Raw genomic sequence first — 55,729 nt, 5'->3', positions numbered from 1 at the left:
GGCGTCCCATAAACGCGTTCTGCCTTGGGCGGCAGCTTGACCTCGCCATAGGTGTTGACGTCGGTGATGACGCCCTTCTTGGGCAGGTTCTGGGTCATCCACTCCTGTTGGGCGCCAAGGAAAGCTTCCACATCGGTGGTATAGCGACTGTCCTGGTCGGCGGGAGCGAACAAGTCCTCGACCCAGGCGATGCCGTAGGCCTGGGCAAGCTCGTCGCCAAAACTGGCGTCGCGCGCGTACATGCGGGTCCTGGCGAGGCCATTGGCGACACTCCACCACGAGACCTGCGGATCGCCCTTGGACGGCTTGTGCGCCTTCCAGACTTCCTTCTGATCCTCGAGCGACGCCGCCGCGATCGTGCGAAGCTGCCGCTCATCGGGCATGTCGCCCTTGGCCATGTGGTCCAGCATCGCCGGCAGCACACTGGCCAGTAGCCTGAGCTTCTTGATCTGGCGCACCGACTGGGCGAGCGCGATGCCAATCGCCTCCTCGGTCCAGCCGAGCGAGACGAGGCGCTCGATGGCGCGCCATTGATCGACCGGATTGAGTTGCTCGTGTGCGATCGTTGTAACCAACGAACGCATGGCGCCACCGTCCTCGGCGCGCGGAACGATCAGAACGGCGATTTCCTCTAGCCCGGCGGCAATCGCCTGCTTCACGCGGCGATGACCCTCATCGATGACGAAGCCGTTGCCGCCATCAGTTTCTGCGGTGACGACAGGCGGCTGCACGATGCCTACGGCCTTGATCGTTGCCAGCAGCAGGGCGTCGGCCTGCGGGCTGGACCTGGAGCGGCGCGCCTTGTCCGGATTGTCCGTGAGCGAGCGCGGATCGACAAATTTCAGTTCCATGGAGATGCTCCTTTAGGATTGCGGACACGGCCTTTGCCGGTCCTTGTCCGTCTTCTTCCCGAAGACACCCTCCGGCCCGCGGAGCGGGCGAACCGGTGCAATTGCGCCCGAGCATTCCTGCCCGGCTGGCCCAGCGGGGCGCCTTCAGCCCTGCGCAGGGTGACGGGCCGGGATCGCAAGGGAGCGATTGAGCGTCAGCGCCGGCGGATCGCCCGATCTGCGAGCAGGCTTATCCCCTCCTCATTCCGCCCTTTTTTGCTCCTCCCGAGCGTTGCAGTTCTGGCTAGGCTGCGGCGCGGGTGCCGGCGGGGACGATATCCTCGGCAAGCGATTTTTCGATCTCACCAAGTTGCCGGCGTTTGTCGGTCAACTCGGCAGAGAAGCTGAATTCTCCGCCCTCGCGCACTCGGTAGGAGGCGAGGCGCTGCTCGGCGTCAGAGAGGCGACGCCGATATTGTGCCCGCTCCTCCTCGAGGCCGACAAGGACATGCTCGAGCCGGGCGATTGCACCGAGCGGTGTGTTGGTGACCGGGAGTTCGATTTCAGTCTCGGCTCCGGTGCGCAGCAGCGCCGTGCTGTAGCTGTAGCCGTCCTGGCCGAAGCGCTGGCCGGAATATGCGAGCTCGAATCCGCCGATTGAGGCGATGATGGTCTCGTCCTCGTGCTGAAGCTGCACGAGGGTCAGAATCTCCTTCATCAGCGCCCGGCCGGCGAGCTTGCGCTCAGTGAGGCGCTCTTCGCCGACCGTCATACCGAAGGCGTTTCCGGCAGTCGGAACCAGACGGGCGAGGTCGTTGCCGACCTCGACAATCCGACGCGTCGAATACTCGATATCCCGCTCTGCATCCCGGATCTGGCGGCGAATCGCGAACTGATCGTCCTGATGGGCGAAGCGCAGGCGCTCGAGCCGGGCTATGTCGGCTTCAAGACCAGCTTTCTGCATCAGGCGCGGATCGCCAGACGCGATGGCCTTGGCCATGGCGAACTGGTTCGCCTGGCCTTCGCCGAGGTCTTCAAGCCGGCGGATCGAGGTGTCACCTGAGAGCGCCGCCGCGATGAAACGGGCCTTGCGCTCATTGTTCTGCCACATCTGGGCATCCATCGACCCCTCGGTGGCATAGGCGAAGATGTCGACGACATCGTGCTGGTTGCCCTGCCGCAGGATGCGGCCCTCGCGCTGCTCGATCTGGGAGGGCAACCAGGGGACATCAAGATGGTGCAAGGCCTTGAGGCGCAACTGCGCATTGACGCCGGTGCCCATGGTATCGGAGGAGCCGATCAGGAAGCGGATCTTGCCGGCGCGGACGTCGCCGAAGAGTCGTTGCTTGGCGTCGGACTTCTTGAAATCCTGCATGAAGGCGATCTCGGAGGTCGGCACACCGAGACGCACCAGCTCGTCGCGAATCCAGCGATAGGCCGAGAAGCCCCGTGTCTTCTCGACGTTGATGGTGCCGAGATCGGAGAAGATCATCTGCGCGGCGCCCGGCAGCTCGAAGGGCTTGCCGTCGGGACGGACATAGTCGTTGCCGGCGGTTTCCTGCCAGATGAGGAAAGCATTGGAAACGAGGTCGTTGAGCTTGTTGTCCGCCTCATTGTCATTGTCGGCATCCACGAGGCGCAAGTCGATCGCCGCATGGCGGCCATCGGTAATGACCGACAGCAGGATGTCGTCGCCAGGCTCGGGCGGCCCCTCGCGCTGCTCGATCGCCTTGATGCGGGCATCGAGCAGGACCTGATAGCGCTTGAAGGCGGCCGACGGCTTTGAGGTCCTGATCTGGCGCGCCCCGGTGGAGAGAGTTGGGATCTTGACGTAATCGCGCAGATCCTCGGGCATGACCACGTCCGCGAATGAGCGGAACATGGCGATAAGCTCGGGAACGTTGACGAAGGTGGCGAAGCGCGTGACCGGCTTGTATTTGCCGTTGGGCTGCAACTCGAGCTCGGTGGTGACATCGCCGAAGGTCGAGGCCCAGGCATCGAACTCGTGCAGGCCACGCTCAAGCAGCGCTGCGTAGCCGAGATAGCGCTGCACCGAGAACATTTCGCCCAGCGTGTTGGTGATCGGCGTGCCGGAGGCGAGCACGAGCGCCCGGCCTGGATTCTTCGTCTCGACGAAGCGGGATTTCACATAGAGGTCCCAGGCGCGCTGCGAGCCGTTGGGGTCGATGCCCTTGAGCGTCGCCATGTTGGTGGCGAAGGAGAGTTTTCTGAACTCCTGCGCCTCGTCGACGATGATCTGGTCGATGCCGATTTCCGAGATGGTGAGCAGATCGTCCTTGCGCGTCGCAAGCAACTCCAGGCGATCCTTGAGGCCCTCCTTCAGGCGCTCGAGGCGTTTGCGCGAGACACGGTCATCGCTCTCCACCTTGGTGAGCAGGGTCTCGTAGAGCTCGAGCTCATCCTGGATCATCTGCTGCTCGAAGGCCGAGGGTACGCTGATGAAGCGGAAGGCCGAGTGCGTGATGATGATAACATCCCACGTCGCGGTCGCCGCGCGCGACAGGAAGCGGTGGCGCTTCTCCTTGGTGAAATTGGTCTCGTCGGCGACCAAGATGCGTGCGGTCGGATAGAGCGCCAGGAACTCGCGCGCCGACTGCGCCAGGCAGTGTCCGGGCACGACCAGCATGGCCTTGGCGATGAGACCGAGACGCTTCTGTTCTATGACCGCGGCGGCCATGGTCATGGTCTTGCCCGCGCCCACGGCATGGGCGAGGTAAGTCGAGCCCGCCGAGATGATGCGCCAGATGCCGCGCTTCTGGTGCCGATAAAGAGAAAAGGCGCCTGAGGCGCCCGGAAGCTGGAGGTGGTCACCATTGAAGCTTCGGGGCGCTATATTGTTGAAGCGGTCATTGTAGACCCGCGCCAAGCGATCCGTTCGATCAGGGTCGGACCAGATCCATGTCTGGAACGCCGTTTTGATCTTGGTCAGCTTCTCCTTTGCGGCTTCGGTATCGACGACGTTGAGCACGCGCTTCTCGCTGTCGCCGTCTTTGATGGTGTCGAAGATCTGCGGCACCCGGCTGTTGAGCGCGTCGGCGATGAGCTCGCCGGCATGGCGGCGTCCGGTGCCCCATTCCGATGTGCCGGCCGCCATATAGCCAAGCTGGCGGGCCTGCACTGTCCATGATGCCAGTTCCGGCATGTGACGGATCTTGATGTCGGCGCCCATGGCCTCCTTGACGAAGGCGACGACGTCGACCGCCGGAATCCAGGGTGCGCCGAGACGCGCGGTAATGTCGGACGGACCAAGATCGGCGGGCTGAACATCGACAAGCGCGCGGACGTTGCGTTCGAAGACGGGATCGAGGGTCGCGGCGGCCTCGGCAGCTTTGAGCTTGTCGCGGACCTGACCGGAGAGGTACGCATCGGCCGTCTGCCACGCCCCGGTTTCGGGGTCGCGATAGATGGCCTCGCCCAGTTCGGCGATAACAGCATCGGCATCCATTTGCAGCAGCCCGGCGATGTGATCGACGTCGGCCTGGCCGCGTTCGTTCAGCACCACGGCCAAGGCATCAGCGGCCGACGTGATGATAGGCGCCGAGGGTGGCGCGATCACCCGCTCGGTGAAAATCGGGCCTGGCCGCGCGGTATCGGTTTCGAGGTCGTAGTCCTCGATGGAGGCGACCAGCCAGCAATCGGGGTCATCGAGGAATGGTTGCAGGTTCGGCCGGCGATGCATCTCGCGAACCTCGCCGGTCTCGGGATCTTCGCTCGTCGACACCACGGTGGTGTTGATCGGCCCGAAGGCGCGCACGAAATTGGACCAGGCGATGCGCAGCTTGACCTGTGCCGGCTTCCACGACCGGTCGAGCTCTTGGGCCTTGAGCACCTCGCGCACCGCGTCACGAATGGGGATCAGTTTGCGGATGATGCGGGCATGTTTGTCGGGCACGCCGTCGGCGCTGCGCCCCTTGCGCACAGCAATGGTCACGAGAACCCCGTCCACCATCTGCATCAGCGCCGTGTTTGAGGCCATGAAGTAGCTGCCTTCGCGGGTGGCCGGGCTCGGGTCTCCGCCGTCTTCAACGGGCGCGCCGTGATCGGCGTCGAGGTCAATCGCATCGGGCTCGCCGTCATAGATGGTCTCCGGCAGATGGGAGATCGCCACCGGAAGGGCGTCTTCGAGGTCAACACCAGGCCGCGGCAGGCAGGTGTAGGTCTCACCGAATGGGCCCGACGTGATGGCATGCGCGCCAAGTACAAGATCCGGGTGGCGCGCGAACCAACGGTTCACGCGGATCGAGCCGTCGTCGCCGTTGGCCGGGCGGACTTCATCGACATCGATCCAGGCCATATCGCTCGCGACCTCTCCGGTCCGACGCTTCCGGAAAAAGAGAATGTCGACCACGACGTCTGTGCCGGCATCCGCGCGGAAGCTGCCCTCGGGCAAACGGATGGCGGCGACGAGATCGGCGGACCTGGCGATATGCGCGCGCGCCGATGCATCCGCCTTGTCCATGGTGCCCGCGCTCGTCACGAAGGCCGCGAGGCCACCTGACTTCAGCAGATCGATCGAATGGGCGATGAAATAGTCATGCAATCGCAGTCCCATCGAGCGATAAGCGCGATCAGAGTGCACCGTTCGATCCGAGAATGGCGGGTTGCCGATGACGAGATCGAAGCTGGCAGGCAGCTCGGCGCGGGCGAAGTCGGCATTGATGATGCGCGCCTGCGGCTGCAGTAGCCGGGCAATGCGCGCGGTGACGGGATCGATCTCGATGCCGGTGACATGCACCTGGTCGCGCAATTCCAGCGGCATCAGCGCGAGGAAAATGCCCGTGCCAATGCCGGGTTCGAGCACCCTGCCCCCACGCCAACCGAGCCGCATGAGGCCGGACCACATCGCCCGGACGATGAATTCGGGCGTGAAATGGGCGTACTGGGTGCAACGCGTCAGCGAGGCATAATCCTGGCTGGACACTGCATCCTCGAGGTCGGCGCCGATCTCGTCCCAGCCGTCCCGGAATGCCGTCTCGCCCGGACGCCGGAACACGGCATTGGCAAGGTCCGAGGCCCCGAAACCGGTGAAGCGGATGAGGCGGGCCTGTTCCTCGGGCGTGGCCGGGCGGTTTTCGGTCTCGATCTTCGCGGCGAGCTGGAGGGCCTCGAGATTATCGCGCGCGCGCTGCTTCCAGCCTTTGGCCAGGCCGCGATTGCCTTCGAGAAAGAAGGTCTGGCCGCGAGGCGTGGCGTCTGGTGTCGGGCGCGATGTTGAAGGGGTCGAAGGACCATTCGGTGACGTTGGCGCCGGTGCGGCGGCACCTTCTCTGTTCGGCGCCTCCTCGGTGACGCGGTCGTCGTCGAAGAGGCTGCCGAAGGCGGTAACGCCCAGGCCGAGCCCGGACGAAAGTGAGGTGTTGCTGAACAGGTCGAGGGTGAAGGGATCGTTGGACATGGGCGGTCTCCAGAGCAAAGGCGCGCGTGGCCGCTCGGCCGAAGGATATCGGTCGAGGGTCGGCGGCATGGATTTGGAAGAGGTCAGCGGGTGAGCAGCGAGAGCGCGATTTCGCTCTCGGTAAGCTGCACATTGAGGTGGGTCGCCCGCATGTTGCGGTCAAAGAGCGGGATCAGCCGGTCAGCTTCGATGAACTCGATACCGTCATCGGCGCCGAAATGGCGGCGCTTGTAATCCCACCAGTCGATATCGCCCTTGGGGTGGCACTGCTCGGCATAGATGACGAGAGCCTTCTGCCCCTCGGCTAGCTTGCCGTTGGACATGATGTAGACCCCCTCGTCGCCGACCAGCCAGATGCCGGGTCTCTCGCCCTGGCCCGGACGCGTGCCGTAGTAGGGATTGCGGAAGCCGCCATTGGCGGCGGCATCGGCAATGCCGCGCTCGACGATCTTGCGCACGGCCAGAATGGGAAATGTGAACATCGCTCACACCTCACGCTGCAACGCGGGTGGGGAGGTGCCGCAAATGGACGGGCAGCTTGGCAGCGATCTCTTCATCGGTGAGATCGTCGAGCAGCTTGAGCTCGGTCGTGCCCAAGCCATAGGCGAGAATGGTGCGCTTGCCGCGATGCTGGGGGAGGAACCTGTCCCCGGCATAGCCACGATACTCATCATGGGTTTCGCTCCAAACATGCTCGAGACGCTCATCATGCGTCATGGCCTTCACCGGCCAGCATTCGCGTTCGACGATTCCGTCGCGCATCTCGACCGGGGAACGAGCCTGGGCGAGGTCACAATAGGCGTGGAAATAGCGGGTCTTGCCGTCGATCCGCAGCGTGTAGAAGACGCTGGTCACCGAGCCGGTGAGGAATTCGCGCATGGCGAACATTTCCCCGCGCATCCAGAGCGGCGGCAGGATGTCGAGCATATAGTCGTGTTCGGCGCGCGCGATCTCGAACCACTCGCCGGCAAACAGCGCGCTATCGTCATTCTCCCAGCGATTGGGCCGCTGCGCATGGCGGTCGAACAGGCGGAACATTTGCCGGCGATCAGCGACGCCGAAGTAGATTTTGCGGATGGAGGTGTGAAGGGTCATAGGGAGCTCCTGGCCACTTGCGGGCCGGAGCGCGGTTCATCCCTTGCGGATTACCATCATCTTCAGCCCTTCCGGACCCCTCCCCCGCGACCGCCTCTCCGACCGGGCGGGTCAAGGGCCGGCGCAGCCGGGCGTGAGCTTCACCCTTGACGCGGTCGGCGGGCATGCGGCACTCCGCCTTTCCCCTCCATTCCTCCTGCCTCCCCCATCCCTTTCAGATCCCCGTTCCAGTCGTCCGCCAGGGGACGCAACCGCTCCGCGCTGCACCCGACCTCTCCGGCGAGGGTCATAAGCCTTTGGGCATAGACGTCACCCTGCTTGTTGTTGTCTGTGGCGGCAACGAGCTGGATCCCCGGCCGGTTGACCAGCGCCCGGATTGCCGCGTTGGTGACCGGCGACCAGCCACCGCCGGTGCTGAGATAGAGCGTGTCGGAGCGGAGACCCTCGATCGCCGCGAGGCTCATGGCGTCGATCGCCGCCTCGGTGACGCAGAGGCGAAGCGCATCGCGGTGGCCAAGTCGGAACAGCACCTTGGCGCCGCCAGTGGCAAAGCCACGCCAGTCCGGACCCCGCTCCTCCCACCCGGTGACGATGCCGTCGGCATCTTTGTGCGCCGCCCACATGCTGCCACGCGGGCCTTCGCGCAACGAGCCTGCCGCGATCACGGCTCGAAGAACCGGTTCGGTAAGACGACGTGCCTCGATAAGATAACGCCAGGTGGCTGATCCGCGCCATGGATTGCGGCGGGCCTGCCAGCGTTCTGGAATCGACAGATCGGGCTCTCGCTCCCGTGACTGTCGGTCCCATTGGGGTGTAGTGGGCACGAACCCGACCAGCCCGGTGACTTCTTTCATGGCCTCGATGAAAGGCACGCCGTTGAGATGTTCGACGAGACGGAAGACATCACCCTTGCCGTCCGAGAGAGGGTCGAACCAGCCCCTCCCGTCATGGATGACGATAATAATTGCCGCATCGCGCCGAAATTTCATTGCCCGGCGCGTGCTTTCCTTGAGGTCGAGCGCAAATCCCGTGCGTTCGAGGACGGCCGCGCAGGGCACCTTGTCCTTCAGCCTTTCTAGCTCTGCTTTTTCCATTCTTGCCCGCGCCCTCGTCGCGCTCCCTTCTCTTCGATACCGCCCGGGATTTTCCTGAGCAGGAGCCGGACGCCGCGAAGAGCAAGGCGGGCAAGGGCGCGGCCGGCAACCCAGCGTTTGTACCGGTTGGCGCAAACATGAGGCCGCGGCGCAGCTTCCCTTGCCCGGTGCTGCGCGCAAGCGGTAAGGAGCAAGTCCCCATCTACGGCGATCCTCTTTCGCGTGAGGGATGAAAGCCCGAAGGGCGAAGACCCGCATAGCGAGCCTTCGGCTCGCCGACAGCCCGGCTCTTGGGAGGAGACCGCACCAAATCTTTGGTCGTAGCGCACAGCCAATGAGATCATTCCATTGCGCGATAGGCTCTTAGGCCCCCAGCAATGTATCGCGCATTTTTGTAACCCATTGCGCGCAAAGTGTCAGCGGACAGGGCACCTCGATTATTCGCATTACAGTAGCAGAGGATGGTCGCATTAAGGTCGGGCACTGCTGCTTCAATGTTCATTTCTAGCTTTCCACGGCTGACGTTAATTGACCCCGTGATATGATCAGCCTGATGCTCTTCGCTATCTCGTATGTCGAGCAGTAGGGCGCCTTCATTCACGAGGCCCTCAACCTCATGGGCCGAGACACCCGAAACACGTGATTGAGCCTCATCGGCGAGGGCTTGGAATTTTTCCGTATAGGCCATGTGGTGAACTCTCTATTTTGTTGTGTTCCAAAGAAGATGTAGCTGTCCAGATTTGATGCCTGCGACACTCACTATGCCGTTGGCAATGGCGCAAGGCGGCGGCAGTTAGTAGTCAGCCCGCATTGAGGTCCCTAGATACCCATTGGGAATTCTGCGCCGAACATCGACCCCATGCTGCGGTCGGCAGCTCAATCGTTGGCTCGTCAGAGGTTGCCTCGACGCAGTTCCGTGAGTTTCCAAAGTTGTCTCGCTCTATCCCCCGAACGGCAGTATGCCAGGACAGGCTTCCGCAACTTGAGCGAAAGCCGAACGAACTCACGCAGTTGCCCGTCGTTGGGCGGCGATGCAGACGGCAAGTGGACTATCGCAATTCCCGCCAAATCAGCAGCCCGAGCCATCTCCTCAAAGGCAGGCTGCCCAGGATCTTCATCGTCATAACGTACGTCCAGCACTGTTCGAAAACCGGCACTCTTGGCGTCCGCCAGGTCGGAAGGCAAAAGCTGACTTGAGATGGCATAGCTGGGAGAAAGTCTTATCGGCTTGATCATGGACGCAACCTCCAAACAAGCGCCAGCACCGGCGACGATTGGCCGATCCGTGCGCTCTCGGCCCGGCGCCCGTAGTCGCGTGGGGTCCGACAAATCGGAGTGACCATCTAAAGGCCTAGCGCCAGACGGATGATCAAGCCAACCGCTAGAATGGTGCCAACACCCATGGCCCATAGCGCCACGAACCAGCCGACCTGCTTCAGGGATTTTTGCACATGCATCAGTGGTAGCCCTCCTCCGGGTCGATTTTTCCACGGAAGACCCAATAGGCGTAGCCGGTATAGGCCAGGATCACCGGTACCAGCACCGATGCGCCGACCAAGAGGAACATCAAGGAGCTGTCCGGCGCTGCGGCTTCTTCTATCGTGAGCGCACCTGGCACCATGTAGGGGTAAAAGCTGATCCCGATCCCGATAAAGCTGAGCACAAATAGGCCCAGCGCGGCCAGAAAAGGCTGAAGGTGCTTGTCAGTGGTCAATCCCTGCCAGAGCGCGAAGGCACATACGGCAAGCAGCATGGGAACGAATGCAGAGAAAAACGCCGTGGGCCAGCCGAACCAGCGTTCGAAGTAGATCTGGTCGATGAACGGGCTCCAAAGCGACACGACGCCGATCAGCGCAATCGTTGCACCACCAGTCCACATAGCGATGCGGCGGGACCTTGCCTGCAAGTCGCCTGAGGTTTTGAGATTGAGCCAAGTCGCACCTAGCAAGGCGTAGCCCACGGTGACCGCGGCGCCAGTTATGAGGGAAAACGGCGTTAGCCAATCCCACCACCCGCCGGCATAGGCCCGGTCAACGATCTCGATACCCTGTACCAGCGCTCCCAGTGCAATGCCCTGCGTGAATGCGGCGACGGTCGAGCCGAGCCAGAAACCTATATCCCACCAGATCGAACCCCTGGTCGTCCGCCAGCGGAACTCGAAGGCAACGCCCCGAAAGATCAGCCCGAGCAGCATTAGAATAACCGGCATGTAGAGCGCGGGCAGGACAGTGGCATAAACGACGGGAAAGACCGCCATCAGCCCGCCGCCACCCAGAACCAGCCAGGTTTCGTTGCCATCCCAAACCGGAGCGATGGAGTTGGTCATGATGTCCCGGTCGTGCCTATCCCTGAAGAACGGGAACAGGATACCGACGCCCAGATCGAAGCCGTCGAGCACCACATAGGCAAGCACGGCAAAAGCGATGATGCCTGCCCAGACGGTGGGAAGATCAATCTCCATGATTTACGCCCTCACGAATGGTGGTTTCCTGGGCGGGTCCCGGCGTTATACCAGCTGCCCGCGTCGGACCGAGATCGAGTTCGTGATCCACTTCCATGACCGGCGGACGTCTGAACAGCCGGAACAGGTAAAAAACGCCGGCGCCAAACACAATGAAGTAAACGATGACGAAGGCGACCAATGATGCCCCAACGGCGGGTGCAGCGACCGGCGAAAGGCTTTCGGATGTCCGCATCAGCCCATAGACCGTAAAGGGCTGCCGCCCCACCTCGGTCGTGAACCAACCTGCAAGCACGGCGACAAATCCGGAAGGGCCCATGACGAGTGCGGCGCGATGCAACCAGTGGTTGGTGAAAAGCGTCTTGCGCCAGCGCGTCCATAGCGACCACATTCCGATGCCCAGCATGGCAAAGCCGATGCCCACCATGATGCGGAAAGCAAAGAAGGGAATCGTCACCGGTGGCCGGTCTTCGACAGCGAACGCATCGAGACCGTCGAGCGGCGCATTCAGGTCGTGCTTGAGAATAAGCGAAGAGGCTTTGGGGATCTCAATGGCGTAGTCGATCCGCTCTTCTTCCTCGTTGGGGATGCCGAAAAGGATTAGTGGCGCACCGTCGGGATGACTTTCATAGTGCCCCTCCATTGCAGCGATCTTGGCAGGTTGATGCTCCAATGTGTTGATGCCATGCATGTCGCCCGCCAGGATCTGCATCGGCGTCACGATCGCCGCCATCCACATTGCCATGGAGAACATGATCCGTGCCTGGCGGTTGTCCCGATCCTTTAGCAGGTGCCAAGCACCAACCGCACCAACAGCGAATGCTGTGGTCAGGAATGCGGCAAGCACCGTGTGGACGAGCCTATAGGGGAAAGACGGGCTGAAAACGATTGCCCACCAATCTTCCGGCACGAAATTGCCGCTGGCATCGATCGAAAAGCCCTGGGGCGTATGCATCCAACTGTTGACCGAAAGGATCCAGGTAGCGGAAATCAAGGTGCCAATGGCGACGGTCACCACTGCCACCATGTGAAGCGTGTCGCCGACGCGCTTGCGGCCAAAAAGGGCAATCCCCAGAAATCCGGCCTCAAGAAAGAACGCCGTCAGCACTTCATAGCCCATCAACGGACCAATGACCGCCCCGGCACGTTCCGAGAAGGCGGACCAGTTGGTCCCGAACTGGTAGCTCATGACTATGCCAGAGACGACGCCCATGCCGAAAGTGACGGCAAATATGGTCTTCCAGTACTCGAAAAGCTTGAGGTAGGCCGGGTCACGCTTCCACAGCCAAAGGCCGTTCAGCACGGCCAGATAGCTGGCCGTGCCGATGGAAAACGCCGGAAATATGAAGTGAAAAGAAATAGTGAAGGCGAACTGGATGCGCGCCAGAATTTCTGCAGTCTGTCCAAAATCCATCTGGCACTCCCCGATATACAGAAAGCTAAATCTTGGTCATGCGCAAGTAAGGACGAAGTTCGTTCCAGCCCTGCGGAAACAAAGTTTTGGCTTCATCATTCTTGATTGAGGGTGGGATAATGACATCCTGCCCAGGCTGCCAATCCGCAGGCATGGAAACACGGTTCTTGTCACTGGTCTGCAGCGCCATGATGACGCGAATGATCTCATCAAAATTGCGACCAATGCTAAGCGGATAGGTCATGGTCAACCGCACCTTCTTGGCGGGATCGATTATAAAAACCGAGCGGACCGCGGCGGTCTCGCTTTGTGAAGGGTGGATCATCTCGTAGAGCTTGGCAATCCGCAGGTCCGGATCGGCAACGATCGGAAAGCGCAACACGGTATTCTGGGTTTCGTTGACATCAGAAATCCAGCTGAGGTGTTCCTCGACCGAGTCGGTCGACAAACCGATAGGTTTGGTATTGAGCTCGGCAAAGCGTTCCGCTAGCTGCGCCGTGCGGCCCATTTCCGTCGTACAGACGGGCGTGAAATCACCTGGATGGCTGAAAAAGAAGGCCCAGGAGGAGCCGATCCACTCATGAAAATTTATAGGTCCGGTGGTGGTGTCGGCGTCGAAATCGGGGGCGGTTTCGCCGATACGGATAGTCATGACGTACTCCTTTAATATTTACTCATTCATATATTCTGTAATTCTTATATATAAAAGAGTAGATTGAACGGTGCGCGCTTTGACCGCACCCGCTAAGGACGACCGTCACGGCAAAATGCTAATGGCGCATAACATTTCCCAGCGCAGAAATTGCCGCACGCGGACGTGCCGAGAGACCGAGCCGCCACGTGTTGAGCAGCACACTGAGCGAACTGAACAGCATGGCCAATGCCGCGGTCAGCGGTGTCATCATCCCCGTAGCGGCGAGAGGCACCAAGACAACATTATAAACGGTGGCCAGAACGATGTTCTCGTTCACCGTCGCCACCGTTCTGCGGGAGAGCCTGACCAAAGGCGCGATAGCTCGGATTCCCTCGTCGACGATCGCGACGTGGGCCGTGCTCGACGCCGATGCATGTGCGGATCGAACCGATAGCCCACATGCTGATGCTGCCAAGGCAGGACCGTCATTAATACCGTCACCGACGAAGAGTACAGGTCTTCCTGCCGCTCTTACAAGGTCTGCTTTTTCGGCTGGAGTGCATCCTGCATGGACCAGACCCGATGCGATGCCAACAGCCTCTGCCACGCGATGCGCCGGATTTGCGTTGTCTCCCGTTGCAATGGAACACAGGATACCAAGTGAAGAAAGCGCCCCAATTGCTGCAGATGCGCTTGGGTCGATAGGGTCATCCACAAGGATATGACCGACAAGTTCATTGTCCCGAAGCACCTGCAGTACGGTGCCGGAAGCATCCGACGTGTTTTGCGCGCCTGCCACGGAAATTACGGCACCGTCCGGTGTAATTGCGGACGCTCCGCGATCCCAGCGCGTACCGCCCTCCCCCATCTCCGAGCCATGCGCTCTGATGATGGATCGGGCCAACGGATGGTCGATCCCGGTTTCTGCATGAGCGGCCATAGCCAGGACTTCTTGCTCGCTCCAACCGTCGCTTGCCGTGATCGAAATCACACCCGGCATCCCGATCGTCAGCGTCCCGGTCTTATCAAAGATTGCGTCTTTCACTTCAGCTAACCGCATGAACCCTACAGGGTCCTGGATTCGAACGCCAAACCTCGCGGCTGCTAGGGTTGCTCTCACCTGCGCCAGTGGCGCCGCCAAAGCCAGGGCGCATGGGCAAGCACCCACGAGCAGCGTCAGAGCTCGGCTGGCTGCCACTTCGAAGCCAACGCCGGTTAGGAACGTCGCGACGCCGACGACGATGGCAAGCGCCGGGATCACGATTGAAAGACGACGGGCCCAAAGGTCAGTACGAGTAGAGTCGTGTCCACGACGGGCGATCTCGACAGCTATCCTCCCGCCCATACGGTCAATATCCCTGTCGCCCGGATCGCGATCGACCCTTAGTTGAAGTCGTCGTGTGAGGTTGATGGTTCCTGCCTCTACCCGCTCTCCCGGCCCGACGTCGGCAACCCTGCTTTCCCCTGTAAGTGCAGCGCGGTTGACCGAAGAGGAGCCCGTCAGGACGACACCATCCACGCTGGACGTCGACCCTGCTTCGACAACCACGGTGTCGCCTACAACAAGAGAAGCCGCCGGAACAGTTTCGACGCTGCCGTTTTCAGTCACCCGATTGGCCAGATCTGGGCTGGCTGCGTCCATGGCAGTTATGGCCGCTACCGCACCTTTCCGAACCCATAGGTCGATAAGCCGCCCGACAAGCAGCAAGGTGATGAGCATTGCGGCCGTATCGAAATAAACCGACGTCGATCCGCTCAACAGGTGGCTGATGGAAAGCAGAACGGAGCCCAGCACGCCCAAAGTCACCAGAAGATCGATACCGAGGTCACCCAATCTGAGCGACTTCCAGGCCATTGCAACGATATCGGCCCCAGCATATGCGACGACCGGCATTGCCAGCAGACCCGACCCAAGGGCAAGTGCTCGCGAGACCGTCGCATCCCCCTGGGGCATTGCATAAAGAGCGATGGCGGCGGCCATTGACCACATGCCGAAGAATACGGCCACCGCAAGCCGGCGGGCCACCAAATCGAAATCCCGTTGCAGGCGGGCGGCGGTTAGCTCAGGACGGCTTTCGGGGACAAGTTGATATCCGGACTGTCGAACCCGTTCCGCGATCGCGGTCATATCGGTGACTTCATCAGTCCATCTCACCAGCATCGATGCCGTGAGATAGTGGACGGATGCCTGGTCCACACCGGTCATTTGTCTTATCCGGTGTTCCAGACCTCTGGCACAGGCGCCGCAGGACATACCGTCGATTCCAAACAGCCGGGTTGTCATCGACGCAGTAGCCATCACACCCTCACTGAACGGGCGCTGGTGCCGGTGTGCCACCTATGGGTGCCGAGGGGCGAGGCGTTCCTGTCCCAAGCAATACGCCGTTCAAAATCTTGCCATAGTAAGTCTCCTCACCGGCGTGGTCCTTGGCCGCTGCCTCCTCTACCGTGCCGGTTTGACGAGGGTCCTTGGGTCGTTCGTGGCTGTTAAGATACGCCGCGACATCCCATGCTTGCTGATCAGTCAGCCGACCCGGTTGACCGAGCGGCATATTGGCTTTGATGAAGCCTGCGGCGGTGTTGACCCGCGCCATGCCTGCCCCCCAATTATATGATTGTGGTCCCCATAGCGGCGGGAAGGTATAGCGTCCGTTCGCGTCTTGCTGTCCCTGGCCATCGGCGCCATGGCAAGCTGCACAATTGGCCTGAAACACATCTTCGCCCCGTGCCGGGTCGTATCCCTGCTCCGGCAACTCCAACGCCGGGTACCCGGCCCCCGCAGGCTTGACGTTGGTTGCAGCGCCGGTAGCCAGCCAGTGCATATAAGTCTGCAGATTGCGGTATATGTCGTCACCCGCGGGTGGCGGACCGCCGCTGATCGAATCCTGGGCATTCATCGAATAGGTGAAGCACCCCTTTATCCGATCTTCCATTGTATTCATCGAGTTGTTCTTGGATCGGAACAACGGATAGGTGACCCACGCCGCCCACATAGGCGCCGAGTCAGCACGTCGTCCCCCATCAAGATGACAATTTGCGCAGGACAGCGAATTGCCGACATGATCGGACGCGTTGGTCCCGGTGTTCTTGAAGATTTCCATTCCCAATCTGATGGCGTCACCCGCCGGACCATCCGGGATATCCGCTTCAGACGGTGGTTCAAACATGGCAGTGGCTGTTTCGGGAGCGTCGGCCGGCTCACCCCAGCTCCTGATCAAATCGAAGTCGAACACGAGAAGTCCCGCAGCGAAGAGCCCCAGGCCACCACCGACTGCAAAAATCCATCGCAGGGCGCGTCTTCCCGATCTGGGACGGTCACGGCCCTCGTGGCCCTCCACCTCTCGGCGTTCTTGGTCCATGTCATTCATCTTCATCATCTCCCGCTGGCCCTCCGGTGGCCGGAACCGGAGGCAGTGTCGCAAGGTAGTCCGCTACCGCGCGACGATCGTCGTCGTCGAGGGCAATCGCGATATGATTCATCAGAGCCACCGGAGCATTGTCGCGCTGCCCTCCGGCCCACGCGGCAAGCTGTGCCGCGGTATAGGCTGGATGCTGGGCCGCCAGTGACGGGAACCCCGGAGCGACGCCGAAACCGGAAGGTCCATGGCATGAGAAGCATCCGGGAACGTCGAGGGACCAGTCCCCTTCAAGTGCCAACTGTTCCCCACGTTCCAGGTCTCCCCCCAACGAGGGGGCAGCGTTGGATGGAGAGCGCAGCCTGGAATAATAGTTGCCCAACCCTGTCATCTCATCCTCAGTCAAGGTCGAGGCCACAAGCGTCATGGTTTCGTTGTGGCGATCGCCGGCCACATAATCCTTTAGCTGCTTGGCAATATAGCCCGACGGCAAGCCCGCCAGGCGAGGAACCGTCTCGCCCCCTTGTCCTTCCGATCCATGGCAAGACGAACAGGCCCAAGCCGGCCCTCGACCGTCATTTATCAGTTTCAGGACGGCCGGATTGGCGCTCTCGATAGATCCGGATCGCGCAGGTGGTTGAGATGGCAAAGTGGTATCAAGCACGGCTGCGATTTCTTCTCCACCGAACCAGCTGCCGCGGTTGGGGTATTTCGAGCGTTGCTCGGCCACGAAATCACTGTCGATCGCCAGTTGTGAAGAGTGAGGCGCACCGAACCTGTTTCGGGCATAGTTCACAATGGCTGCGATCTCCTGATCCGGAAGCACGCTCGAAAAACTGGGCATGTGGCCGTTGAACTGTCTTCCCGCGACGCTGATCGGTCCGTCGATCCCGTGGAGCAGGATCTGCGTCATGACCTGAGGTGCAGCGGCGACGAATTCGGAGCCCATTAGAGGTGGTACAGCGTTTCGCACGCCAACCCCGTTGGGCTGGTGACATGTGGCACATCGAGCCTCGAACAGGACCGCACCGGAATCTGTGCCCAGTGCCGGTTGGGCAGCCAGATCATCAGCACGCTCCTGTTGCCCAACACCAACCGCTTGACCGTTCTGGTAGAGCGTCAATCCTCCCCAAAGTGCCAAGGCAACGGCGATGGAGAGGACAGGTATGGGGATCGTCCGGGGCTCTTCATAAGGCTCGAACGATTCATCGGGTGGCGTCGGGTCGGGTCGACGGTTGCGTTTCATGGCTTGCGTCCCTCATCATCGGGTTCCGCATAGCCGTCGTCCCTTACCGCGTCTGGCAAGGCGGGATAAGTGCGGTCAAGGCCCTGAAGATAGGTCACTAGGTCAAGCGCTTGCTGGCTGGCGACGAAGACCCCGTTCTGCGCAGCGTAACCTGGCGGCAGCGCCACCACCACATCTCCTGGCTCCGCTGCGGGTTTCTGCTCGAACAGGAACGGGTATGCCGGCATGATACTCCAATCAAAGATCGCACGCGGCTGTAGAAGGTGAGTCAGGTGCCAGGCCTGACTGGGAAGCCTCGCGCCAACATTGAGCAAATCCGGGCCGGTGCGCATCGTACCGAGCTGATGGGGTTGATCGTAAACGTAATCGGACGCAACCGAAGCACGGCCCCATCCACGTTGATCATCAGGCGCCTGATCGGACGCCCTAGGCTGCTGGCTGTGGCAATAGAGGCAGCCAAGGGAGACATACTGCTCCCGACCACGCAGTTCAGCTTGGGTGTAAGGGAGCAATCCTGGTGACGGGGACTGGGATCGGATCTGCATGCCTGGAACGACGACGAGCATCAACGTCGCAAAGGCGAGGATACCAAGAGCAACGATCGAAAGCGGGAGTAGACGGTTCATGATTCTGTGGCCGGAGCGGTGGATGCCGGAGCAGGCGGGCGCTGGGCGTCGGCGGGCTTCATCACCAGCATCGCGACTATGTTGAACGCGAAAACCAGATGGCCAACCGTCATCAGACTACCACCGATGGAGCGTGCCTCGAGATATGGCATCAGCAGGGTGACGCTGTAGGCAAACGGACGAGTAATGTCGAGCATCGCCAGGCCCTGGAAAACGCCACCTACCGTAAGCGCAACGAAATAAATCGCGAAGCCGACCACCACGAACCAGAAATGGACATTTAACAGGCCAGGCCATGGCCATTGTCGGCCGGTCAATCGCGGCATCATGTGGTAGATAGCGCCAAACATGATAAAGCTGACGAAGCCATAAGCGCCAAGATGGGCATGACCCACCGTATATTGGGTGAAGTGGGTTACCGTATTGACGGTACGAAGCGCTTCGATTGATCCCTGGAATGATGCGGCCGTGTAGAGCACTGCCCCCAAGGATATGAACCTCAGGGGCACCGATTGCCGAACTGCCCACCAATTGCGTGCGACAGTGACGTGCTGGTTTACTGCCACGGCGATCACGGGGACGAACATCATCACGCTGTGGACGATGGAAAGCGTAGCGACCCATGTGGGAACGGGGCCGCCTATCAGGTGGTGGATGCCAACCTGGCTATAAAAGAGTGCCAACCCCCAAAACCCCAGCAAAGAAAGGCTGTAGGAGTAGATCGGCTTCCCGATGATCTTGGGGATGAAATAGTAGGCGGCGCCGACTCCCAAAGGCGTGAGCCATAGCCCAAGCACGTTGTGCGCGAACCACCAGTTCACCGTCGCCTCTTCGACGCCGGAATGAATGAACGGAAAATTTGCGATGACGAAAAGAACGGGAAACCAGCACAAGGCCGCGAGAAAATACCAGCCGCTGACATAGATGTGGTGCACGTTCCTGGCGACAGCCGTCGCAACGATTGGCACCACGAAAAACGAACCGGCCACGGCTAGCACGATATCTATCTGCCAAGGGATTTCCAGCCACTCTTCGCCGTCCGTCCAACCCGATGCTATAGCGAGCGCTCCCGCCAGAACGCCAAGGTTCCATAGCCCGGCACCGATGATCGGCAGCTTGGGATATTTTAACGCAGTATGAAATATGCGCGGGACGATCCACATCACCACGCCGATGCCGGCAAGGGACAGCCATCCATAAATTACCAGGTTCAGGTGCAGAGTGCGGACCCGACCGAAGGTCAGCGCTGCTTCCCCACTTAGCCAATCGGGCCAATGCAGCTTGAGCGAAGCCGTCAGGCCAAACACCGATCCCAAAATCAGCCAGAAGACAGCACCAGTCAACAATACCAAAACCGGCAATCTCGAAATCTTGTCGATGCCGGCTCGCTCTACATCGAAGTGGTGCTCGCCGTGTGCTGTGTCTGGCTCGCCCTCAAAAGCCGCATCGTCGGGGGCACCTGCCTCACCAGGCGTGAAAATGGTGTAGGCGTTGTCTTGAGTGGCGGACAACTGGTGGTTGGCTATCGCCCAAATCAGGAATGCCAGGGCCGCAATGGACACCACGAAACTGAGAGAGAGAAGTAGACCGATCGTGACGGACATTGGTCAGCTCCTCCGCTGTGTCTCTTTTCGACGATGCCACGCCGCTGGATTGAACGCGCGACTTGGTTACTGGATGCATGCGCCTCGCGAACCTTAAGTGAGTCTTAAGGAACTGCGGACGTCTACATGTTTGTCCTTGCAAGGAACGAACGGGAGCTGCCTGGATCGCTTCCGGCTGGAAAATACAGCTTCAATTGTGTGTCGCGTGTCTTTTTCTGACTAATCGCATGGCCAGCCAAACGGCCATCACCGCCGCCGGCGCCGCTATCGAAAGAATAAGCACCTTATCCAGGTGAAGAATGCCCAAGGGACCTGCCAGCATGTATCCAAGGATGCCGATAAGGTAATAACTTATCGCGATCGTCGACAGGCCTTCGACGGTACGCTGCAGACGGAACTGGCTTTCGGCCGTTGACGCAATGGTATCCAGAACAGCCTTGTTCTGTACCTGCATGTCGAGACCGATGCGCGCATTCAAGAGCTCGATAGAGTTGGCGATCTTGCCGGAAAGGACATGAAGGCGCTTTTCCATGGCCGCGCAGGTAGCCAATGCGGGCTCGACACGATCGCCTATATAGCCGGCAAGCGTCGAACCTTGATCCCGCGGTATCTCATTAAGCTCTGACAGTCGATTGCGCAGCACTGCCCCGTAGGCGCTCGATGCCGCAAATCTGTACCCCATACGCTCGCCCAACTGACCCGTCTGAACCGACAGCGCATGTAGTCGATCAAGCGAGCTTTGAACCGAGTCGGTGGCGTGTCCCAGAGATTCCGTTACCGCCGTCAGTTCCTCTTCGGCAGCGCGCAAAGCAGGCGACAGTTGCCGCGCAAGCGGTAATCCCATGAGAGCCATGACCCTATAGGTCTCGACTTCCAATAGTCGCCGGACCATGACGGATCGCTTGAAGCTAGTCAGATTTCCGCATGCTGCTTCCAGCCTTGTGAACCCGTCCTGGTTGACGACGAAGTCGGTGGCCACTTCTCCCGCATCGTCAGCCACCCCTGCCAAGCACAGACTGGTGAGCTGAAATCCAGGCAAAAGTGCCGGATCGACGCGCATACCCCCCGTGACGTCGATGCGACTCGCCGCCACAAATTGACCATTCTGAAGCGCCTCCAGGCACAAGCACGGTGGCCAGTTCTCCTGGTCCGTCAGTTCGGATAGCCAACTGACGGTTATGAACTCGGTATGGAACTCCCAAGTGATGGCAAGATCGTCGCAACGATAGCTGAATTGCCGGCCATCGTGCTCAGGGAGCTCAACACCGCGAGCCGCGACTGCCTCCCGAAAGCGGGCGATCGCCTGCCGCATGACGTCTGGCGTCGGTGGCATTGCGAACACCAACCTGCGTGCACGAAGGGTTGCGCCGACCAACTCCACGGGTCGGGCGTGCAACTCAGCCTCAATAGCTGCGCGGTGCTGATGGTCGGCAATGAAATCAGGCTTCATCCCGAGTCCACTTGAGGATATCTGAACTGCTCATCGCGCCTGAAACACGCGCGACCTCCTTGCCGCCCTTGAACATGATCATGGTCGGTATGCCGCGAATTCCCAGACGGGACGCTATTTCTTGGTTTTCATCGGAGTTCAGCTTGACGAAGCGCAACGCGGGCTCTGCCTGTCTTGCCGCTGCCTCGAATTGGGGGGCCATGACGCGGCAAGGCCCGCACCAGGGCGCCCAGATATCGACCACGACCGGGATGTCGGATTTTGCGATCTGCTTTTCGAGAATGGCGGCCGGAACATCAGCCGGCACACCGGAAAAAAGAGCCACGCCGCACTTCCCACATTTGGCGCTGCGGGCGCTCCCTGAGCTGGGAACGCGATTGGTAGCACCGCAAAACGAACAGACGACGTGAGGAAGATCGCTCATTCCATTTCCTCCTAAGTTCCGGTTTGTTCGGGCCGTAGTTCCGTGGTCCGTAGCCTTACGTCGGCGATTGCCAGCATCGCCTGGTGGTGGCTGAGATGAACTTGGCCACTGAGATGATCCAAGAACTCTGTGCCTGCGAGCCGGTCCATTACCGGACCCTTGACCTCGGAGAGATGAAGTCGAACACCGAGATCGGCGAGCCGGTGGTGAATGGCCTCGAGGCTTTCGAGCGCCGACATGTCGATGGCATTGACGGCTGAGCACATGAGCACAACATCCGTCAGCCCAGGATTGGCGGCGACCTGATTGATCACCAGATCCTCGAGGTAGCGCGCATTGGCAAAGTAGAGGCTTTCGTCAACGCGAATAGAGAGGACGCCAGGCATAGTATCGACCTGGTGCCGCTTCACGTTCCGGTAGTGCTCCGTGCCGGGCACTTGGCCCACGATCGCGGCGTGTGGCTGGGAGGAACGATAGAGAAAAACCAGGATCGAAGCGCCCACACCCAACGATATACCCACTTCAACGCCCAACAACAGAGTGCCCAACAGCGTGATGGCGACGGCAGCGAAGTCGGCCTTGGAGTAATCCCATGCACGCTTGAGGATGGAAAAATCCACCAGCGTCAGCACGGCGAGCACAATGGTGGCAGCCAGCGTCGCCTTGGGCAGGATGGCGAGAAACGGGGTCAACAGCAGCGTGGCACCGGCGATACCGATTGCGGTAAATGCCCCAGCTGCAGGCGTTGCAGCACCGGCGTCGAAGTTGACCACCGACCGAGCAAAACCGCCAGTCACAGGATATCCGCCACCGATGGCTGCTGCGATATTGGACGCACCCAGACCAATCAGTTCCTGGTTGGGCGAAATACGTTCGCGGCGTTTGGCGGCAAGAGTTTGCGCCACGGAAATGGACTCGACGAACCCGACGATCGAAATAATAAGTGCAGGCATGGCCAACTGCTGGATGACAGCGATATCGAACGCGGGCAGCGACAGCATAGGCAGGCCTTGAGGGACATCACCCACCAGTGCAACGCCCCTTGCGCCAAGATCAAGAAACACGGAAAGCGCCATGGTCAGGAAGACGACGAGCACCGGACCGGCGCGCACGACGATGGTCGCGACGCCTTTAGGGACTCCGAAGCGTGCAAGCCAATTCTTGAGATCAAGCCGGATCCAAAGCAGGAGAGCCAGTGCTAGAGCACCGATGGCGAGAGTGTACCAGTTCACCTGACCAATATTGGCGATGATCGACATGATTAGGTCGGGCATGGCGTGCCCTTCCGTCTTGATACCGAGCAGGCCGCCGATCTGGCTCGTGGCAATGATGATGCCAGAAGCCGTTATGAACCCTGAAATAACTGGATGGGACAAAAAGTTGGCGACAAACCCGAGACGTAGTAGGCCCATGAGCGCCAGCATGATGCCCGACAGAAAGGCGAGCATTATGGCTGCGCTCGCGTAGTCAACCGTTCCTTCCGCCGCGATACGGCCCACCGCTGCGGCCGTCATGAGCGAAGCCACCGCGACGGGACCAACCGCCAATGCAGACGAAGTGCCAAATATTGCGTAGGCAACCAGAGGGAGCACCGATGCATAAAGGCCCACTTCCGGCGGCAGGCCGGCCAATAGCGCATAAGCCAGCGACTGCGGGATCAGCATGATGGTCACGATGATCGCGGCGACAAGATCGCTGGTGAGCGTCTGGCGGTTATAGCGCCGACCCCAATCAAGAATGGGAAAATAGGACTTCAGGTGCATCAATGTACTCAGTCTGAGAGGGGTTCAGCCCGGTTGGGAGAGCCCGGGGAGATCACTTGCCAAGCGTGGCGTAGAGGCTGCCAGCACGAGCGCCAGAGCGACAGTAGCCGAGCATGGGCTTGGGCAGCTTCTCCCAGGCATCGTGGAAGCGAATGATCTGGCCTTCGCCCAGAGGGCCAGAGACGGGTATGTGCACGATGCTGATGCCGGCGGCCGCAGCCGCCTTAGCCACTTCATCAAAGCTGGGCTGGCCGCCTTCCTCATTGTCGGGGCGGGCGCAGACGATAGACTTGAAGCCTGCGTCGGCGACAGCCTGCATCTGCTCAGGCAAGATCTGGCCGGTGGCGGAGAAATCTGGAGCGATTTGACGGATGTTCATGGGTCGGTCCTTTCTTGGTTTGCTGCTGAAGGGCCACATGGTCAGAGGCCGTTCACGGGGACTTTGAGGTAGGTCTTGCCGTCTGGGCCCTTGGGCGGCAGCTGGCCGGCGCGCATATTGACCTGCAACGCCGGAATAATCAGCTTGGGCATGGCAAGCGTTGCGTCGCGCGCCTCGCGCATAGCCACAAAGCTGTCCTCGTCGGTGCCTTGGCCGATATGGATATTGTGATCGATCTCGTCGCCGACGGTGGTCTCCCACTGGATCTCGCGGCCGTTCGGGCCGTAGTCGTGGCACATGAACAGTCGCATCTCACGCGGGAGCGACAGCACGCGCTGGATCGAACGGTAAAGCGTGCGGGCGTCGCCGCCCGGGAAGTCGGCACGTGCCGAACCGCCGTCCGGCATAAAAAGGGTGTCGCCGACAAAGGCGGCGTCGCCCGCCACATGCGTCATGCAGGCCGGGGTGTGGCCCGGCGTGTGCATCACATGCACGGTCAGCCCGCCGATCTGGTAGCTGTCGCCATCGGTGAACAGCCGGTCGAACTGGCTGCCGTCGCGCTGGAATTCGGTGCCTTCGTTGAACACCTTGCCAAAGGTCTCTTGCACGATCTTGATGTTCTCACCGATCCCCAGCTTGCCGCCAAGCTTGCCCTGGATATAGGGCGCCCCGGACAGGTGATCGGCATGGACATGGGTCTCGATCAGCCATTCGAGCTTGAGCTGGTGCTGCTCAATATAGGCGATTATCGCGTCGGCGCCGTCATAGGTAATGCGGCCTGCCGCATAGTCGATATCCATCACGGAATCGATGACTGCACAGGCCATGGAATTGGGATCTTTGACGACATAGCTGATGGTATTTGTCGGGGCATCGAAGAAGGCGGTGACCTCCGGCTTGATCGTCAGGTCTGTGGTGAATGGTATTGTGGTCATGGTCATTGCTCCACGTAGAGGTCAGGCGGACTGGGTGGCACGTTGCTCAAGCGCAAGGCGCACGGTACGGGCGGCGAAGATGCCGACGAGCATCGCGCCGACAAAGGCCCAGGCAGAAGCCTCGCCAAGACCCAGAGCCGGGATCGCTCCACCCGGGCAAAAACCTGCAATTCCCCAGCCGAGGCCGAAAACAGCAGAGCCGGCGATGAGCGGCACATCCAGCTTGCGATTGGCTGGCAGGTTGAATTTCGCCTCCAATACGGGTTTGTCGCGCTTGAGCACGAAGCGGTAACCGATTGCAGTCACGAGCAGCGCACCGCCCATCACAAAGGCCAATGACGGGTCCCAGGTACCGGCCAGGTCAAAGAAGTTCAGGACCTTGGCAGGGTTGGCCATGCCGGACAATGCAATACCAGTGCCGAAGACGAGGCCGATAATGCCGGCAAGAATGGTACGCTGCATCAGAAGCCTCCAAGCAGATGACGGATGACGAACACGGTGATCATGGCCGTGACAAGGAAGGTAGCGGTGGCCGCAATCGAGCGCGGCGAAAGGCGCGCCATGCCGCAGACGCCGTGCCCGGAGGTGCACCCGGACCCGAAATAAACTCCAACGCCGACGATCAACCCACCGGCGATGACCCATGGTGTCGGGACGGGGCTGGAATAGGGAATGGTGTATCCCGATAGGCCCAGGATGAGCATCGGAGCGACAATGGCGCCACCGAGGAAAGCAGCACGCCATGGCCAATCCGTGGCAACCGGCGGCAGCAGGCCGGTCAGGATGCCAGTCATACCCGCAATACGCCCATGGAATGCCATGAGCAGAACGGCTGAAAGGCCGATCAGTGCGCCGCCGAGCAGCGACATCACTGGAGTGAATTCAGTCATCGGTTTGATACCTTGCAGCTGGAGAGGCCAAAAATGGTGTAGAGGGGGCAGAAGCGCACGAGGGCGGTAACCACGAGCACGAGCCCGACGACGACAGATCCCCACTGCACGACCGGATTGGCGAAGAACGCCAGACCGGATACGAACGGCAGGATCAGCAGCGCCAGACCGACGATGATCCGCAAAATTCTATCGGCAGAACCCACATTGATGCGCATCTACATCCTCCTTGAAAATCGCCTTTAAACGAGCGATAGTGAATTAACGTAAGTTCGTATATATGAGATATCTAATATGATCAAGATGGAATTGGACAGGATGGAGGAGAACGCAGACAAGGCTTCCCAGCTCCTGACGGCCATGGCCAATCCAAAGCGCCTGCTCATCTTGTGCAATCTGCTCGATGACGAACTTAATGTGGGTCAGCTGTCAGAACGCGTGGCGCTCGGGCAGTCCCCGTTGTCACAGCATCTCTCCAAGCTGCGTGCCTGGGGGCTGGTCAGAACCCGCCGCGAAGGTCAGCAGATCAATTATTCTCTCGCGTCAGATGAGGTGCGTCAGGTTTTGACGACCCTCTACAAGATTTACTGTGCCTGTTGATGGACGCAAGGCATGACCATCCGAAGCTTGTCCTCCCTCCGCCGACTTATCCGGCCGTCCTTTTTGTCATGGCGTGGGTCCTCGACCAGCATCTGATACCTCCGTTCATAGACAGCGTGTCCTCCGCCCCATTGCTGGGTGCTATCCTGGTTATACTCGGCCTCGGAGCTGCGGGTTGGGCAGTGCTCCGTTTCATGCGCGCCGGCACGCATGTCGAACCACATAAGCCCACGCTGGCGATGGTAATGGACGGTCCTTTCCGGTTTTCACGAAACCCAATCTATGCGAGCTTTTTCGCCCTGTTCGCGGGTGTGGGCATGATCATGAAGCTGGAGTGGACAATTGTCTTCCTGCCAATTCTATGGCTTTGCCTTAGGTTGTGGGTGATTGCCCCTGAGGAGGCGTTCTTGTCTAGCCGCTTCGGCAGCGAATACGAGCACTACCGTCAAAAAGTGCGCCGCTGGTTGTGACCCTGAACTGACCACCAGGCGGCCCGTAAGCCTGTCCTAAGGTTACTCTTGAATTCGTCTCCAACCTCAATGTTGGAGCATTCATGTCCGAAACACCTTTCAATCCCTCTCGCCGCGCTTTTGTGATGTTGGGCGGCACAAGTCTTGCATTGCTGGCCGCTGGCTGCACGACGACCACCCCGCAACGTCTCGCGGTCGCAGCCGAACCCATTCGCCCCATCGTACCGCCCGATGTGGCCTATATGTATCGAGCAATGCCGGAGGAAAAATTCCCGATCCCCGCAGCCGATATCGCCGCGGTGGATCCTAAATATTGGCGACAGCGGGTACCCGATCCCACCGGGGAAAAACCAGGCTCCGTCGTGGTCCATACCGCCGACCGCCTGCTCTATCATGTGCATGATGACGGAATGGCGACCCGCTATGGCGCAGGTATTGGCCGCGCCGGTTTCGAGTGGGCCGGCCGGGCGCATATCGCTTACAAGCGTGAATGGCCGGTCTGGACTCCGCCAGAGTCCATGATCATGCGTCAACCTGAATTGGAGATCTATCGGGAGGGCCAGCCGCCCGGGATAGAGAACGCCCTCGGCGCACGTGCCCTCTACATCCACCAGGGTAACAAAGACACCCTGTACCGTGTGCACAGCTCGGGCGACGAAGCATCAATCGGTCAGGCCGTTTCTTCGGGGTGCGTCAGGCTCCTGCATCAGGACGTCATCCATCTCGCGAACGCTGTCCGCGATGGCTCGCCGATCCTTGTGGTGTGACCCTGCAGCCCCGCCCGAGGGCGGGGCTGCTCTCAGTCCGGCACTATCAGGTCCAAATGTGCAGCGAGGCTTTCAGGGGAAACCTCGCCGACCACAGTGTCAACGACACGGCCCTGCGCGTCGATGAAGAGCGTAGTTGGGAGGCCTTTCGCTCCGTAATGCGTCGATGTCTGCCAGGTCTCGTCGACCACGGAAACGTCCAACACGATATCCTGCTGCCTCAAGAATTCGGCGATCGTTTGTACAGGGTCGCCCTGATTGACGAACGCGAAGGTGACCTCGGGTGTTTGTGCGGCCACTTCGCTCAATAAGGGCAGCTCGCGTACGCAAGGCGGGCACCAGCTGGCCCATAGGTTGATCACCATGGGTTTGCCCGCGAAACTCGACAACGCAATTGCTTCGCCCGTGACTTGATGCATAAGCGGCTGTTCGGGAAGGGGCACGCCGACACTGTAGCGGGTCAGAAGCAGGACCATCCCCCAAATGCCAAAACCGACAGCCGTAGACCCAGTCAGTGTCGCTGCGCCGCTCCAGCGTTTTACGCGCAATGCGCCGTAAAGTATGAGCCCGGCAAGACCTGCAAACAGCTCAAAACCGCCTTGCCAGACAAAAAACACCCGAAGCGGTTCGATGATGAATGTCTGCCAGTTGAGGAGTACGTGTCCCAGCCGGGCTGCCAGGAGACCAGCAACTACCGCACCAAACCCGTATCGAGCAGCATCGCTTTTAAACAGTCGCGCCAGGATAGGCAGCGCCAGAAAGAAAGCGCCGATGCCAAGGATGGCGGCGAAGCGCTCGGTGGCGAACAGCAACGGCCCGATTGATACGGCACTCATGGCAGGAAGCCGGCACGTTGCGCCTGGGTACGAAACGCATCGATATCAAATTCCCCGACGAGTCGAGTTGCTTCCACCTCAGCCCCGCTGCCATCTACAAAAAGAAGAGTAGGTGGTCCAAACGCCTTAAGCTGACTCAGCATTGCCCGGTCTTCAGCGGTGTTCTTCGTCACATCTAGTTTGATCAGTCTCGTTTCATTCAGTCCCGCCAACGCTGTGGGGTTGGTCCAAATCTCACGATCGAGTACCGCGCAAGAGATGCACCAATCTGCGGTCAGATAGACCAGACGCCCCTGACCATCACTGGCCTCGAGCGCGACAGTTAGGGCATCGATTCCCGAAACTGTTTCCGAAACCATTTCCTTGCCAGACAGAGAAGACTGTCGTCCCGTCAACATGTCAGCGGGATTTTGGCCACCAATAGCAGCCATTGCCGTAAACCCTGCAAGGCCCAGGCCGGCAACACCCAATGCGGTCGGTACCAGGCGTCGAACACCGTTGCTGCCCAAGGCGACTACAATGAAGTAGATCGCAACGGTTGCCGCCAAAAGCGACCATGCCCCGGTGGTCAATTGTGCTGGCAGCAGCCGTTCTGACATCCAGATGGCACCGCCCAGAAAGACAAAACCGAAAGCGTGCTTGACCCGTACCATCCAGGACCCAGCGCGTGGCATGACACGGCCACCCACAGTGCCGAAAACAATCAGCGGAATGCCCTTGCCGATACCAAGGGCGAATAGGGCCGCCGCCCCCAGTGTCGCGTCGCCGGTCTGCGCAATGTAGAGCAACGCCGCTGCCAAAGGGGCCGTGACACAGGGCCCCACTATGAGAGCAGAGAGAAAACCCATCATCGCGGCTCCGGCGGCACCATTGCGTCCGCCCACTCGGCTGATTGTTGTCATCCATGCACTGGGAAGCTGAAGCTCGAACGCGCCGAACATCGAGATCGCCAACGTGATGAACAACACAACTACGCCACCGATCGCCCATGGCGATTGCAAAACCATCTGCAGATTTTGACCTGACCAGGCGGCGACCAGGCCCAACATCCCAAACGCTGTGGCCATGCCGAGGACATAGACCAGTGAGATACCGAATGCCTTGGGCATCGATAGGCGTTGCCCTGCCTGGGTCAATGTACCCGCCAGGATTGGATACATAGGAAAAACGCATGGGGTAAAGGCCAACGCAACGCCGAAAGCAAGGAATGCACCGATGACCATCAGGGCCCCGCCGCGGCCCATCAGATCGGTCAGGAGCGAGCCACCGGTCTCTGTTGCAACGCGGATGGGCGTCGCAGCGCCGAGTGCTTCGGAGGATTCTGTGAGGAAGGACGGTCCCTCAACCGACCCAACTGCAACGGCATCAGCATCAAGCGACCGGCGAACGGGTGGATAGCAGATGCTGCCGTCCTTGCAGCCTTGGTAGGCCAGTATGAATTTTCCCGCGGTGGCTTCCGGCAAGGGGAAACTCAGACGGTCATGGAAAATTTCGGTGCGCCCAAAAGTAGGGTCATCCTTTGTGACGCCGGAAGGAAGTTGCAGCGCAACAGCCTGGCCTTCTGCATCGGCCAACGAAATTTGGTCACGATAAAGATAATATCCGGGGGCAACATTGAGCACCACCTCTACACCGGATCCTGATGCCATAAGCGAAACCTTGAAAGCCTCTTCCACCGGGAGTGGCTGGGCTTGCTGGGCGCCGACAGGACCCGCCAGAACAAAGAGGGCCATCAGGGCGATGGCAGCAAGTTTTTGAAATACCGACATAGGGGTCTCCGGCGGAAGGAACTATCCGTCGTTTGTTGCCCCCAACTTAAGGGAGACTTATGCCCGCGGCAGAACGAGCGTCACCACAAGGCCATGTGGGAGCCTGTTGGCGAGCGTGAGGCTGCCGCCAGCCTGGAGGGCCGCGGATTCCACGATGGAAAGGCCAAGGCCGCTGCCGATTTCCGTGTGGTTCTTTCCACGAAAGAACCGCTCGGTGGCATGCTTGAGTTCATCCTCATCCATGCCTGGACCCTCGTCTGACACCTTAATCTCCAGACCGTGGCCGACCACCTGGACAACTATCCGGACGACGCCATTTGCAGGAGAATGCGCAATGGCGTTTTCCAGGAGATTGCGCATCATCAAGTCGAAGGCAGCGGGAGAGACCGCAATGGGAGCAGCTGCCAGTGTGTGTATGCCTTCGATCTCCACCCCCGATGGCAGCACAAGGCTTGCAACGAGCGAACGGATGGCCGCTTCGGCGTCCAGTGGCTCCGGTCGCGCATCCTTGTTCGTGGCATCGACTGTCGACATGGAAAGGAGTTGGCGAACCATACGCGCGGTCCGATCGACACCCGCGACGATCTTGTCCAACGCTTTGCGTTGAATCACCGGGTCGTCCGTTCGTGATGCGATCTGGGCTTGCGTTCGCAAGCCTGTGAGGGGGGTACGCAATTCATGGGCAGCGAACGCCGTGAAATTGCGCTCACGTTCACGTGCCGAGCGCACACGTTCCAGCAAGTCGTTCAGCGCCGACAACATCGGCCTGATCTCTTGAGGGGCTTCACCCGATATAGGTTCAAGTGCGTTAGCGCCCCTGGCGGTCAGCTCAGCTGCAACTGCGTCCACGGGCCGGAGACCGCGGTTGACACTCACCAGGATCATGGCCGCCATAAGTGGCAGGATCAGTGCGGCGGGGATCAGCAACCCCTTGATGACATCTCCCACCAGCCGGTCACGCAATGCCAGACTGTCGCCCACCAATACCCGCACGCCGACCTCGGCATTCTCAATGGCAAAAACCCGCCAACGCTCGCCGTCGATGATCGTTTCGGCGAAGCCATCGTTGTGTTCGGACAGGGCGGACGTCGGAGCCCCGTCTGATCGACCAACCAAATCCCCGTCAAAGGACCAAAGTTGGCAGGACAGCTGCCGGTCATAGGGGACGTGAGACGGTGCCGGAGAAAGCGAGGCGATGCTGTCGGCCGCGTCGGCAACGGTGATTTCTCTGCTTGATACCAGGGAGGAGACCATTCGTGCCGCCTCGCTGAGCCGAGCGTCGAGCACGCGCTCCACTTCCCTCGTCGTGCTGAAATAGATCCAGGCGACGGCGGATAGCCACACGACGCTGGTCGCGACCATCAGGATGGCAAAGAGGCGCGCTCGTATCGACAGGGTCATCAGGCTTTCCTCATGCGATAACCCAAGCCGCGAACAGTTTCGATCGCGTCACGTCCCACTTTTTGACGCAGGTGATGGATATGCACCTCGATGGCATTGCTTTCGATCTCTTCCTGCCAACCGTAGAGCTTCTCCTCGAGGGCCCTCTTGGATTGGATAACCGTTGGCGATTCCATGAGGGATTGCAGCACCGCGAATTCCCGGCGTGACACAGACACGGGCGTCCCCGACACCGATAACTCCATGGTCGCAGGCACGATCTGGATGTGGTCCCAGACCAAATAGGCCTGTGCTCGGCCGTTAACCCGACGAACAAGCGCCCGTAGGCGAGCCGCTAGCTCGTCGAGATCGAAGGGTTTGACGAGGTAGTCGTCTGCCCCGTGATCAAGTCCGGCGATACGATCCTCGACCTTGTCCCTGGCCGTGAGAAGCAAGACTGGATCGTCCGATCCGGAGCGCCTGATTTCATCGAGCAGGTCCAGGCCCGACCCGTCCGGCAGCATCAGATCGAGCACGATTACGTCAAAGCGGCCAGCGGCGAGTCCCGCACGTGCATCAGCAAGCGACGCGACCGTTTCCGCCGAGAACCCTGCAATGCGCAGTCCGACCTCGAGGCCGTCTCGCAGGATGTCATCGTCTTCAACCACGAGAATACGCATCACCGGCTCCAGGATTTGACGTTTCTTAACACGACCATGCGACCGCACTTAAGGCTGGCTTAAGGCGTCGAGAATGCTTTGGAGGCCGACGAAAAGGAAAATGCCCATGCAAAAGCAACTCTCGCGCCGTGCCGTGACCAAACTTGCCATGATGGCCCCACTGGCACTCTGGCTTGGAAAACCAAGTGTTGCATCTGCGCAGGACGGACCTCTCGACCTTGAAGCAATTTTTGCAACGCCTGGGACGCCGGTTTTCGGCCCGGCGGATGCCAACCTAACCATGGTTGGATTTCTTGATTACAATTGCCCTTTCTGCAAGCAGAGTGCTCCATATCTCAAGGAGTTGATGGCGACCGACGACAAACTTCGTGTGGTATTTAAGGATTGGCCCATCCTGACCGAGGCATCGGTCTATGGTGGTCAGGCTGCACTCGCAGCACACGAAAACGGGCAGTACCTCGCAGCCCATGATGCGCTTATGGCCATTCCCGGTCGAGGCATTACCGAACAAGGGATGCGTGAGGCTCTTGAAGCGTCTGATGTTGATATGGTCAAGGTCGATGCTACCATTGCAGCTAAAGGGCCTGCGTTGCTTGACCAGTTGCGTGCCAACACCAAGATAGCTGACGAAATCGGTTTGACGGGAACACCTTCCTATCTCGTCGGCCCGTTCTTCGTCGGCTCAGCGCTCGACTTGGCAGGTTTTCGCGAAGTCGTGGCTGCAGCCCGCCAGGAGCTCGGCGTCTGATTGGGCAAACGGATAGGAGCGGGATACGCGCGAATGACACGCACTGACTGGGATGAGCGCTACGACCGGGCTGAATATTTGTTCGGAGAAGAACCGAGCGATTTCCTGCGCCGCCACGCTGAAATCGTGAAAGAACGTAGCTCGGCTCTCGCCGTCGCCGATGGTGAGGGCCGCAACGGCGTTTGGCTGGCGGAGCAGGGGCTGGCTGTCCACTCCATCGATGCGTCGGCGATTGGCTTGGGCAAGGCGCAGGCACTCGCCAAAAGCCGCGGCGTTTCGATCACCACCGAAGTGGTGGATCTGGCAGAATACGACTGGCCCGATGAGCACTTCGATATCGTGGTCGGCATATTCATCCAGTTTGCGGGTCCTGCTCTGCGCGACGCAATTTTCGCCGGCATGATCAAGGCCTTGCGTCCGGGCGGAACCTTGCTGCTGCACGGCTATCGGCCCGAGCAACTGGCATTTGGCACCGGCGGGCCCAGGACCGAGGAGAACCTTTACACCGAAGCGTTGCTGGAAAAGGCCTTCCAAACGCTCACCATCACCAGCCTCCTAAGCTACGATGCCGAGATTGCGGAAGGCACGGGACACCACGGCATGTCTGCATTGATCGATCTGGTGGCGACCAAGCCGCTTGAGTTGGCGCGGGCGTAACCCGCGCCATCGCAGTCGATCATTCCGCTGAAGCGATCTTTTCATGCTTGGGCTTGGCCATCGGTTCACGCCCTTTGAGCATGGCCTGCCAATAGATCGGCGGCAGCAGCCTCTCCTTGAGAAACCAGGCCAGGCGCGATGGCTTCAGATCGTTGATGAGCCATTTCGGGAAGCTGGGAATACGCTTTCCACCATAGCCGAATTCGGCCAGAATGATCTTACCCCGCTCCACCGTCAGCGGGCAGGATCCGTAGCCGTCATAAATGGCACGGTCCTGGCTCGACGAGCGGCCCATATCGGCGAGCAGGTTCTCTGCTACCACCGGCGCTTGTTTGCGGGCAGCCGCTGCCGTCTTGGCATTGGGGGCGTTCATTACGTCACCCAATGAGTAGACGTTGTCGAACTTGGTGTGCCGGAGGGTCGCCTGATCGACGCTCACCCATCCGGTCTCGCCCGCCAGCGGGCTGACCCTGATGAAATCCGGTGGTGCCTGAGGCGGCACCACATGGATCATATCGAACTTGCGCTCGACGATCTCGACGGTTCCGTCCTTGTCGGTCTTTTTGAACCAAGCAATCTTTTTCGGGCCGTCGATCTTGAACAGGTTGTGCCCGAACGACAGGTTGATCCCATATTCCTTCACATACTCCATGAGCGGAGGAACATAGTCCGCCACGCCGAAGAGACCGGGACCCGCGTTCAGGAACTCGACCTTCGTTTTGCCCAGGGTGCCCCTTTCCTTCCAAATGTCGCAGGACAGGTACATCGCCTTCTGCGGCGCGCCGGCACATTTGATCGGCATAGTTGGCTGGGTGAAAAGGGCCGTGCCTCCATTGAGCGACTTGACGAGATCGTAGGTGTAGGATGCCAAGTCATAGCGGTAGTTGGAGGTCACGCCGTTTTTGCCCAGTGTTTCGGGCAAGCCTTCAATTGCCCCCCAGTCGACCTTGAGCCCGGGCGCCACGATCAGGCGCTCGTAGTGGACAACGCGGCAACCCTCGAGAATGACCGCGTTGTTGGCTGGATCAAACGCAACGACCGCGGCCTTGATCAGTTTGGCACCATGCGGAACATGGTCGGCGAGCCGCTTGCGGGTCTGCTCCGGCGTAAAAACGCCCGCTCCCACAAGTGTCCAGCCGGGCTGATAGTAATGCATGTCGGCAGGATCGATAACGACGATGTCCAGATCGCTGGCCCTTGCCAATAGGCTCGCGGCAGCGGCCAGGCCGGCGGCACCACCACCAACCACGACGATCTGGTGCTTTTCGGTTGGGGCATCGGTCTTGACCTGTCCCCCATTGGCAATGCGCAAAGCGACGCCGGAGAGGTCGTACCCTGCAGCCTTCGCTGTTCCCAGAATTTCAGTTAGCGGCCTGCTTCCGGCCTGGGAGAGCGCCCACAGAGTTGTCGTTCGGGTTCCGGTTCGGCAGAAGCCGAAGATCGGCTTGGGCAGTTCCTCAACCGCGGCCGCGAAGGCCTCGACATCGGCATCGGCGACCTTCCCGGGGACGACGGGCACATAACGGGCCTCCAACCCGTAGCCGCGCGCATCCGCTTCGACCTCGGCAAATGTAGGTTGGTCGTCTCCCTCGCCATCGGGTCGATTGACGAGAATGGATTTAAAACCCGCCTTCGCCACTTCGGCCAGGTCCGTCAGATACAGCTGTGGTCCGACGCTCAGTGCGTCTGATATTTTCTTGGTTTCCATGAGACTCCTCCTGTGACCGTTCAGTCCGAAAGGACCCGGCCAAATTGTGCGGCATGGACGGGCCGCGTTTCCGATTTCGGTTTATGCGATCGTTGCGCGTCAGCGCTGTTCAAGGCGCTCAAAACGCGCTGCACCTGCTCGATGTGATCTGGCGCCATGGAATAATGGACCGACTGTGCTTCGCGGCGATCGATCACCAGCCCGGCTTTGCGCAATTCACCCAGTTGCTGGGACAGCGTCGGTTGCCGGATTGCAAGTTCTGCCTCCAGCGTCTTGACCGAGCATTCGCCGGCCACAAGCCGCTCGACAATGCGGAGCCGGTTCGTGCTTCCCAACAGCCGCAGCAGATCCTCGGCTAGCACGATCAATCTCCCCACGAGGCGCCGGCCAGCGCGTCGAGCGGGAATTTGAGGTAGCGTTTGCCGTTTGCCTCGGGTGGTGGCAATTGCCCACCGTTGATGTTGATCTGCAGCGCATGCAGGATCAATTTTGGCATTGGCAGGCTACGATCGCGCGCTTCGCGCACCGCGACGAACTCTGCCTCGTTGCGGCAGGTCGACATGTGGGTATTGGTGGCCTTCTGCTCGGCAACCGTGGACTCCCACAGCGGTTCCCTGCCATCAGGCTGATAGTCGTGGCCCGTAAACACCCGTGTCTCACCAGGAAGTGCCAGGATCGCCATTATGGAGCGATACAGACGCGACGCGCTGCCGCCGGGAAAGTCCGCTCTGGCTGTTCCGCTATCCGGCATGAACAGTGTATCGTGCACAAATGCGGCGTCGCCGATCACGTAGGTTATCGAGGCCATTGTGTGGCCTGGCGAGAACATGATGCTGGCGTCAATATTGCCGAGTTTGAAGGACTCCCCGTCCTTGAACAGGCGGTCCCACTGGCTCCCGTCTTCGGCAAGGTCAGGCCAGTTATAGATACCTTTCCAAAGCTTCTGAACGTCCACCACACGTTCGCCGATCGCAGTTGGCGCCGCCGTCTTGGACTTTAGATACCGTGCGGCGGAGAAATGGTCGGCATGCGGATGGGTGTCCAATATCCACTGCACCGAAAGGCCGGCCTCACCAATATAGGCCAGGATGGCATCGGCATGCCGGGTCGCGGTCGCACCGGACTTCTCGTCAAAATCGAGCACCGGGTCGATGATGGCACACTGCTTGGTCTGCGGGCAGTGAACCACATACTGGATCGAAGAGGTCCGTGAGTCGAAGAACCCTTTGACGACAGGTTTACTGCTCATGACTTGTCTCCGAGTGCGCTCGTGCGGAAAAACCAATCCGGTGATCCGGCGCCCGTCCCTAGCATCAGATCCGCATCAATCACCCGGTCTCCAATGGACCAACCCTCGGGCGTATAGACGTTGTGTGCATCGGTGACCTGCAGGGCCTGGACCGTCCGCAGCACCTCATGCACGCTGCGGCCGGTCGTCATAGGATAGGTCGAGGTCATCCGGACTATCCCGTCAGGATCGATGACCAGGGTCATGCGCACAGTGGCGCTGTCGGCTGCATCTGGGTCCAGCATGCCATAAGCCCTGGCGATGGCCATGGAGGGATCTTCCAACAAAGGAAATGGTATCGTGACGCCGAATGTACCTTCCATGGCGCCGATCCATCCCATGTGGGCGAACAAGCTATCCACTGAGAGTCCAAGAAGTTCACAGTTCAGTGCCAGAAACTCGCCGTGGAGCCGGGCAAAAGCCAGGATTTCCGAGGTGCAGACAGGCGTGAAATCGGCTGGATGGGAAAACAGCACAAGCCATCGCCCTCGATAATCTGACAGCCTCCGTACGCCCATCGTGGAGCGAGCTTCGAACTTTGGAGCTGTGCTTCCGATCCGTATGGAAGCCGACCTCAATTCCTGATTCATGGATCACCCTTTTTCTTATTCCATAAATTAGCATAATCTAATATAATATGATGTCAAGCCGAGGAAACCTTGAAGGAGGTGCCGACGTTTAAGCCTGCCTTAAGGTGGGCCCTGCCGATGCGGTCAAACTCTTCAACTCTGCGGTCACAAAAAATGAATCTTCTTCGCATTCGAGACTTTGCTCTTGTCGCTGCGACTGCTTCGCTACTGGCCGCCTGTGCAACGACCGCGCCAATCCAGCAAACTGCGGCACCGTTGATCAACTCCGCCGATGCCATGCGGTATGCCGCACCGCTCAACGAGAAATTTCCAGTGGCTCCGATCGACGTCGCGAAGGTGGATCCTCAATATCTGCGGCAGATAGTAGATTTTCCGACGAGCGAGCCGCCCGGTACCGTAGTGGTCGATACAACTAGCCGTTTCCTCTACTTGGTACAGGAAGACGGCAAGGCCCTTCGATACGGCGTGGGTGTAGGCAAGGAGGGCCTTGAGTTCAAGGGCACCGCCAACATTGCCCTGAAGCGGGAATGGCCGCGCTGGACACCCACGCAGGACATGATCAAGCGAGAACCAGAGCGTTACGCCCAGTGGTCAGGCGGCATGGAAGGCGGCGCGGAGAACCCATTGGGCCCGCGCGCCCTCTATTTGTTCAAGGATGGCAAAGATACTCTTTTCCGCATTCACGGCACCACGCAGCCCGAGACGATCGGTACTGCCGTCTCGTCGGGTTGCATCCGCCTGATGAATCAAGATGTGATCGACCTCTACGGCCGTGTGCCGCAGGGCGCCAACGTCGTAGTGCTTTAAAGGGCGAGAAGGGAGACAAAAGACATGGGCAAGCGTCTCCTGACTATTGTCCAGATGAATGATCTGCACGGCTATCTTGAACCACATGCCGAGATCATCTGGTCGCCCGGTGGCCCACAGTTTCCGACAATGGGTGGACTTGCCCGGATTGCAAGCGTCGTGGCCGGTTTACGGGGGGAGACTGCGGGCGCCCTCGTCTTCCTCGACAACGGCGATACGTTTCACGGCACATTTCCTGCAGTGCATTCAAGGGGTGAGGCGCTGATCCCAATGCTCAATGCGTTGGGAATCGACGCCATGACAGCACATTGGGATTTCGCGTGGGGCCCCGGGCATCTGAAGTCCCTTACGTCACAGCTAAACTACCCTATGCTCGCCGCGAATTGCATTGACCCCTCCACGGGCGAACGACCTTTCTCAGCTCAGATGATTTTTGAGCGCGGAGGGATACGCGTGGCTGTAATCGGCCTCGCTGCCACCATAATCGATAAGTCCATGCCACCACGCTTTGCCGGCGGCCTGCAGTTTACGTCTGGATTAAGTGAGCTGCATTCTGCGATCGAGCAGGCCAAGACAGATGAAGCCGACATCATCGTTGTCCTGTCGCATCAAGGTTTCCCCCAGGATTGCTTGCTGGCGGAGTCGGTCGCTGGGATCGACATCATCGTCAGCGGCCATACGCACAACCGGCTGTCCCATCCCGCCCGGATTGGTCAGACTCTGATCATGCAATCGGGCTGCCACGGATCTTTCATCGGTAAGATGACCGTGAGCCTTGATGATGGGCGCATCGACTTGGTCAAGCACCAGCTCATCCCGATTGACGACACGATACCGGAGCAGGCCGACATTGCGGAGCTCGTGGAGCGCGCGATGGCGCCGCATCGGGCAATGCTGAGCGAGATCGTCGGCTCAACCGCCAAGCCCTTGCACCGGGCGACTAGCATGGACGCACCGATGGATGACTTTCTCTTGGCTGCGATCTGTGACGTGGCCGGAACCGCAATCGGCTTCTCTAACGGCTGGCGCTACGGCGCGCCCATTCCGCCCGGCCCAATATCCCAAAACGACTTGTGGAACATTATTCCCACCAATCCTGCAGTTTCGACCGTGGAACTGACCGGCGTGGAAATATGGGAGATGGTCGAAGACAATCTCGAGCGCACGTTTTCCGCTGATCCCTTCGGCCAGATGGGCGGCTATGTGAAACGCTTCCGGGGCCTCACGGTATTTGGGCGCATCGAAAACCCGCCAGGACATCGCGTGGTAGATATCCATGCCGGTCAGGAGGTGCTCGATGCAAAAAAGCGATACCGGGTCGCCTACGTCACCGAGCAGGGAGTGCCAGCCAAATTTGGCGTTGACCGTGCCAATCTGGAGATATCGGCAATCGATGCCATGGCCTCCTATCTTCGCAAAGGCGTGCTAAACGACATTGCTGGAACCGGCCGCTTCGTCGCCGTTTGACGCTCCCAATGGAACGATATTGCTATGTTCGGCTTCTTCCGGCTACCCAAACTCGCGGGGCGTTTCGGCCACCTGCGGAGCACGCTTTTGTTCGTGCTGGGTTCGGTTGTCGGCGCACTCGGCGGGCTGGTCGTTACAGGCGTCAGTAATCTAACCCAAGTTCTACATCACGCCCTGTTCGGACTTGGAGCTGGGGCACGGCTGAGCGAACAGGCCGCGTTGGGGCACCCGCTGTTGGCTACGGTTCCCGCTGTAGGCGGGATACTAATGGGAGCCACCATTGTGCTCAATCGCAAGTACAGGAAGCGCCAACCGGTCGATCCCATCGAGGCCAACGCTCTGCACGGTGGCCGAATGTCTATGCGGGAGAGTGCAGTCATCACGTCGCAGACAGTGATTTCGAGCAGTTTCGGCGCGTCCGTGGGACTCGAGGCCGGATATACCCAGTTGGCAAGCGCTGCTGGTTCCTGGCTCGCTACAAGATTTCGTCTGCGTCGGAACGAGGTGCGTATGCTGGTCGGCTGCGGTGCCGCTGGTGCCATCGCCGCCGCATTCGGCGCACCGCTAACAGGCGCCTTTTATGCATTCGAACTCATCGTTGGGATATACTCCATTGGTCTTCTCGCCCCGGTGGTCGGAGCCGCCTTGGCCGGAAACCTGCTGGCAGTGCAGCTCGGTGCCGTCCAGACCCATATTGAACTGGGGGCCATCGCAGCCGTCGGCCCATACGATATCGTAGCGTTCGTTGCCTTAGGTCTCATCGGCGGAAGCTTTGCCGTGATGCTGATGCGTTTCGTGGGTCTGGTGGAACGCGCCCTTGTGGCAAGCAGATTGCCGATCTGGCTAAGGCCGGCAATAGGGGGACTTGCTGTTGGCGGATTGGGCCTGATTACGCCACAAGTGCTCTCCTCTGGTCACGGTGCTCTACATCTTCAATTCAGTCAGTCCTTTGGGCTCTTCGCGCTCGTCGGTCTCCTGGTCTTGAAGTCGATGGCATCAGCCATATCTCTGGGCGCCGGCTTTCGCGGCGGCCTGTTTTTCGCGTCGCTATTTTTGGGCGCGTTGATCGGGAAGATCAGCGCAATGGGCGCATCCCTTATTGGTATGCAGGTGGATGTGGGATTGGCGGCCGTAGTCGGAATGGCGGCAGTGGCCACCGGGGTGGTTGGCGGCCCCCTCACCCTGACTTTCCTGATCCTGGAAACGACCAACGATCTTGCAATCTCTGGTGCCGTAATGGTGGCGTCTGCGATTTCTGGCGTCTTGGTCCGGGAAATGTTTGGCTTCTCATTCTCGACCTGGCGCTTACATCTACGTGGCGAGAGCATTCGTGCGCCCTATGATATAGGTCGAATTCGCAGCCTCACGGTCGGCGCAATTATGCGCCGGGACATAACGACCATAGAGAAGGAAACGTCATTGTCGGAGTTTCGCCAGCGTTTTCCGCTGGGATCGACGGAACGCGTGGTGGCGATGGACAGCAGTGGCGCTTATGAGGGTATCGTTCTTGTCGCAGAAGCGTATCAGCCTTGGGAAGGCGAGGAGCCGCTGGAAACGATCGAACCCCTATTGCGGCATAAGGACCGCTTCCTGCTAGCGGGCATCAACGCCAGTGATGCGGCTGCCATGTTTGAGCGGGAAGGCAGTGAAGAGCTTGCTGTCGTGGAAAACATTACCAGCAGAAAGGTCATAGGCCTTTTGACCGAGGCCTACTTGCTCAGGCGCTACTCTGCGGCTCTCGACCAGGGCTGGAAAGATTTAACGAGTTAGCACCCCTTGGTTCCCGCGTCGTTGAGGGCTTCTCGTTGGGCGAAGCTCTCGACGTTTAACGGTACGACCGGCCCGCATGATCTCGGCACTATTCGGCAGGCCGGATCATCCGCCGCATCACGTTGTTCTTCAGGACTACGCGGTGGAACGGCACCGCCAGCACATGCAGCCCGACGAGCGCCAGGAGGGCAATTTTGAGAGTGTTGTGAGCCTGCGCGGCCTGAGTCACATAGCCGAACCAGGCGAGCGACCCAGTGACGGTCATTGCGGCTAAGACCGCGTAGAAGGCCCAATGCGCCACATGGCTGAGGGTCTTGAGCGCGCCGGGTTCGTTTTCGGGCGGTGCGGGGACGCCGCGCTTGAGGCGCAAGACCAGTCGCCAGACGACCAGTGCAAGGATCAGGCCACCGCCACCCACATGGGCGAGGATCAGTGGATCGAAGGCGAAGGTCTTTCCCGCGCCGATCGCGTCCCACGCGTTTGAGATGGCGTCCTTAAAGAGGAATTGCGCGGCGATCAGTACCGCGACGGCCCAGTGCAGAGCGATCTGGGTAGCGGAGTATCCTTGCGGAACGTTTTGTTGGACGGACATGGATCAGGTCCTCTCGCACTTGGTTGGCTGGCGCAGACGGGGCGCCAGCCGCTAGCGCTTGTCACTGTTGTTCGGTACCAGCGTCCGGCGCGGATCCGTGCCGCGCCGGCATGCGGGCCATCATCTGTGCCGGAAATGCCATTTCGTCGGCGCTGATTTGACCGTCACCGTCGGCGTCGAGCATTGCGAAGGGGCGCCCAGCCATGCTGCCGGTGACGTCCGCAAAGAGGGCCGAAAACTCATCAGAAGATAGCGCGCCGTTGTCGTCAGCGTCGTGCTCGGCATGAAGCGCGGCAAGGCCGGCTTCCAACTCTGCTGTTGTCACCGTGCCGTTACCGTCGGAATCGAAGGACGTGTAGACAGGGTTATCGGCTAGGTCGCCCATGCCCATTGGACCGTGCTCATCCTGCATCATCATCGGCCCTGCGCCGCGGTTGCCTTGCATGAAGCCCCCTTCGGAGCCGTGCATTCGTTGCATCATCTGCGCGGGCCCCCAGCTCTCAGCAATTGCGGGGGCGGCGATCGTGCCAATGATCGCGATGGTGGCGGCAGCACTCAGGGTCAGCATTGTCTTGCGTTTCATCTTGTCACCTCTTGGGATGTTGTTTCGGTGAGGAGAAGATGGGCGCGGCCTGTCGCGGGCCTGTGCCAGGAGGCGGGCAAATTGTAACGGTCTGTCGCAAAACCCGCGCCTGCGACAGATCACGACCCAAATGATGGCTAGGGAAAGAAGAAATCACGCTATGAAGATCGCATGAACGATCAGACCCGAAACCCGCATATTCTTGTCGTCGACGATCATCGCGAGATCCGCGATGCCGTGACGCGCTATCTTGAGAAGAACGGAATGCGGGCTACCGCCGCCAAGGACACCAAGGAGATGGACGCGCATCTCAAGTCAGGCCGCTTCGACTTGATCGTGCTGGACGTGATGATGCCCGGTGAGGACGGACTTTCGGCGGCACGGCGCCTCGCCTCCTCGGGTGGGCCGCCGGTTCTGATGCTGAGCGCCCTCAGCGATGATACGGACCGGATTGTCGGGCTTGAGGTCGGCGCTGACGACTACCTCGTGAAGCCGTTTAATCCACGCGAGCTTCTGGCGCGCGTGAAAGCGATCCTGCGTCGTTCGGAGCGCCCCGAACCGCTCGCGGGCCGGCTCGGCGGGCGGAAGCTGGCCTTCGCAGGCTGGATCCTCGACACCGACACCCGGGTGCTTAGTTGCGGGGATGGCCGGGCGGAGGTCTCGCTGACCACGGCGGAGTTCAAGCTTCTCACGGCTTTTCTCGAACGGCCGCGCTTCGTGCTGTCGCGCGACCAGTTGCTCGACGTCACCAGCGGACGTGCCGCCGATGTGTTCGACCGAACCATCGACAATCAAGTCAGCCGCCTGCGCCGGAAGATCGAAACGGACCCGTCGCACCCGCAGATCATCGCGACGGTCCGCGCGGGTGGGTACAGCCTTGCCGCCGATGTGCGCGAGGTGACGTGATGCGCCTCCTTCCCCGCAGTTTGTTGGGGCAATTGGCGCTTCTGATCATGGGCGCGTTCCTGGCGGCGCAGGTGATCAGCGCGTGGCTCTTCGCGGACGAGCGTGGCGCCGCGATAAGAGCCGCCCAGCGCCTCGAGACCGTGGAACGCGCCGTCGCAGTTGCCAGCGTGCTCGAGGGAGCGCCAGAGGGCAGCCGCGAGAGCATCCTTGCCGCCGCGAATTCCCGCTTGGTGCGGTTCAGCCTGGACCGGGCGCCGTTGGTCGAGGTTGGTGAGCCTTGGCATCTGACGACAGCCGCGCTCGACCTGCGCGCGGAGGAGGTCTTGGTATCTCCCCATGATGGAGCGCTGATCGAGCCTCCGGCGGTGCTCGACTGGCTTCATGAACGGATGCTTGTTTCCGGGGGCGCTCCTGTCGAGTTCCGGATATCGGCCCCGCTCGGCGACAACGACTGGCTCAACGTCACCGCTAGGTTCCAGCCGCCCAACCTCCAGGCGCCGCCTGCAATCGTCGGCGCCACTCTCTTGTCGCTGGCGCTCATTATGGCGGCACTCTGGCTGGGCTTGCGACGGATCACGACTCCGCTGAGCCAACTAGCCGCCGCAGCGGACCAGGTGGAATTGGATGGCGAGATGCCGAGCATGCCTGCGGGAGGCCCACAGGAGGTGCGCGTGCTCTCCGATGCGTTGGCGCGGATGAATGCCCGGCTCACCCGAATGATCACCGATCGGACCCGGATGCTGACAGCGCTCGGCCACGACCTTCGCTCGCCGATCACGGCCCTCAAGGTGCGCGCCGAAATGGTGGATGACGACGAGACCCGCGAGCGGATGATCGCCTCCCTCGACGAGATGCAGGACATGGTCGAGACGACGCTGGCCTTCGCGCGCGGCATCTCAACGGATCAGCCGATGGAGGAGATGGACCTCGCCGAACTTGTGCGCGCCCTCGCGCGAGAGTTGTCCGAGACAGGCCCCAGGATCATGGTGGATGCGGAGCAGTCGGTGATCGCCTTTGTTCGACTGACGCCAATGCGTCGTGCCCTCCGAAATCTCCTCGAGAATGCACAACGCTATGGCGAGGGCGCTCGGGTGACGGTTGAGGATAAAGGCCGTGACGCGGAAATTCTTATCGACGACTATGGCCCCGGCATTCCGCCCAAGGATCTCGATCGCGTCTTCGATCCCTTCACACGGCTGGAAGGCTCGCGGTCGCGGGACACCGGAGGGATTGGCCTTGGACTGCCGATCGCCCGTGCGATTCTCCGTGCTCATGGCGGCGATGTTAGCCTAGCTCCTAACCCGGAGGGCGGCCTGCGCGCCAGGGTAAGGTTACCTAGGCATCCAGAGGTAGCAGTCTGACACGGGCTGCCTTGCAACCCAGTCTAGTGAAGAGAACTAATGAAAATTCCCGGACCCTTGACATTATTGACTACCGACGGTTCCTGGTGAACTTTGCCCGTGGAGTTGACCTGGGGGCAGGCGCAGCTCAGTAGCTGTAAAATTTTGGTCCCATACCGCATATTATGCGAATCCAAAATCAGCCTGCGGAAGTCCGCTTCGCGCCATGCCTGGACGTCATGAAGTACCATCACCACAAGGTGATCCAGAAACACCGAGAGACGCAGTTGAAGGCGATGCCATCGGGTCGCTAGCGAACTACCGACGACCGCGCCATCTTGCTAAGAGTTTTATATCTGGCTATATTACTGGAAATATGGTGGAGGTCATCATGGCAAATTCGCAAAAGCGCGCCATCCAAAATTATCGGTCTCGCCTTGGCGAGCGCGGCTTGGCGCGCTTCGAAGTGCTTGGTCGGGACGCCGACCGCGACCTCATCCGATCGCTAGCCCGGCGCCTGTCGGAGGACACGCCCGCGGCTTCAGAGCTTCGTGCCACCGTAAGCAAGTCAATCGCTGGCGAGCCCACAAAGCCTGGCGGAATCCTCGAGGCATTGCGTCGTTCGCCGCTAGTAGGCGCCGAGGTCAACCTTTCCCGGCCCCGCGAAGAAGGACGCAAGGTTGACCTGTGACGCGCTACCTCCTGGACACCAATATCATCAGTAATGTCGTCAAACTACAGCCATCGGAAACGCTGCTGGCATGGATGTCGACACAGCGAGACGAGGATTTGTTCATAGCTTCGCTAACCGTTGCGGAAATCTGTCGCGGAATTTTAGAGAAGCCGCGCGGCAAGAAGCGCGACGCGCTCGACACGTGGTTCTCTGGGTCGGAGGGGCCGCAGGCATTGTTCGCGGGCCGCATCCTATCGTTTGACGACAATGCCGGGCTGATTTGGGCGCGGCTGATGGCAGAAGGCAAAGCGGCCGGCCGGCCGCGCAGCGGGCTCGATATGATTATCGCGGCTGTCGCTGCTGCGAACCAGTGCGTGGTGGTGACTGACAACGAAAAGGACTTTGCCGGAATTCAGATCGTTAATCCCATACGTGGAGCGGTCTGATGCAACGGCGGATCAAAGAATGCTCGGGAGGGCAAAATGGCTGAAACCCAGATTGAATGGACTGATTCCACGTGGAACCCGGTCGCCGGGTGCTCCATCGTGACCGCGGGCTGCACCCACTGCTATGCGATGGAAATGGCCAAACGCCTTGAGGCAATGGGCATTGAAAAATATGCCGGGCTGACACGAAAGACGGGTAAGCGAACCGTGTGGAACGGTGTAGTGCGGGAGGACCGCGAGGCACTATTAGTTCCATATGGGTGGAAGAAACCTCGGAAGATTTTCGTAAATTCAATGAGCGACCTTTTTCATGAGCGTGTCAGCGATGCGTTCATCCTCGATGTCTGGAAGGTTAGAGCATGAGTTTATGATGGAAGATGGGGTGCTGACGAAGACAATTCGCCTTAGCCATATTTTCTATCTGATGATTGAACATTTGCTGAATGTCGATCCGCAGAAGCTCTCACCGCAGCAACAACAACTGCTTCCTCTGAATTTGGATGAGGCGTTGGCTGAACAGAAACTCGCAAGGAAGATGTCTGGCGAAGCTCTTAAACGTGCCTTGGGAAGCTCGGGCACCTAATGGCTCTTCTATCGATGGCCCTGTTTGGGAGTCGAGCCCGGGGAGACGACGGGGCAGGCTCCGACGTTGATATCCTACTGATTACCCAGGAAGCCAAACCTCGAATGGTTTCAACCAATCGGATGTCTTTCTCTTTTTATCCGGCGTCCTGGCTACTCGACAAGGCGACAAAGGGCGATCTCTTCGTTCTGCACCTCGTGCGGGAAGGCAAAGTCATATACGACGAGCGAGGCGATTTTGCGTCTATGTCCAAGGCTTTCCGTTTAAGGAAAAGCTACGGGGAGAACGTTGAGCAGGCCTCGTCGCTGGGGCGTTTCCTTGTCCGCTACGGCGTACGGTTTGAGGATACGGTCGCCTTGAATAAACGTATTGCCTGGTGCGTTAGAACCATACTCATTGCTCGAGCGGCGGAGGCTGGCAACGCCATTTTCTCAGCCAAAGCGCTGGCTGCCTTTGCGGGATCAAACTCTGTCGAAGAGTTGATCAAGAATAAGGATTCTTTGGAAATCGACAACTCCAGGGTTAGGGATTTTGCCGGATTTCTTGATCGTTGGGGAGAAAGCAACGCGAGTGATGCATGGCAGCCGCATCGCTATTTGGAGCACTTCAGAGCCACGGGCAACGAGCTCGCCTTACGGACATATTTCGTTGGCATCGAGAGTGCCAATGCAGAATATTTTTGAGCCAAATGGTAGTGCCGACCATTATATGGCCCGGTGCTCAGCATCTGCTTCTGGGCAGCGATCTCGGTCATTAGAACTACCAGATGGGGCGCAAAGCCGTTGCCATCAGCCTATGTTCCTACCCTCAGTCCTCATCGGCCGGAGTCGTTTCGGTGCCACCAACATACGACGGCGGGTGCTGAAGCTGTCGTCGACTTTCGGCGCCGTGGCCGCCACTCAGCAATCCAGCGTCCTGCATCGCCTCAAGATCGGGCAAATCCCTCAACGTCTTAAGGCCGAAATGCTCCAAAAAACCCCTGGTCGTCACATAGGTGAACGGCGCCCCCGCCGTCGGACTGCGCGGTCCCGCGGTGATCATATTCTTGTCCCGCAGCGCCCCGATGACGTCACGTGACACTTCCCGGCCCAGGATTTCCGACACCCCGGCCCGGGTGACCGGCTGATGATAGGCGATTGATACCAGCACCATGGCCTCGTTTTGGGTCAGATTGACCCCGCGATCCGGCGCCGCAGCAGAAGCGGCAATTGCATCGGCATAGGCGGTTCGGGTGCGGAACGCCCAGCCCCCAGCGATACTGACCACGTCATAGGGCTTGCCGCGCAGCGCTTCGCGGATGTCATCGATCAGCAGGTCGATGCTGGCCTCGCGGCCGACGATGCGCGCCAGAGCCTCTCGCTCGACCGGCCTGGGCGCGGCGAACAGTACCGCCTCAACGCGGTTCATCCATTCGCGCCAGCGCAGGTCAGCCGGCATGTCGGCCAGTTCGGCATCAAAGATTGGTGGTTCAGCACCTGTCCGTTTGCGCCTGGCCATCTGTTTTGCCCTCACAACCCGTAGAGCCGAAACGTCGGCCGGCCAGTAAGCTCGCGCACTGCACCCAACTCCACCAACCGATCAAACAAGCGCCGGGCGCCGCGCGCCGACAGTTTTGGGCTCGACCAAGACCCCGGCACCGCGTCATCCTCCAGCAGCAGTTTGATGACGTCGCCAGAACCCTTGGCGCGGAGCTTTGGCGCCACCTCCGTCAATCTTCCCGCACGCTGCGCCAGCTCCTTCCCGAGATCGCAGGCTTCTGCCGCGGCTGTCGCATAAGCCAAAAACACCGCCCTGCCCCAGCCTTCGCCTCCCGGCTGGATGCGCTTGCGGTTTTCACCGGACTTGAAGACGGCCGACGACACCTGCCCCATCAACAGCGGCACCGGAATGGGCCACCTGAACTTCTGGGCGAGGAGCATGTCGGCCAGCCAGAAGCCCAACAGCTCAGCATCGGGCCGAGCCCGATAGACGGCGGCGGCGATCTCGGCCGCCAGTGTCGGCGCCGGCCGAGATGACACCACCATGTCCGCAGCATTGGCGACCACCTCGGCGAGAGCGTCATCCCACGTCAGGCCAAGATGCTGTTCGGCGACCGGGCGCACGGATGCCTCGTCACCGCGCGTCGTGCTGCTGGCTAAGCGGCGCCAGGCCATCAGCAGGTGACCGGAAGGGCCAGGATCGTCGCCTATCCCGCGCAGAAAATGGGCGTCGCGCAGAGCGGATTCGTCCTCGCGTCGCCCTGTCAAATTGACCGCCGCGGCAGCGCTCTGCAGGGCCAGCCGCTGCCGCCAGGCGCCGGCCCAGGAAAAATCCTGACGCACCAGATTATCCAAGGAATTCAGTGCCGCACCAGCCAGATAGGCCGCATCGGCATCGTGCAACACTAGACCACGTGGCCGCGCCCACACCGGCACTTTGAGTACCGACGGCGGATCGACAAGCAGCAAATCAGCGCGCGATTTCATGCCGACAGGCTAACATGCGACGGCGCTTACTTCTATAATTTACGCCTATAAACGCCTTACCTGTCGACAATTTATAATGACCGATAATCTTGCATTATCGGACGTTTTGCTCATTATAGAGAGAATGCCCCAAAACCTCGACGAAACCACGCAAAACGACGCCGGCAACGCCCCCCTGCCCTGTGCTGCAGCCGCGGCACCCGTCGGCAATTCCGCCGTGTCGATTCCGGGCGGCGATCGCGCCCATTTGCGCGGCCTGGCGGATCGCGCCCGGGACTATGTCGAGGCAGCCAGCTCGGCCAACACCAGGCTGGCCTACGCCTCGGACTGGAAGCATTTTTCTGGTTGGTGTCGCCGGCAGGGACTGGCAGTGCAGCCGCCCGATCCACAGATTGTTGGCCTCTACATTACGGCCTGTGCGACAGGCCAGGCTACGGTTGCGCCAAATGCAGTCAGCACCATCGAACGCCGGCTCTCGTCGCTTTCCTGGAATTACACCCAGCTCGGGCAAGTCCTAGATCGCAAGGATCGCCACATCGCCACAGTGATGGCTGGCATCCGCAATACCCACGCCAAGCCACCACGGCAAAAGGAAGCCCTGTTGCCCGAGGATCTCCTGGCGATGCTGGAAACCTTCGACCGCGGCAGCCTGCGTGGCATCCGCGATCGCGCCATGCTGCTGCTGGGTTTCGCCGGCGGCCTGCGGCGCTCGGAAATCGTCGGCCTCGATGGCGGCGAAGGGCAGAGCGAGGACGGCCGTGGTTGGATAGAGATCCTGGACAAAGGGATGGTCCTGAATATTCGGGGCAAGACCGGATGGCGTGAAGTGGAAATCGGTCGCGGATCCACTGATGCCACCTGCCCCGTTGTGGCAGTGGAAACCTGGCTTAAGCTCGCTCGGATCGCGCATGGCCCGCTGTTTCGCCGTGTGACTGGGCAGGGCAAGGGCGTCGGCGCCGATCGACTGAACGACAAACAAGTCGCCCGCCTGGTCAAGACAGCGGCACTGGCGGCCGGGGTACGGGGCGACCTTTCGGAAGATGCCCGGGGGGGCTTGTTCGCCGGCCATTCTCTGCGGGCCGGTCTCGCCTCATCGGCCGAGGTCGACGAACGCTACGTCCAGAAGCAGCTAGGGCATGTTTCGGCTGAGATGACCCGTCGCTATCAACGCCGGCGGGACCGCTTTCGCGTAAACCTTACCAAGGCTGCGGGACTATAGCCCCTTGCCCTGCTGGGATGCCTGAAAGCTGCCATCAAGCGACGTCAACGTCCACCATGATGCCAAGGCATGAGCTAGGCCAAATCTTCCGGGTTTATCCGCGGATGGGTCTCCTCACCGAATGCCCACAACACCAAGCCCGACACCATCATCGAAAGTGCCACGAACCAGAATGTAGCCTCGAGAGCGCCGCTGAAATGGGCAACCAGGCCGAGCCCGAGCGCACCAATGCCATATCCAAGGTCACGCCAGAACCGGTAAATGCCAATGGCTGAGCCGCGCCAGCTGGGCGGGGCGATGTCGGCCACGGCTGCCGACAGATTGGGATAAAGCAGGGCCATGCCGAAGCCGGCGATGGCGGCCGATGCGGCCCACCACCAAACGCCGCTGCCTATCACCACCATGGCGACCCCGAGGCCCGAAATCCACATGCCGAGCACATTGGGCCAATGACGCCCAACGTGATCGGAAAGTCGACCGGTGAAGAGCTGTGAGCCGCCCCAGGCGAAGCCATAGGCGCCGACGATCCAGCCGATTGAGGCGAGGTCCATGCCCTTCTGGAACAGGAAGACCGGAAAGATGACCCAGACTAGTGCATCGACGAACTTCTCGACCATTCCGGCCTGGCTGATCGCGGCCATGCGTCGGTCTCGCCAGGACATCAGCGTGAACACCTCCCAAGTCGTGGGACTGTCGGAGATGTTGCGGGGATAGCGCGGGCGATAGGCGCTGGTTTTGGCATTGGCGTGCGTGGCAGCCTCTGCCTTGGCCCATGGCAAGGTATCGCGAACCCAGACCAGGGTCAGTACCAGCGCCGTGATCACGACGGCAAGCCCGAAGATCAGCAGCCCCAGCCTGGCGCCGAGCGCCGTCGCGGCGTAGCCGGTGACAATGCCCGCTACCGCCACGCCGACATAACCCGCAAATTCATTGAGGCCGATCGTCAGCCCGCGCTGGTCAGCACGGGTGATGTCGAGCTTGGAGGTTTGGGTCATCGACCAGGCCAGACCCTGATTGATGCCGAGGAGCACGGTTGCCGCGACGATCCAGTTCCAGTCGGGCGCGAAATAGATCATGAACGGGACAGGCAACGCCGCGATCCAGCCGAGCAGCAGCACGCGTTTCCGTCCAATTCGCTCGGACAGCCGACCGGCAACGAAGTTCAGCACACCCTTGACCATGCCGAAAGCGACAACAAAGGCGGTCAGGAGGATGAAGGAGCCACGGGCCACACCGAATTCGGCTTCGGCCAGCGCCGGCACCACTGTCCGCATTATGCCCAGAGCAAAGCCCACCAGCATGACCTGGAGCAACTGATGGACGAACTGTGTCAGGTTCTCCCGAATGCCCCGTGTGAGCGGGCCTACATTGTCACCCGAAAACACTTCACCTTCGCTCATGCGACGATTTCCAGCCCGGCATTGCGGGCACGGTTGGCGGCCGCCTCCAGCGGCGGTGGCGGGATGTCAGCGACCATTTTCGCTACGAACTCACTCTCGTCAGCAATGCGGAATGCCTTGTTGAAGCGCTTTTCGAACCCGATGGTCGAAGTTGGCTTGCCGCTGAGGCTGCATCCGCATACCGAGCCGGAAAAGGCACCAGGCAACACCTCCATATGGTCAGGCAGTGCCTTGAGCCGTTCCACGCTGGCAAACAGCGCCCGGGCACCGTCCTCGGCACTGCTGGCAAGTTCGGTTCGTCCCATGTCGCCCACCATCAACGTATGGCCCGTCAGGACGAACCACGGCTCCTCGGCGCGGCTACGATCGGTGACCAGTAGCGACATGTTTCAGGGGTATGGCCCGGCGTATGCATGACGGAGAGCAGGACATTGCCCAGCTCTAGAACGCTGCCGTCACTCACGCCATGAAAGTCGAAATTCGTTTTGGCGCCGGCGAACAGGGTGTACTTGCCGCCGCTCGCTGCGGCCAAGGCACGCCCGGATGAGATGTGGTCGGCATGGATATGCGAGTCGATCACATAGAGTATCTTCATACCGGTGGCAGCAGCAGCTTCGAGATAGGGTTCAACAGGCCCGATAGGGTCGATCACCGCCGCTGACGCCTTGCCGCCGCAGCCCAAAAGGTACGAGGCCCCCACGGGGTCGAAATGCAGGAACTGACGCAGGATCATGATGGAACTCCGCTAATACCAATCCTTGCGGAGCGGTCCAGTTTGTTATAGTCAATAATTCCATTGAATGATCGAGCGATGTGCTGATGTCAAGTCCTTCACCCAAGCTGGCCCTGTTCGAGCAGTTCGCCCTGGTCGCCAAGACGCTGGGCCACCCGCAACGGCTGGAGCTGATCGAGCAACTCGGCCAAGGGCCGCGCAGCGTCGATCTGCTGGCAGAAAAGCTCGGCTCGCCCATCGCCAATGTCTCGCAGCATCTGCAGACCATGCGCCGCGCCGGGCTGGTCGCAGCGGAGCGCCAGGGCAAGTACGTCGTTTATAGGCTGGCCGACGCCAGTGTCCTGGCAGCTATGCAGGCGATCCAGCGGGTGGCCGAGAATAACCTCGCCGAAGTCGACAAGATCGTCCGAGGCTATTTCGAGCAGCGGGATAGCCTCGAGCCGATCACCCGCGACGAACTGTCGGGCCGCCTGCGCGACGGCATGGTCACGGTGCTCGACGTGCGACCGGCAGACGAATTCGCTCTCGGCCACGTCCCCGGTGCATTGAATGTGCCGCTTGCCGAACTCGACGCCTGCCTGACCACGCTCGACCCCGAAAAAGACATCGTCGCCTATTGCCGTGGAGCCTATTGCGTCATGTCTTTCGAGGCGGTGTCGCGCCTTCGGGCACAGGGCTTCAGGGCCCGCCGCCTGGAAGACGGCATGCCCCAATGGGCGGCAGCGGGCAACGCCGTCGCATCATGACCATTCTGAGCTGAGAAGAAGCAACCATGCAGCCCATGCACCGACAAGTCTTCCTGCTGGCGACGGCACAGGCGCTGTTCCAGATCGTTTCGGTATTGGTGATGACCATTGGCGGCCTGGCCGGAAGCATTCTTGCCCCATCGCCGGAATGGGCGACCGCACCGATCGCGGCGATGTTTCTTGGCACCGCGGTATCGACGGTTCCCGCTTCGATGTGGATGACACGCGTTGGCCGCAAGATCGGCTTCGTCACTGGAGCCAGCTTGGGTACCTTGGGCGGCCTGGTGGCTGCAGGCGGGATGATGACCTCGTCCATCACACTGCTCTGCGTGGGCACCTTCCTTGCGGGATGCTACCAAGGCTTCGCCCAGTTCTATCGCTTCGCAGCCGGTGAGGTCTCCGATGACGGTTTCAGGCCGCGTGCCATCTCGCTGGTGCTTGCCGGTGGGGTGGTGGCCGCACTCGTCGGGCCGCTTTTGGCGCGATGGGGCGGCGAACTTTTGCAGCCGACGTACACGGCGTCCTTCCTATTCCTGTCGGTCGCTTCGGCCCTGGCTGTTGGCGTGCTGCTTGGCGTGAACGTCCCGCAGAGCGTAGACACCGCCGATGAGCGGGCCGCGGTACGGCCCCTCCGTGAAATCGTGCTGCAGCCAACCTATCTCGTCGCGCTCTTCGGCGCCGTCACCGGCTATGGCATCATGATCCTCGCTATGACGGCAACACCATTGGCCATGGTGCATCATCAGCATGATCTGGCTGCCACATCGACCGGGATCCAGCTGCACGTGCTGGGCATGTTTCTCCCCTCGTTCTTCACCGGTTCCCTCATCGCCCGTTTCGGCGTCCTGCAGGTCATGCTGACTGGCATCACGCTGCTGACAGGCCACGTGCTCTTTAGCCTCTCCGGCACCGGCTTTTATTCCTTCACAGCGGCCTTGATCCTCCTGGGTGTCGGCTGGAACTTCCTCTATATCGGCGGCACCAACCTGCTAACCCGTACCTATACAACCGCTGAGAAAGGCAAGGCACAGGCTGCCAATGACCTCACCATCTTCATCGTCGGGCTGGCGGCGTCACTGAGCGCCGGTGTGCTGCAGAACACCATGGGTTGGCAGGCGCTCAACATGTGGCTTCTGCCTTGGCTGGGCATGGCTGCTGCGGCAATCCTTTGGCTGAGAATATCGCCAAAGGGCGTCGCGATCCGCGTATAAAGGTCAGGCGGGCGCGGACCAGTCGTCCGAATGTCTTACTTTCCAACAGCTGGCCCATAAGCTGCCGGTCGGCAAGCCACCCCTTCTAGGCGTGGACCAAAGTCCCCTGCCCTATCCCGCCTCACGGGAACGACATGTTATGGGTTTCGCCAAGACGCCGAGGTTGTCGGAAGCCGGCCGTCAGGGTCAACTACCCTAAGAACCGGACCATTCGACTGGTTCCAGCGCCAGAGTGCGACACAGCTTCCACCTGGAGACATAAAAGACGGATAGATGACCCCATCAACCTTCGCGTCAACAAGCATTTGATATGCGGCATGCGTGGCAGCGACGATCCCCTTGTCCAGTTCCGACCGCCACTCCGTCTTGTGAATGTCCTCGTCCAGTCCCCATTCGCGGAGGATCGAGGGATCGGTGGTGTCGACGAGGCGTGCACCGGTTAGCTCCAGCTGAGCGATCAATGCTGGATGCTGCACGAAACCTTGATTGTATTCTGCCCAGGCGGTCGACAATTCCTGCGCGGCATAAATCGTAGGGACGCCCACTGGATTCCAACGGCCTCCAAAACGAGCAGCGCCCTCCCCCGATAGCGGTAGATGTGACCAGCGAGGAACGTAGGCTCGCCACAAAATGATCGGCTTAGGGTCCGTCAGCCTAGGCATAGACACCCGAGCGCACAGCCTCGAGATAGGCAAGGACCTGATCGGCTTTACCATCTCCTACAAGATCGTAAGCCGTCTTGCCCGCCCAGCCAGGAATTGGTTGGTGCTTAAACCAAATCACTGCACGATTTTCGTCGCCAGCCATCTCCGCAGCCATAGCAAGAATGCGGACGATGGGGCTCAGTGCCGCGTCTACCCTCCGGGTGGCCGTTTTGGCGGTAAGGGTATTCCGGGCAATTCCGATTAACTTTGCAAGTTCGGATTGCGTCACGCCGAGTTGTTCGGACAGCCGTGGCGCCGACAGAAAGGGCGAGCCGCCATCGCCAAACCGAACTGCACCGATCTCGAGACCCTGGGGTTGCATAAAAGCACTCCAATCCATTTTTTGAGCACGTTTCACGCAATATGCGATCAAACAATGCTCACTTCAAGTCGAAACCTCACGTGGGCCGCCCTGCAATTAGGCTTTGTGGTCCCACTTATCGATGCTCTTCCTCAAATTATCGCTGACCTCGAGCCGCTTCTGGGTACGATCGAGGCGTTGAGCGGCCCCCAACTCGCCTTCGGCCTCGGTAACACCGGCGCCGACTGCCTTGGCAGCGTCCAGTTTGGCCCTGAGCAGCGCCATGATCATCGGCCAGGTCGAGAATTTCCCTTCCTTGGCGCGTTCGGTCAGATTTCGCAGGTAGCCGCCCGGCGACTTTATCTGGTCCGTCCTCTGGTAAATGGCGGCGAGGGTAATTGCGGCCTGCTGTTCGCCCATCGCAACTTTGGCATCTTCCCAGGCGCTTGGGCTGATCCCCAATACCGGCCGGGCCAGGTCCGTGGTGGCCAGGAAATCGCGCCAATTGCGGATGCCGCCGCCGTCCTTCACCAGCCAAAGCAGGTTCGGGCACGCATCCAGCACGATGCCGAGGGGCAGTTCACGCTTCGGCAGGCTCCGCAGGTTGTCAGTTTCGCCGGCGCTGCCGCTCGCTTCTCTTTTTATTCCTAAGCCGCGTTCAGATTCAGTTTTA

The 55,729-nt window shown here is 60.2% G+C and carries 58 protein-coding genes and 1 pseudogene (1 of these 59 cut by a window edge); 18 read left to right on the top strand and 41 right to left on the bottom strand.

What is annotated here, in order from left to right; genetic code table 11:
- From BUA69_RS17855 to BUA69_RS17740, 23 genes are all read right to left on the bottom strand, one after another.
- On the bottom strand, positions 1 to 851 hold the 5' portion of the coding sequence (locus tag BUA69_RS17855; protein ID WP_035085928.1) for a ParB N-terminal domain-containing protein. The gene continues 820 nt to the left of window position 1, outside the view; 851 of the gene's 1,671 nt are visible here — the first part of the coding sequence; it begins with the start codon at positions 849 to 851; its stop codon lies off the left edge, out of view.
- A gap of 283 nt (positions 852 to 1,134) precedes the next feature.
- Complete coding sequence (locus BUA69_RS17850) at positions 1,135 to 6,246, bottom strand: N-6 DNA methylase (protein WP_046133988.1); 5,112 nt, start codon at positions 6,244 to 6,246, stop codon at positions 1,135 to 1,137.
- A gap of 83 nt (positions 6,247 to 6,329) precedes the next feature.
- Positions 6,330 to 6,728 carry a DUF3085 domain-containing protein gene (locus BUA69_RS17845; protein ID WP_035085926.1) on the bottom strand — a complete coding sequence of 133 codons (399 nt, stop codon included), beginning with the start codon at positions 6,726 to 6,728 and terminating at the stop codon, positions 6,330 to 6,332.
- Positions 6,729 to 6,738: 10 nt separating this feature from the next.
- The gene (locus BUA69_RS17840; protein WP_035085924.1) at positions 6,739 to 7,341 is read right to left on the bottom strand and encodes a DUF1419 domain-containing protein; all 603 of its coding nucleotides are present in this window, start codon (positions 7,339 to 7,341) and stop codon (positions 6,739 to 6,741) included.
- A gap of 140 nt (positions 7,342 to 7,481) precedes the next feature.
- A complete protein-coding gene (locus BUA69_RS17835; RefSeq protein WP_035085922.1) occupies positions 7,482 to 8,435 on the bottom strand; it encodes a DUF3991 and toprim domain-containing protein in 954 nt (317 codons plus the stop codon).
- A gap of 340 nt (positions 8,436 to 8,775) precedes the next feature.
- Positions 8,776 to 9,123: a rhodanese-like domain-containing protein gene (locus BUA69_RS17830; protein WP_035085920.1), complete on the bottom strand. Its 348-nt coding sequence runs from the start codon at positions 9,121 to 9,123 to the stop codon at positions 8,776 to 8,778.
- 203 nt (positions 9,124 to 9,326) lie between these two features.
- Positions 9,327 to 9,671: a protein tyrosine phosphatase family protein gene (locus BUA69_RS17825; protein ID WP_051960923.1), complete on the bottom strand. Its 345-nt coding sequence runs from the start codon at positions 9,669 to 9,671 to the stop codon at positions 9,327 to 9,329.
- Positions 9,672 to 9,891: 220 nt separating this feature from the next.
- Positions 9,892 to 10,896, bottom strand: coding sequence for a cytochrome d ubiquinol oxidase subunit II (gene cydB / locus BUA69_RS17820; protein ID WP_035085918.1), 1,005 nt, complete (start codon positions 10,894 to 10,896; stop codon positions 9,892 to 9,894).
- Entirely contained in the window at positions 10,886 to 12,310 is a 1,425-nt protein-coding gene (locus BUA69_RS17815; RefSeq protein ID WP_035085917.1) for a cytochrome ubiquinol oxidase subunit I, read from the bottom strand. The genes cydB and BUA69_RS17815 overlap by 11 nt, the downstream gene beginning before the upstream one ends.
- Positions 12,311 to 12,335: 25 nt before the next feature.
- Positions 12,336 to 12,962, bottom strand: a complete 627-nt coding sequence (locus tag BUA69_RS17810) for a peroxiredoxin (protein WP_035085915.1) — start codon at positions 12,960 to 12,962, stop codon at positions 12,336 to 12,338.
- A 118-nt stretch (positions 12,963 to 13,080) separates the two neighbouring features.
- Positions 13,081 to 15,198 carry a heavy metal translocating P-type ATPase gene (locus BUA69_RS17805; protein ID WP_280114002.1) on the bottom strand — a complete coding sequence of 706 codons (2,118 nt, stop codon included), beginning with the start codon at positions 15,196 to 15,198 and terminating at the stop codon, positions 13,081 to 13,083.
- A 52-nt stretch (positions 15,199 to 15,250) separates the two neighbouring features.
- A complete protein-coding gene (locus BUA69_RS17800; protein WP_082093708.1) occupies positions 15,251 to 16,312 on the bottom strand; it encodes a c-type cytochrome in 1,062 nt (353 codons plus the stop codon).
- Positions 16,305 to 17,546: a c-type cytochrome gene (locus BUA69_RS20650; RefSeq protein WP_051960922.1), complete on the bottom strand. Its 1,242-nt coding sequence runs from the start codon at positions 17,544 to 17,546 to the stop codon at positions 16,305 to 16,307. Before BUA69_RS20650 ends, BUA69_RS17800 begins: the two co-directional genes overlap by 8 nt.
- Positions 17,543 to 18,172, bottom strand: a complete 630-nt coding sequence (locus BUA69_RS17785; protein WP_035085911.1) for a cbb3-type cytochrome c oxidase subunit II — start codon at positions 18,170 to 18,172, stop codon at positions 17,543 to 17,545. Before BUA69_RS17785 ends, BUA69_RS20650 begins: the two co-directional genes overlap by 4 nt.
- Complete coding sequence (locus BUA69_RS17780; RefSeq protein ID WP_046133985.1) at positions 18,169 to 19,776, bottom strand: cbb3-type cytochrome c oxidase subunit I; 1,608 nt, start codon at positions 19,774 to 19,776, stop codon at positions 18,169 to 18,171. Before BUA69_RS17780 ends, BUA69_RS17785 begins: the two co-directional genes overlap by 4 nt.
- 190 nt (positions 19,777 to 19,966) lie before the next feature.
- Positions 19,967 to 21,226, bottom strand: a complete 1,260-nt coding sequence (locus BUA69_RS17775; protein WP_035085909.1) for a DUF3422 domain-containing protein — start codon at positions 21,224 to 21,226, stop codon at positions 19,967 to 19,969.
- A complete protein-coding gene (gene trxC / locus BUA69_RS17770) occupies positions 21,216 to 21,650 on the bottom strand; it encodes a thioredoxin TrxC (protein ID WP_035085908.1) in 435 nt (144 codons plus the stop codon). The genes BUA69_RS17775 and trxC overlap by 11 nt, the downstream gene beginning before the upstream one ends.
- Positions 21,651 to 21,661: 11 nt before the next feature.
- A complete protein-coding gene (locus BUA69_RS17765; protein ID WP_046133984.1) occupies positions 21,662 to 23,413 on the bottom strand; it encodes a SulP family inorganic anion transporter in 1,752 nt (583 codons plus the stop codon).
- 52 nt (positions 23,414 to 23,465) lie between these two features.
- A complete protein-coding gene (locus BUA69_RS17760; RefSeq protein ID WP_035085907.1) occupies positions 23,466 to 23,792 on the bottom strand; it encodes a protein tyrosine phosphatase family protein in 327 nt (108 codons plus the stop codon).
- A 41-nt stretch (positions 23,793 to 23,833) separates the two neighbouring features.
- Entirely contained in the window at positions 23,834 to 24,727 is an 894-nt protein-coding gene (locus BUA69_RS17755) for an MBL fold metallo-hydrolase (protein WP_035085980.1), read from the bottom strand.
- A gap of 21 nt (positions 24,728 to 24,748) precedes the next feature.
- Positions 24,749 to 25,189 (bottom strand): DUF6691 family protein, encoded by a 441-nt coding sequence (locus BUA69_RS17750; RefSeq protein WP_035085905.1) that lies wholly within the window; start codon positions 25,187 to 25,189, stop codon positions 24,749 to 24,751.
- Positions 25,189 to 25,617: a YeeE/YedE family protein gene (locus BUA69_RS17745; RefSeq protein ID WP_046133983.1), complete on the bottom strand. Its 429-nt coding sequence runs from the start codon at positions 25,615 to 25,617 to the stop codon at positions 25,189 to 25,191. The genes BUA69_RS17750 and BUA69_RS17745 overlap by 1 nt, the downstream gene beginning before the upstream one ends.
- The gene (locus BUA69_RS17740; protein WP_035085903.1) at positions 25,614 to 25,835 is read right to left on the bottom strand and encodes a YgaP family membrane protein; all 222 of its coding nucleotides are present in this window, start codon (positions 25,833 to 25,835) and stop codon (positions 25,614 to 25,616) included. Before BUA69_RS17740 ends, BUA69_RS17745 begins: the two co-directional genes overlap by 4 nt.
- 76 nt (positions 25,836 to 25,911) lie before the next feature.
- On the opposite strand from BUA69_RS17740, the gene BUA69_RS17735 reads away from it, so the two are divergent.
- The 3 genes from BUA69_RS17735 (at position 25,912) to BUA69_RS17725 (ending at position 27,454) form a co-directional block, all read left to right on the top strand.
- The gene (locus BUA69_RS17735; RefSeq protein ID WP_035085901.1) at positions 25,912 to 26,217 is read left to right on the top strand and encodes an ArsR/SmtB family transcription factor; all 306 of its coding nucleotides are present in this window, start codon (positions 25,912 to 25,914) and stop codon (positions 26,215 to 26,217) included.
- Positions 26,217 to 26,687 (top strand): methyltransferase family protein, encoded by a 471-nt coding sequence (locus tag BUA69_RS17730; RefSeq protein ID WP_035085900.1) that lies wholly within the window; start codon positions 26,217 to 26,219, stop codon positions 26,685 to 26,687. The genes BUA69_RS17735 and BUA69_RS17730 overlap by 1 nt, the downstream gene beginning before the upstream one ends.
- 83 nt (positions 26,688 to 26,770) lie before the next feature.
- Entirely contained in the window at positions 26,771 to 27,454 is a 684-nt protein-coding gene (locus tag BUA69_RS17725; RefSeq protein ID WP_035085899.1) for a L,D-transpeptidase, read from the top strand.
- A 32-nt stretch (positions 27,455 to 27,486) separates the two neighbouring features.
- Here the strand turns inward: BUA69_RS17725 and BUA69_RS17720 are convergent, their stop codons facing one another.
- Genes BUA69_RS17720 through BUA69_RS17705 form a run of 4 tightly spaced genes read right to left on the bottom strand, consistent with a single transcriptional unit; the run spans position 27,487 to position 32,119 of the window.
- Entirely contained in the window at positions 27,487 to 28,290 is an 804-nt protein-coding gene (locus BUA69_RS17720) for a TlpA disulfide reductase family protein (protein WP_035085898.1), read from the bottom strand.
- Positions 28,287 to 30,059, bottom strand: a complete 1,773-nt coding sequence (gene dsbD / locus BUA69_RS17715) for a protein-disulfide reductase DsbD (RefSeq protein ID WP_051960921.1) — start codon at positions 30,057 to 30,059, stop codon at positions 28,287 to 28,289. The genes BUA69_RS17720 and dsbD overlap by 4 nt, the downstream gene beginning before the upstream one ends.
- 57 nt (positions 30,060 to 30,116) lie before the next feature.
- On the bottom strand, positions 30,117 to 31,460 hold the full coding sequence (locus BUA69_RS17710) for an ATP-binding protein (protein ID WP_046133982.1): 1,344 nt from the start codon (positions 31,458 to 31,460) through the stop codon (positions 30,117 to 30,119).
- Positions 31,460 to 32,119, bottom strand: a complete 660-nt coding sequence (locus BUA69_RS17705) for a response regulator (RefSeq protein WP_035085894.1) — start codon at positions 32,117 to 32,119, stop codon at positions 31,460 to 31,462. Before BUA69_RS17705 ends, BUA69_RS17710 begins: the two co-directional genes overlap by 1 nt.
- Positions 32,120 to 32,225: 106 nt before the next feature.
- Between BUA69_RS17705 and BUA69_RS17700 the strand changes: the two genes are divergently transcribed.
- On the top strand, positions 32,226 to 32,867 hold the full coding sequence (locus BUA69_RS17700; RefSeq protein WP_035085892.1) for a DsbA family protein: 642 nt from the start codon (positions 32,226 to 32,228) through the stop codon (positions 32,865 to 32,867).
- Positions 32,868 to 33,524 (top strand): class I SAM-dependent methyltransferase, encoded by a 657-nt coding sequence (locus BUA69_RS17695; protein WP_244468694.1) that lies wholly within the window; start codon positions 32,868 to 32,870, stop codon positions 33,522 to 33,524.
- Positions 33,525 to 33,543: 19 nt separating this feature from the next.
- On the opposite strand, the gene BUA69_RS17690 is transcribed toward BUA69_RS17695, so the two are convergent.
- From BUA69_RS17690 to BUA69_RS17675, 4 genes are read right to left on the bottom strand one after another with little or no spacing between them, the layout of a single operon-like run.
- A complete protein-coding gene (locus BUA69_RS17690) occupies positions 33,544 to 35,232 on the bottom strand; it encodes a bifunctional protein tyrosine phosphatase family protein/NAD(P)/FAD-dependent oxidoreductase (RefSeq protein ID WP_035085889.1) in 1,689 nt (562 codons plus the stop codon).
- A gap of 20 nt (positions 35,233 to 35,252) precedes the next feature.
- The gene (locus tag BUA69_RS17685; RefSeq protein WP_051960920.1) at positions 35,253 to 35,594 is read right to left on the bottom strand and encodes an ArsR/SmtB family transcription factor; all 342 of its coding nucleotides are present in this window, start codon (positions 35,592 to 35,594) and stop codon (positions 35,253 to 35,255) included.
- Between the two features lie 2 nt (positions 35,595 to 35,596).
- Complete coding sequence (locus BUA69_RS17680; protein WP_035085887.1) at positions 35,597 to 36,481, bottom strand: MBL fold metallo-hydrolase; 885 nt, start codon at positions 36,479 to 36,481, stop codon at positions 35,597 to 35,599.
- The gene (locus tag BUA69_RS17675; RefSeq protein WP_035085885.1) at positions 36,478 to 37,110 is read right to left on the bottom strand and encodes a peroxiredoxin; all 633 of its coding nucleotides are present in this window, start codon (positions 37,108 to 37,110) and stop codon (positions 36,478 to 36,480) included. The genes BUA69_RS17680 and BUA69_RS17675 overlap by 4 nt, the downstream gene beginning before the upstream one ends.
- Before the next feature lie 153 nt (positions 37,111 to 37,263).
- Between BUA69_RS17675 and BUA69_RS17670 the strand changes: the two genes are divergently transcribed.
- Genes BUA69_RS17670 through BUA69_RS17660 form a run of 3 tightly spaced genes read left to right on the top strand, consistent with a single transcriptional unit; the run spans position 37,264 to position 41,154 of the window.
- Positions 37,264 to 37,917, top strand: coding sequence for a L,D-transpeptidase (locus BUA69_RS17670; protein ID WP_035085976.1), 654 nt, complete (start codon positions 37,264 to 37,266; stop codon positions 37,915 to 37,917).
- Positions 37,918 to 37,941: 24 nt separating this feature from the next.
- The gene (locus BUA69_RS17665; protein WP_035085884.1) at positions 37,942 to 39,384 is read left to right on the top strand and encodes a bifunctional metallophosphatase/5'-nucleotidase; all 1,443 of its coding nucleotides are present in this window, start codon (positions 37,942 to 37,944) and stop codon (positions 39,382 to 39,384) included.
- A 24-nt stretch (positions 39,385 to 39,408) separates the two neighbouring features.
- On the top strand, positions 39,409 to 41,154 hold the full coding sequence (locus BUA69_RS17660) for a chloride channel protein (protein WP_082093705.1): 1,746 nt from the start codon (positions 39,409 to 39,411) through the stop codon (positions 41,152 to 41,154).
- Between the two features lie 88 nt (positions 41,155 to 41,242).
- Here BUA69_RS17660 and BUA69_RS17655 read toward each other — a convergent pair whose 3' ends face one another.
- Entirely contained in the window at positions 41,243 to 41,746 is a 504-nt protein-coding gene (locus BUA69_RS17655; RefSeq protein WP_035085882.1) for a cytochrome b, read from the bottom strand.
- Between the two features lie 61 nt (positions 41,747 to 41,807).
- A complete protein-coding gene (locus tag BUA69_RS17650) occupies positions 41,808 to 42,329 on the bottom strand; it encodes an EF-hand domain-containing protein (protein WP_035085880.1) in 522 nt (173 codons plus the stop codon).
- A 171-nt stretch (positions 42,330 to 42,500) separates the two neighbouring features.
- Here BUA69_RS17650 and BUA69_RS17645 point away from each other — a divergent pair, with 171 nt between their 5' ends.
- From BUA69_RS17645 to halB, 7 genes and pseudogenes are all read left to right on the top strand, one after another.
- Positions 42,501 to 43,235, top strand: a complete 735-nt coding sequence (locus BUA69_RS17645; RefSeq protein WP_035085879.1) for a response regulator — start codon at positions 42,501 to 42,503, stop codon at positions 43,233 to 43,235.
- Entirely contained in the window at positions 43,235 to 44,596 is a 1,362-nt protein-coding gene (locus BUA69_RS17640; protein WP_035085878.1) for an ATP-binding protein, read from the top strand. The genes BUA69_RS17645 and BUA69_RS17640 overlap by 1 nt, the downstream gene beginning before the upstream one ends.
- Before the next feature lie 370 nt (positions 44,597 to 44,966).
- On the top strand, positions 44,967 to 45,266 hold the full coding sequence (locus BUA69_RS21340; RefSeq protein WP_046133997.1) for a hypothetical protein: 300 nt from the start codon (positions 44,967 to 44,969) through the stop codon (positions 45,264 to 45,266).
- Positions 45,263 to 45,694, top strand: coding sequence for a PIN domain-containing protein (locus tag BUA69_RS17630; protein WP_046133981.1), 432 nt, complete (start codon positions 45,263 to 45,265; stop codon positions 45,692 to 45,694). Before BUA69_RS21340 ends, BUA69_RS17630 begins: the two co-directional genes overlap by 4 nt.
- 36 nt (positions 45,695 to 45,730) lie before the next feature.
- Positions 45,731 to 46,048, top strand: a pseudogene (locus BUA69_RS17625) (DUF5131 family protein); the annotation flags it as partial.
- 16 nt (positions 46,049 to 46,064) lie between these two features.
- Complete coding sequence (locus BUA69_RS17620; protein WP_160300091.1) at positions 46,065 to 46,277, top strand: hypothetical protein; 213 nt, start codon at positions 46,065 to 46,067, stop codon at positions 46,275 to 46,277.
- On the top strand, positions 46,277 to 46,960 hold the full coding sequence (gene halB / locus BUA69_RS17615) for an anti-phage Hailong system nucleotidyltransferase HalB (RefSeq protein ID WP_046133979.1): 684 nt from the start codon (positions 46,277 to 46,279) through the stop codon (positions 46,958 to 46,960). Before BUA69_RS17620 ends, halB begins: the two co-directional genes overlap by 1 nt.
- A 124-nt stretch (positions 46,961 to 47,084) precedes the next feature.
- Here halB and scpB read toward each other — a convergent pair whose 3' ends face one another.
- Together scpB and BUA69_RS17605 are read right to left on the bottom strand one after the other, a co-directional pair.
- Entirely contained in the window at positions 47,085 to 47,774 is a 690-nt protein-coding gene (gene scpB / locus BUA69_RS17610) for an SMC-Scp complex subunit ScpB (protein WP_046133978.1), read from the bottom strand.
- An 11-nt stretch (positions 47,775 to 47,785) separates the two neighbouring features.
- Positions 47,786 to 48,742 (bottom strand): DUF1403 family protein, encoded by a 957-nt coding sequence (locus BUA69_RS17605; RefSeq protein ID WP_046133977.1) that lies wholly within the window; start codon positions 48,740 to 48,742, stop codon positions 47,786 to 47,788.
- Between the two features lie 124 nt (positions 48,743 to 48,866).
- Here BUA69_RS17605 and BUA69_RS17600 point away from each other — a divergent pair, with 124 nt between their 5' ends.
- Positions 48,867 to 49,961 (top strand): tyrosine-type recombinase/integrase, encoded by a 1,095-nt coding sequence (locus tag BUA69_RS17600; protein ID WP_051961367.1) that lies wholly within the window; start codon positions 48,867 to 48,869, stop codon positions 49,959 to 49,961.
- A 74-nt stretch (positions 49,962 to 50,035) separates the two neighbouring features.
- Here BUA69_RS17600 and BUA69_RS17595 read toward each other — a convergent pair whose 3' ends face one another.
- Genes BUA69_RS17595 through BUA69_RS21330 form a run of 3 tightly spaced genes read right to left on the bottom strand, consistent with a single transcriptional unit; the run spans position 50,036 to position 52,094 of the window.
- Positions 50,036 to 51,361: an MFS transporter gene (locus BUA69_RS17595; RefSeq protein ID WP_035087725.1), complete on the bottom strand. Its 1,326-nt coding sequence runs from the start codon at positions 51,359 to 51,361 to the stop codon at positions 50,036 to 50,038.
- Positions 51,358 to 51,666: an MBL fold metallo-hydrolase gene (locus BUA69_RS21335; RefSeq protein ID WP_244468692.1), complete on the bottom strand. Its 309-nt coding sequence runs from the start codon at positions 51,664 to 51,666 to the stop codon at positions 51,358 to 51,360. Before BUA69_RS21335 ends, BUA69_RS17595 begins: the two co-directional genes overlap by 4 nt.
- Before the next feature lie 26 nt (positions 51,667 to 51,692).
- Positions 51,693 to 52,094 carry an MBL fold metallo-hydrolase gene (locus tag BUA69_RS21330; RefSeq protein ID WP_244468691.1) on the bottom strand — a complete coding sequence of 134 codons (402 nt, stop codon included), beginning with the start codon at positions 52,092 to 52,094 and terminating at the stop codon, positions 51,693 to 51,695.
- Between the two features lie 86 nt (positions 52,095 to 52,180).
- Between BUA69_RS21330 and BUA69_RS17585 the strand changes: the two genes are divergently transcribed.
- A complete protein-coding gene (locus tag BUA69_RS17585) occupies positions 52,181 to 52,840 on the top strand; it encodes an ArsR/SmtB family transcription factor (protein WP_035087727.1) in 660 nt (219 codons plus the stop codon).
- Positions 52,841 to 52,866: 26 nt separating this feature from the next.
- Positions 52,867 to 54,051 carry an MFS transporter gene (locus tag BUA69_RS17580; RefSeq protein WP_052950376.1) on the top strand — a complete coding sequence of 395 codons (1,185 nt, stop codon included), beginning with the start codon at positions 52,867 to 52,869 and terminating at the stop codon, positions 54,049 to 54,051.
- A 137-nt stretch (positions 54,052 to 54,188) separates the two neighbouring features.
- Here the strand turns inward: BUA69_RS17580 and BUA69_RS17575 are convergent, their stop codons facing one another.
- The 3 genes from BUA69_RS17575 to repC all read right to left on the bottom strand — a co-directional run.
- Complete coding sequence (locus BUA69_RS17575) at positions 54,189 to 54,713, bottom strand: RES family NAD+ phosphorylase (protein ID WP_046133975.1); 525 nt, start codon at positions 54,711 to 54,713, stop codon at positions 54,189 to 54,191.
- Positions 54,706 to 55,077, bottom strand: a complete 372-nt coding sequence (locus BUA69_RS17570; protein ID WP_035087733.1) for an antitoxin Xre/MbcA/ParS toxin-binding domain-containing protein — start codon at positions 55,075 to 55,077, stop codon at positions 54,706 to 54,708. Before BUA69_RS17570 ends, BUA69_RS17575 begins: the two co-directional genes overlap by 8 nt.
- A gap of 96 nt (positions 55,078 to 55,173) precedes the next feature.
- On the bottom strand, positions 55,174 to 55,729 hold a 556-nt coding region (repC, locus tag BUA69_RS17565; protein ID WP_244547467.1), incomplete at its 5' end, for a plasmid replication protein RepC.

Origin of the sequence: Devosia limi DSM 17137 (assembly GCF_900128975.1) — a bacterium.
Classification (GTDB): Bacteria; Pseudomonadota; Alphaproteobacteria; order Rhizobiales; family Devosiaceae; genus Devosia; species Devosia limi.
Note: the sequence above shows the minus strand (reverse complement) of the source record. Positions and strands in the feature narration are given on the sequence as shown.

Bases quoted from the DNA above. Each gene is read 5' to 3' on its own strand.
- BUA69_RS17850 (WP_046133988.1), bottom strand. From the start codon at position 6,246: ATGTCCAACGATCCCTTCACCCTCGACCTGTTCAGCAACACCTCACTT.
- BUA69_RS17845 (WP_035085926.1), bottom strand. From the start codon at position 6,728: ATGTTCACATTTCCCATTCTGGCCGTGCGCAAGATCGTCGAGCGCGGC.
- BUA69_RS17840 (WP_035085924.1), bottom strand. From the start codon at position 7,341: ATGACCCTTCACACCTCCATCCGCAAAATCTACTTCGGCGTCGCTGAT.
- BUA69_RS17835 (WP_035085922.1), bottom strand. From the start codon at position 8,435: ATGGAAAAAGCAGAGCTAGAAAGGCTGAAGGACAAGGTGCCCTGCGCG.
- BUA69_RS17830 (WP_035085920.1), bottom strand. From the start codon at position 9,123: ATGGCCTATACGGAAAAATTCCAAGCCCTCGCCGATGAGGCTCAATCA.
- BUA69_RS17825 (WP_051960923.1), bottom strand. From the start codon at position 9,671: ATGATCAAGCCGATAAGACTTTCTCCCAGCTATGCCATCTCAAGTCAG.
- cydB (WP_035085918.1), bottom strand. From the start codon at position 10,896: ATGGAGATTGATCTTCCCACCGTCTGGGCAGGCATCATCGCTTTTGCC.
- BUA69_RS17815 (WP_035085917.1), bottom strand. From the start codon at position 12,310: ATGGATTTTGGACAGACTGCAGAAATTCTGGCGCGCATCCAGTTCGCC.
- BUA69_RS17810 (WP_035085915.1), bottom strand. From the start codon at position 12,962: ATGACTATCCGTATCGGCGAAACCGCCCCCGATTTCGACGCCGACACC.
- BUA69_RS17805 (WP_280114002.1), bottom strand. From the start codon at position 15,198: ATGTCCTGCGGCGCCTGTGCCAGAGGTCTGGAACACCGGATAAGACAA.
- BUA69_RS17800 (WP_082093708.1), bottom strand. From the start codon at position 16,312: ATGAATGACATGGACCAAGAACGCCGAGAGGTGGAGGGCCACGAGGGC.
- BUA69_RS20650 (WP_051960922.1), bottom strand. From the start codon at position 17,546: ATGAAACGCAACCGTCGACCCGACCCGACGCCACCCGATGAATCGTTC.
- BUA69_RS17785 (WP_035085911.1), bottom strand. From the start codon at position 18,172: ATGAACCGTCTACTCCCGCTTTCGATCGTTGCTCTTGGTATCCTCGCC.
- BUA69_RS17780 (WP_046133985.1), bottom strand. From the start codon at position 19,776: ATGTCCGTCACGATCGGTCTACTTCTCTCTCTCAGTTTCGTGGTGTCC.
- BUA69_RS17775 (WP_035085909.1), bottom strand. From the start codon at position 21,226: ATGAAGCCTGATTTCATTGCCGACCATCAGCACCGCGCAGCTATTGAG.
- trxC (WP_035085908.1), bottom strand. From the start codon at position 21,650: ATGAGCGATCTTCCTCACGTCGTCTGTTCGTTTTGCGGTGCTACCAAT.
- BUA69_RS17765 (WP_046133984.1), bottom strand. From the start codon at position 23,413: ATGCACCTGAAGTCCTATTTTCCCATTCTTGATTGGGGTCGGCGCTAT.
- BUA69_RS17760 (WP_035085907.1), bottom strand. From the start codon at position 23,792: ATGAACATCCGTCAAATCGCTCCAGATTTCTCCGCCACCGGCCAGATC.
- BUA69_RS17755 (WP_035085980.1), bottom strand. From the start codon at position 24,727: ATGACCACAATACCATTCACCACAGACCTGACGATCAAGCCGGAGGTC.
- BUA69_RS17750 (WP_035085905.1), bottom strand. From the start codon at position 25,189: ATGCAGCGTACCATTCTTGCCGGCATTATCGGCCTCGTCTTCGGCACT.
- BUA69_RS17745 (WP_046133983.1), bottom strand. From the start codon at position 25,617: ATGACTGAATTCACTCCAGTGATGTCGCTGCTCGGCGGCGCACTGATC.
- BUA69_RS17740 (WP_035085903.1), bottom strand. From the start codon at position 25,835: ATGCGCATCAATGTGGGTTCTGCCGATAGAATTTTGCGGATCATCGTC.
- BUA69_RS17735 (WP_035085901.1), top strand. From the start codon at position 25,912: ATGATCAAGATGGAATTGGACAGGATGGAGGAGAACGCAGACAAGGCT.
- BUA69_RS17730 (WP_035085900.1), top strand. From the start codon at position 26,217: ATGGACGCAAGGCATGACCATCCGAAGCTTGTCCTCCCTCCGCCGACT.
- BUA69_RS17725 (WP_035085899.1), top strand. From the start codon at position 26,771: ATGTCCGAAACACCTTTCAATCCCTCTCGCCGCGCTTTTGTGATGTTG.
- BUA69_RS17720 (WP_035085898.1), bottom strand. From the start codon at position 28,290: ATGAGTGCCGTATCAATCGGGCCGTTGCTGTTCGCCACCGAGCGCTTC.
- dsbD (WP_051960921.1), bottom strand. From the start codon at position 30,059: ATGTCGGTATTTCAAAAACTTGCTGCCATCGCCCTGATGGCCCTCTTT.
- BUA69_RS17710 (WP_046133982.1), bottom strand. From the start codon at position 31,460: ATGACCCTGTCGATACGAGCGCGCCTCTTTGCCATCCTGATGGTCGCG.
- BUA69_RS17705 (WP_035085894.1), bottom strand. From the start codon at position 32,119: ATGCGTATTCTCGTGGTTGAAGACGATGACATCCTGCGAGACGGCCTC.
- BUA69_RS17700 (WP_035085892.1), top strand. From the start codon at position 32,226: ATGCAAAAGCAACTCTCGCGCCGTGCCGTGACCAAACTTGCCATGATG.
- BUA69_RS17690 (WP_035085889.1), bottom strand. From the start codon at position 35,232: ATGGAAACCAAGAAAATATCAGACGCACTGAGCGTCGGACCACAGCTG.
- BUA69_RS17680 (WP_035085887.1), bottom strand. From the start codon at position 36,481: ATGAGCAGTAAACCTGTCGTCAAAGGGTTCTTCGACTCACGGACCTCT.
- BUA69_RS17675 (WP_035085885.1), bottom strand. From the start codon at position 37,110: ATGAATCAGGAATTGAGGTCGGCTTCCATACGGATCGGAAGCACAGCT.
- BUA69_RS17670 (WP_035085976.1), top strand. From the start codon at position 37,264: ATGAATCTTCTTCGCATTCGAGACTTTGCTCTTGTCGCTGCGACTGCT.
- BUA69_RS17665 (WP_035085884.1), top strand. From the start codon at position 37,942: ATGGGCAAGCGTCTCCTGACTATTGTCCAGATGAATGATCTGCACGGC.
- BUA69_RS17660 (WP_082093705.1), top strand. From the start codon at position 39,409: ATGTTCGGCTTCTTCCGGCTACCCAAACTCGCGGGGCGTTTCGGCCAC.
- BUA69_RS17655 (WP_035085882.1), bottom strand. From the start codon at position 41,746: ATGTCCGTCCAACAAAACGTTCCGCAAGGATACTCCGCTACCCAGATC.
- BUA69_RS17650 (WP_035085880.1), bottom strand. From the start codon at position 42,329: ATGAAACGCAAGACAATGCTGACCCTGAGTGCTGCCGCCACCATCGCG.
- BUA69_RS17645 (WP_035085879.1), top strand. From the start codon at position 42,501: ATGAACGATCAGACCCGAAACCCGCATATTCTTGTCGTCGACGATCAT.
- BUA69_RS17640 (WP_035085878.1), top strand. From the start codon at position 43,235: ATGCGCCTCCTTCCCCGCAGTTTGTTGGGGCAATTGGCGCTTCTGATC.
- BUA69_RS21340 (WP_046133997.1), top strand. From the start codon at position 44,967: ATGGCAAATTCGCAAAAGCGCGCCATCCAAAATTATCGGTCTCGCCTT.
- BUA69_RS17620 (WP_160300091.1), top strand. From the start codon at position 46,065: ATGGAAGATGGGGTGCTGACGAAGACAATTCGCCTTAGCCATATTTTC.
- halB (WP_046133979.1), top strand. From the start codon at position 46,277: ATGGCTCTTCTATCGATGGCCCTGTTTGGGAGTCGAGCCCGGGGAGAC.
- scpB (WP_046133978.1), bottom strand. From the start codon at position 47,774: ATGGCCAGGCGCAAACGGACAGGTGCTGAACCACCAATCTTTGATGCC.
- BUA69_RS17605 (WP_046133977.1), bottom strand. From the start codon at position 48,742: ATGAAATCGCGCGCTGATTTGCTGCTTGTCGATCCGCCGTCGGTACTC.
- BUA69_RS17600 (WP_051961367.1), top strand. From the start codon at position 48,867: ATGCCCCAAAACCTCGACGAAACCACGCAAAACGACGCCGGCAACGCC.
- BUA69_RS17595 (WP_035087725.1), bottom strand. From the start codon at position 51,361: ATGAGCGAAGGTGAAGTGTTTTCGGGTGACAATGTAGGCCCGCTCACA.
- BUA69_RS21335 (WP_244468692.1), bottom strand. From the start codon at position 51,666: ATGGGACGAACCGAACTTGCCAGCAGTGCCGAGGACGGTGCCCGGGCG.
- BUA69_RS21330 (WP_244468691.1), bottom strand. From the start codon at position 52,094: ATGATCCTGCGTCAGTTCCTGCATTTCGACCCCGTGGGGGCCTCGTAC.
- BUA69_RS17585 (WP_035087727.1), top strand. From the start codon at position 52,181: ATGTCAAGTCCTTCACCCAAGCTGGCCCTGTTCGAGCAGTTCGCCCTG.
- BUA69_RS17580 (WP_052950376.1), top strand. From the start codon at position 52,867: ATGCAGCCCATGCACCGACAAGTCTTCCTGCTGGCGACGGCACAGGCG.
- BUA69_RS17575 (WP_046133975.1), bottom strand. From the start codon at position 54,713: ATGCCTAGGCTGACGGACCCTAAGCCGATCATTTTGTGGCGAGCCTAC.
- BUA69_RS17570 (WP_035087733.1), bottom strand. From the start codon at position 55,077: ATGCAACCCCAGGGTCTCGAGATCGGTGCAGTTCGGTTTGGCGATGGC.